Source organism: Devosia rhizoryzae (genome assembly GCF_016698665.1).
Classification (GTDB): domain Bacteria; phylum Pseudomonadota; class Alphaproteobacteria; order Rhizobiales; family Devosiaceae; genus Devosia; species Devosia rhizoryzae.
On the sequence record NZ_CP068046.1, the window covers coordinates 616581 to 671009 of the forward strand.

At 63.0% G+C, this 54429-nt stretch carries 60 protein-coding genes (2 of these 60 running past the window's edge); 30 read left to right on the plus strand and 30 right to left on the minus strand.

Annotation, left to right across the window (positions count from 1 at the left end; all coding sequences use genetic code 11):
* From JI748_RS03070 to JI748_RS03090, 5 genes are all read left to right on the plus strand, one after another.
* On the plus strand, window positions 1-488 hold the end of the coding sequence (locus tag JI748_RS03070) for an outer membrane protein assembly factor BamB family protein (protein ID WP_201634967.1). Its footprint begins 1462 nt before the window's first position; the window shows 488 of its 1950 coding nt (coding positions 1463-1950); the start codon falls outside the window, past its left edge; its stop codon occupies window positions 486-488.
* A 173-nt stretch (window positions 489-661) separates the two neighbouring features.
* Window positions 662-1528, plus strand: a complete 867-nt coding sequence (locus JI748_RS03075; RefSeq protein ID WP_201634969.1) for a transporter substrate-binding domain-containing protein — start codon at window positions 662-664, stop codon at window positions 1526-1528.
* On the plus strand, window positions 1525-2820 hold the full coding sequence (locus JI748_RS03080; protein WP_201634971.1) for an ABC transporter substrate-binding protein: 1296 nt from the start codon (window positions 1525-1527) through the stop codon (window positions 2818-2820). The genes JI748_RS03075 and JI748_RS03080 overlap by 4 nt, the downstream gene beginning before the upstream one ends.
* Before the next feature lie 96 nt (window positions 2821-2916).
* Window positions 2917-5115, plus strand: coding sequence for a 4Fe-4S binding protein (locus tag JI748_RS03085; protein WP_201634973.1), 2199 nt, complete (start codon window positions 2917-2919; stop codon window positions 5113-5115).
* 11 nt (window positions 5116-5126) lie between these two features.
* Complete coding sequence (locus tag JI748_RS03090) at window positions 5127-6131, plus strand: FAD:protein FMN transferase (RefSeq protein ID WP_201634975.1); 1005 nt, start codon at window positions 5127-5129, stop codon at window positions 6129-6131.
* Here the strand turns inward: JI748_RS03090 and JI748_RS03095 are convergent.
* The 5 genes from JI748_RS03095 to JI748_RS03110 all read right to left on the minus strand — a co-directional run bounded on the left by JI748_RS03095 (window position 6121) and on the right by JI748_RS03110 (window position 11953).
* Window positions 6121-7599, minus strand: coding sequence for an MFS transporter (locus JI748_RS03095; RefSeq protein ID WP_201634977.1), 1479 nt, complete (start codon window positions 7597-7599; stop codon window positions 6121-6123). The two genes, JI748_RS03090 and JI748_RS03095, sit on opposite strands and share 11 nt — an antisense overlap.
* A 91-nt stretch (window positions 7600-7690) precedes the next feature.
* A complete protein-coding gene (gene osmF, locus JI748_RS03100; RefSeq protein ID WP_201634979.1) occupies window positions 7691-8602 on the minus strand; it encodes a glycine betaine ABC transporter substrate-binding protein OsmF in 912 nt (303 codons plus the stop codon).
* 506 nt (window positions 8603-9108) lie between these two features.
* The gene (locus JI748_RS17365) at window positions 9109-9234 is read right to left on the minus strand and encodes a hypothetical protein (RefSeq protein WP_407644959.1); all 126 of its coding nucleotides are present in this window, start codon (window positions 9232-9234) and stop codon (window positions 9109-9111) included.
* Window positions 9235-9295: 61 nt separating this feature from the next.
* Window positions 9296-10972 (minus strand): carboxylesterase/lipase family protein, encoded by a 1677-nt coding sequence (locus tag JI748_RS03105; protein WP_201634981.1) that lies wholly within the window; start codon window positions 10970-10972, stop codon window positions 9296-9298.
* Between the two features lie 177 nt (window positions 10973-11149).
* Window positions 11150-11953 carry an IclR family transcriptional regulator gene (locus JI748_RS03110; RefSeq protein WP_201634983.1) on the minus strand — a complete coding sequence of 268 codons (804 nt, stop codon included), beginning with the start codon at window positions 11951-11953 and terminating at the stop codon, window positions 11150-11152.
* A gap of 151 nt (window positions 11954-12104) precedes the next feature.
* On the opposite strand from JI748_RS03110, the gene JI748_RS03115 reads away from it, so the two are divergent.
* The 4 genes from JI748_RS03115 to JI748_RS03130 are packed head-to-tail and all read left to right on the plus strand — an operon-like array spanning window position 12105 to window position 15602.
* Entirely contained in the window at window positions 12105-13112 is a 1008-nt protein-coding gene (locus tag JI748_RS03115) for a TRAP transporter substrate-binding protein (RefSeq protein WP_201634985.1), read from the plus strand.
* 14 nt (window positions 13113-13126) lie between these two features.
* The gene (locus JI748_RS03120; protein WP_201634987.1) at window positions 13127-13834 is read left to right on the plus strand and encodes a DUF4286 family protein; all 708 of its coding nucleotides are present in this window, start codon (window positions 13127-13129) and stop codon (window positions 13832-13834) included.
* The gene (locus JI748_RS03125; RefSeq protein ID WP_201634989.1) at window positions 13831-14328 is read left to right on the plus strand and encodes a TRAP transporter small permease; all 498 of its coding nucleotides are present in this window, start codon (window positions 13831-13833) and stop codon (window positions 14326-14328) included. Before JI748_RS03120 ends, JI748_RS03125 begins: the two co-directional genes overlap by 4 nt.
* On the plus strand, window positions 14325-15602 hold the full coding sequence (locus JI748_RS03130) for a TRAP transporter large permease subunit (protein ID WP_201634991.1): 1278 nt from the start codon (window positions 14325-14327) through the stop codon (window positions 15600-15602). Before JI748_RS03125 ends, JI748_RS03130 begins: the two co-directional genes overlap by 4 nt.
* A gap of 44 nt (window positions 15603-15646) precedes the next feature.
* Here JI748_RS03130 and JI748_RS03135 read toward each other — a convergent pair whose 3' ends face one another.
* Window positions 15647-17518 (minus strand): bifunctional sugar phosphate isomerase/epimerase/4-hydroxyphenylpyruvate dioxygenase family protein, encoded by a 1872-nt coding sequence (locus tag JI748_RS03135; protein ID WP_201634993.1) that lies wholly within the window; start codon window positions 17516-17518, stop codon window positions 15647-15649.
* A gap of 88 nt (window positions 17519-17606) precedes the next feature.
* Complete coding sequence (locus JI748_RS03140) at window positions 17607-18278, minus strand: TetR/AcrR family transcriptional regulator (protein ID WP_233280598.1); 672 nt, start codon at window positions 18276-18278, stop codon at window positions 17607-17609.
* A 198-nt stretch (window positions 18279-18476) separates the two neighbouring features.
* On the opposite strand from JI748_RS03140, the gene JI748_RS03145 reads away from it, so the two are divergent.
* Complete coding sequence (locus tag JI748_RS03145) at window positions 18477-19346, plus strand: shikimate dehydrogenase (protein ID WP_201636983.1); 870 nt, start codon at window positions 18477-18479, stop codon at window positions 19344-19346.
* On the opposite strand, the gene JI748_RS03150 is transcribed toward JI748_RS03145, so the two are convergent.
* Window positions 19343-20023: a GntR family transcriptional regulator gene (locus JI748_RS03150; RefSeq protein WP_201634997.1), complete on the minus strand. Its 681-nt coding sequence runs from the start codon at window positions 20021-20023 to the stop codon at window positions 19343-19345. The genes JI748_RS03145 and JI748_RS03150 overlap by 4 nt on opposite strands.
* A gap of 230 nt (window positions 20024-20253) precedes the next feature.
* Between JI748_RS03150 and dctP the strand changes: the two genes are divergently transcribed.
* The 4 genes from dctP to JI748_RS03170 all read left to right on the plus strand — a co-directional run bounded on the left by dctP (window position 20254) and on the right by JI748_RS03170 (window position 23571).
* Complete coding sequence (gene dctP / locus JI748_RS03155; protein ID WP_201634999.1) at window positions 20254-21240, plus strand: TRAP transporter substrate-binding protein DctP; 987 nt, start codon at window positions 20254-20256, stop codon at window positions 21238-21240.
* Between the two features lie 63 nt (window positions 21241-21303).
* Entirely contained in the window at window positions 21304-21822 is a 519-nt protein-coding gene (locus JI748_RS03160; protein ID WP_201635001.1) for a TRAP transporter small permease, read from the plus strand.
* Entirely contained in the window at window positions 21819-23120 is a 1302-nt protein-coding gene (locus tag JI748_RS03165) for a TRAP transporter large permease (protein WP_201635003.1), read from the plus strand. Before JI748_RS03160 ends, JI748_RS03165 begins: the two co-directional genes overlap by 4 nt.
* Window positions 23121-23130: 10 nt before the next feature.
* Window positions 23131-23571 carry a type II 3-dehydroquinate dehydratase gene (locus JI748_RS03170; protein ID WP_201635005.1) on the plus strand — a complete coding sequence of 147 codons (441 nt, stop codon included), beginning with the start codon at window positions 23131-23133 and terminating at the stop codon, window positions 23569-23571.
* A gap of 27 nt (window positions 23572-23598) precedes the next feature.
* Here JI748_RS03170 and pcaQ read toward each other — a convergent pair whose 3' ends face one another.
* On the minus strand, window positions 23599-24528 hold the full coding sequence (gene pcaQ, locus JI748_RS03175) for a pca operon transcription factor PcaQ (RefSeq protein WP_325166890.1): 930 nt from the start codon (window positions 24526-24528) through the stop codon (window positions 23599-23601).
* A gap of 94 nt (window positions 24529-24622) precedes the next feature.
* Here pcaQ and pcaD point away from each other — a divergent pair, with 94 nt between their 5' ends.
* The 10 genes from pcaD (at window position 24623) to JI748_RS03225 (ending at window position 31690) form a co-directional block, all read left to right on the plus strand.
* On the plus strand, window positions 24623-25414 hold the full coding sequence (gene pcaD, locus JI748_RS03180; RefSeq protein WP_201635007.1) for a 3-oxoadipate enol-lactonase: 792 nt from the start codon (window positions 24623-24625) through the stop codon (window positions 25412-25414).
* Window positions 25407-25793, plus strand: coding sequence for a 4-carboxymuconolactone decarboxylase (pcaC, locus tag JI748_RS03185; protein WP_201635009.1), 387 nt, complete (start codon window positions 25407-25409; stop codon window positions 25791-25793). The genes pcaD and pcaC overlap by 8 nt, the downstream gene beginning before the upstream one ends.
* A complete protein-coding gene (pcaH, locus tag JI748_RS03190; protein WP_201635011.1) occupies window positions 25790-26536 on the plus strand; it encodes a protocatechuate 3,4-dioxygenase subunit beta in 747 nt (248 codons plus the stop codon). Before pcaC ends, pcaH begins: the two co-directional genes overlap by 4 nt.
* Window positions 26536-27144 (plus strand): protocatechuate 3,4-dioxygenase subunit alpha, encoded by a 609-nt coding sequence (gene pcaG / locus JI748_RS03195; RefSeq protein ID WP_201635013.1) that lies wholly within the window; start codon window positions 26536-26538, stop codon window positions 27142-27144. Before pcaH ends, pcaG begins: the two co-directional genes overlap by 1 nt.
* A 180-nt stretch (window positions 27145-27324) precedes the next feature.
* Entirely contained in the window at window positions 27325-28377 is a 1053-nt protein-coding gene (locus JI748_RS03200; protein WP_201635015.1) for a 3-carboxy-cis,cis-muconate cycloisomerase, read from the plus strand.
* Complete coding sequence (locus JI748_RS03205) at window positions 28370-29092, plus strand: 3-oxoacid CoA-transferase subunit A (protein WP_201635017.1); 723 nt, start codon at window positions 28370-28372, stop codon at window positions 29090-29092. Before JI748_RS03200 ends, JI748_RS03205 begins: the two co-directional genes overlap by 8 nt.
* Complete coding sequence (locus JI748_RS03210; protein WP_201635019.1) at window positions 29089-29760, plus strand: 3-oxoacid CoA-transferase subunit B; 672 nt, start codon at window positions 29089-29091, stop codon at window positions 29758-29760. Before JI748_RS03205 ends, JI748_RS03210 begins: the two co-directional genes overlap by 4 nt.
* Window position 29761: 1 nt before the next feature.
* A complete protein-coding gene (pcaF, locus tag JI748_RS03215) occupies window positions 29762-30964 on the plus strand; it encodes a 3-oxoadipyl-CoA thiolase (protein ID WP_201635021.1) in 1203 nt (400 codons plus the stop codon).
* A gap of 109 nt (window positions 30965-31073) precedes the next feature.
* A complete protein-coding gene (locus JI748_RS03220) occupies window positions 31074-31229 on the plus strand; it encodes a hypothetical protein (protein ID WP_201635023.1) in 156 nt (51 codons plus the stop codon).
* Window positions 31226-31690, plus strand: a complete 465-nt coding sequence (locus tag JI748_RS03225) for an SAM-dependent methyltransferase (RefSeq protein WP_201635025.1) — start codon at window positions 31226-31228, stop codon at window positions 31688-31690. Before JI748_RS03220 ends, JI748_RS03225 begins: the two co-directional genes overlap by 4 nt.
* A 493-nt stretch (window positions 31691-32183) precedes the next feature.
* Here the strand turns inward: JI748_RS03225 and JI748_RS03230 are convergent, their stop codons facing one another.
* The 12 genes from JI748_RS03230 to JI748_RS03285 all read right to left on the minus strand — a co-directional run bounded on the left by JI748_RS03230 (window position 32184) and on the right by JI748_RS03285 (window position 44178).
* Window positions 32184-32549, minus strand: coding sequence for a helix-turn-helix domain-containing protein (locus tag JI748_RS03230; protein WP_201635027.1), 366 nt, complete (start codon window positions 32547-32549; stop codon window positions 32184-32186).
* The gene (locus JI748_RS03235) at window positions 32546-33013 is read right to left on the minus strand and encodes a type II toxin-antitoxin system RelE/ParE family toxin (RefSeq protein ID WP_201635029.1); all 468 of its coding nucleotides are present in this window, start codon (window positions 33011-33013) and stop codon (window positions 32546-32548) included. The genes JI748_RS03230 and JI748_RS03235 overlap by 4 nt, the downstream gene beginning before the upstream one ends.
* Window positions 33014-33024: 11 nt before the next feature.
* On the minus strand, window positions 33025-33546 hold the full coding sequence (locus JI748_RS03240) for a hypothetical protein (protein ID WP_201635032.1): 522 nt from the start codon (window positions 33544-33546) through the stop codon (window positions 33025-33027).
* Window positions 33543-35489: a hypothetical protein gene (locus tag JI748_RS03245; protein WP_201635034.1), complete on the minus strand. Its 1947-nt coding sequence runs from the start codon at window positions 35487-35489 to the stop codon at window positions 33543-33545. The genes JI748_RS03240 and JI748_RS03245 overlap by 4 nt, the downstream gene beginning before the upstream one ends.
* Window positions 35489-36517, minus strand: a complete 1029-nt coding sequence (locus JI748_RS03250; RefSeq protein WP_201635036.1) for an AAA family ATPase — start codon at window positions 36515-36517, stop codon at window positions 35489-35491. Before JI748_RS03250 ends, JI748_RS03245 begins: the two co-directional genes overlap by 1 nt.
* Window positions 36518-36522: 5 nt before the next feature.
* Window positions 36523-38832 (minus strand): integrase catalytic domain-containing protein, encoded by a 2310-nt coding sequence (locus tag JI748_RS03255; RefSeq protein ID WP_201635038.1) that lies wholly within the window; start codon window positions 38830-38832, stop codon window positions 36523-36525.
* Window positions 38829-39743, minus strand: a complete 915-nt coding sequence (locus JI748_RS03260) for a hypothetical protein (RefSeq protein WP_201635040.1) — start codon at window positions 39741-39743, stop codon at window positions 38829-38831. The genes JI748_RS03255 and JI748_RS03260 overlap by 4 nt, the downstream gene beginning before the upstream one ends.
* 643 nt (window positions 39744-40386) lie before the next feature.
* A complete protein-coding gene (locus tag JI748_RS03265) occupies window positions 40387-42309 on the minus strand; it encodes an AAA family ATPase (protein WP_201635043.1) in 1923 nt (640 codons plus the stop codon).
* 37 nt (window positions 42310-42346) lie between these two features.
* Window positions 42347-42688: a DUF6634 family protein gene (locus JI748_RS03270; protein WP_201635045.1), complete on the minus strand. Its 342-nt coding sequence runs from the start codon at window positions 42686-42688 to the stop codon at window positions 42347-42349.
* Window positions 42685-43293 (minus strand): hypothetical protein, encoded by a 609-nt coding sequence (locus JI748_RS03275; RefSeq protein WP_201635047.1) that lies wholly within the window; start codon window positions 43291-43293, stop codon window positions 42685-42687. The genes JI748_RS03270 and JI748_RS03275 overlap by 4 nt, the downstream gene beginning before the upstream one ends.
* Window positions 43294-43344: 51 nt before the next feature.
* Window positions 43345-43575 carry a hypothetical protein gene (locus JI748_RS03280; RefSeq protein WP_201635049.1) on the minus strand — a complete coding sequence of 77 codons (231 nt, stop codon included), beginning with the start codon at window positions 43573-43575 and terminating at the stop codon, window positions 43345-43347.
* A gap of 63 nt (window positions 43576-43638) precedes the next feature.
* Window positions 43639-44178, minus strand: a complete 540-nt coding sequence (locus tag JI748_RS03285; RefSeq protein ID WP_201635051.1) for a hypothetical protein — start codon at window positions 44176-44178, stop codon at window positions 43639-43641.
* A 235-nt stretch (window positions 44179-44413) separates the two neighbouring features.
* Here JI748_RS03285 and JI748_RS03290 point away from each other — a divergent pair, with 235 nt between their 5' ends.
* Window positions 44414-44680: a helix-turn-helix domain-containing protein gene (locus JI748_RS03290; RefSeq protein ID WP_201635053.1), complete on the plus strand. Its 267-nt coding sequence runs from the start codon at window positions 44414-44416 to the stop codon at window positions 44678-44680.
* A gap of 33 nt (window positions 44681-44713) precedes the next feature.
* On the opposite strand, the gene JI748_RS03295 is transcribed toward JI748_RS03290, so the two are convergent.
* The 4 genes from JI748_RS03295 to JI748_RS03310 form a co-directional block, all read right to left on the minus strand.
* Window positions 44714-45325, minus strand: coding sequence for an SCO family protein (locus JI748_RS03295; RefSeq protein WP_233280599.1), 612 nt, complete (start codon window positions 45323-45325; stop codon window positions 44714-44716).
* Window positions 45322-45798, minus strand: coding sequence for a copper chaperone PCu(A)C (locus JI748_RS03300; RefSeq protein WP_201635055.1), 477 nt, complete (start codon window positions 45796-45798; stop codon window positions 45322-45324). Before JI748_RS03300 ends, JI748_RS03295 begins: the two co-directional genes overlap by 4 nt.
* A gap of 95 nt (window positions 45799-45893) precedes the next feature.
* Window positions 45894-46064 (minus strand): hypothetical protein, encoded by a 171-nt coding sequence (locus JI748_RS03305; protein ID WP_201635057.1) that lies wholly within the window; start codon window positions 46062-46064, stop codon window positions 45894-45896.
* Window positions 46061-48259: a heavy metal translocating P-type ATPase gene (locus JI748_RS03310; protein ID WP_201635059.1), complete on the minus strand. Its 2199-nt coding sequence runs from the start codon at window positions 48257-48259 to the stop codon at window positions 46061-46063. The genes JI748_RS03305 and JI748_RS03310 overlap by 4 nt, the downstream gene beginning before the upstream one ends.
* A gap of 67 nt (window positions 48260-48326) precedes the next feature.
* Between JI748_RS03310 and JI748_RS03315 the strand changes: the two genes are divergently transcribed.
* From JI748_RS03315 to nadE, 3 genes are all read left to right on the plus strand, one after another.
* Window positions 48327-48758, plus strand: a complete 432-nt coding sequence (locus JI748_RS03315) for a MerR family transcriptional regulator (protein ID WP_201635061.1) — start codon at window positions 48327-48329, stop codon at window positions 48756-48758.
* 31 nt (window positions 48759-48789) lie between these two features.
* Window positions 48790-49746, plus strand: coding sequence for a toll/interleukin-1 receptor domain-containing protein (locus JI748_RS03320; RefSeq protein ID WP_201635063.1), 957 nt, complete (start codon window positions 48790-48792; stop codon window positions 49744-49746).
* A gap of 65 nt (window positions 49747-49811) precedes the next feature.
* Window positions 49812-50636: an ammonia-dependent NAD(+) synthetase gene (gene nadE, locus JI748_RS03325; protein WP_201635065.1), complete on the plus strand. Its 825-nt coding sequence runs from the start codon at window positions 49812-49814 to the stop codon at window positions 50634-50636.
* 9 nt (window positions 50637-50645) lie between these two features.
* Here the strand turns inward: nadE and JI748_RS03330 are convergent, their stop codons facing one another.
* The gene (locus JI748_RS03330; RefSeq protein WP_201635067.1) at window positions 50646-51077 is read right to left on the minus strand and encodes a c-type cytochrome; all 432 of its coding nucleotides are present in this window, start codon (window positions 51075-51077) and stop codon (window positions 50646-50648) included.
* Window positions 51038-51433, minus strand: coding sequence for a MerR family transcriptional regulator (locus JI748_RS03335; RefSeq protein ID WP_201635069.1), 396 nt, complete (start codon window positions 51431-51433; stop codon window positions 51038-51040). The genes JI748_RS03330 and JI748_RS03335 overlap by 40 nt, the downstream gene beginning before the upstream one ends.
* 71 nt (window positions 51434-51504) lie before the next feature.
* On the opposite strand from JI748_RS03335, the gene JI748_RS03340 reads away from it, so the two are divergent.
* Both JI748_RS03340 and lspA read left to right on the plus strand, forming a co-directional pair.
* The gene (locus JI748_RS03340; protein WP_233280600.1) at window positions 51505-52386 is read left to right on the plus strand and encodes a cation transporter; all 882 of its coding nucleotides are present in this window, start codon (window positions 51505-51507) and stop codon (window positions 52384-52386) included.
* Complete coding sequence (gene lspA, locus JI748_RS03345; protein WP_035083859.1) at window positions 52383-52874, plus strand: signal peptidase II; 492 nt, start codon at window positions 52383-52385, stop codon at window positions 52872-52874. The genes JI748_RS03340 and lspA overlap by 4 nt, the downstream gene beginning before the upstream one ends.
* A 4-nt stretch (window positions 52875-52878) precedes the next feature.
* Here the strand turns inward: lspA and JI748_RS03350 are convergent, their stop codons facing one another.
* The 3 genes in view from JI748_RS03350 to JI748_RS03360 are tightly spaced (at most 60 nt apart) and all read right to left on the minus strand, a layout consistent with a single transcriptional unit that may run on beyond the window.
* The gene (locus tag JI748_RS03350; RefSeq protein ID WP_233280601.1) at window positions 52879-53655 is read right to left on the minus strand and encodes a L,D-transpeptidase family protein; all 777 of its coding nucleotides are present in this window, start codon (window positions 53653-53655) and stop codon (window positions 52879-52881) included.
* Window positions 53656-53715: 60 nt separating this feature from the next.
* Complete coding sequence (locus tag JI748_RS03355) at window positions 53716-53883, minus strand: hypothetical protein (protein ID WP_201635071.1); 168 nt, start codon at window positions 53881-53883, stop codon at window positions 53716-53718.
* A gap of 2 nt (window positions 53884-53885) precedes the next feature.
* Window positions 53886-54429, minus strand: partial view of a cation diffusion facilitator family transporter gene (locus tag JI748_RS03360; RefSeq protein WP_201635073.1) — the 3' portion only. The gene runs 149 nt beyond the window's last position; the window shows 544 of its 693 coding nt (coding positions 150-693); its start codon lies off the right edge, out of view; it ends in the stop codon at window positions 53886-53888.

Here is a 54429-nt window from a genome sequence, read left to right on the forward strand (position 1 = left end):
GCCGCTCGATGCGCGTGACCGAGGGTACCTATTCCTACCCGGCTACCGAAACGTACATCCTGTTCGAATGGGCAGGCGAAAAGTTCTGGCTGGACAAGGAAGGCAACGAGACCGACGTCAAGAACCAGCTGCAGGCCAACGACCCGGTTACCGGCAAGACGGTGTGGAGCGTGGACTACGTGCAGCCGACCCAGGATCCGATCCTGGCGACCGCTGGCGGCCTGCTCTTTGTGGGTGGTGACGACAAGGGTGTGTTCCGCGCCATCAACGCCGAGAATGGCGAAACGGCTTGGGAATTCCGCACGGGCACTCAGGCTTCGGCCTCGCCGGTGACCTTCCTTGCTCCCGATGGCGGCCAGCGCATCGCCTTCGTTGCCTCTGCCCGTCCCGGCCTCGTGGCTGTGGCTGCAGACGCCGACGCCGATGCGGTCAATCGCTACCAGCGTGAAGGCAGCACTCTTTATGTCTTCAAGCTCGACCAGGACTAAATAGCTGGCGGCCGGACAGGCCGCTCGCTTCACAAGCAATCCGCCCGGCGCGCTTCACGCTTGCCGGGCGTTTTCGTCAGACCGTCCAGACGACAGCTTCGCCGACGCGCCACAAGGTTGCGCCCCCAGGCGGTTCGTCGGGCCCATTGAGTGGCCACAACTCAGGATTTCAGATGAAACAGTTTTTCCGGCGCGATGACTGGCCGAAAGCGGCCCGCAGCGCTGCAACCTTTGCCCTTGCCACCGCAGTCTCCTCCAGTTTCTGGATTGCCGCCCAACCCTCGATGGCTTGGGAGTTGCGCGCCTGCGCCGATCCCGCAGGCATGCCGCAGACCAATCGCGAGTCTGAGGGCTACGAGAACAAGATCATAGAGATCCTCGCCGAGGATATCGGCGCCGAGCTGACCTATCAGTGGTGGACGTTGACGACGACCGTCATTCCCCAGCAACTGCGGGAAGGCAATTGCGATATCGTCATCGGCGGTCCCGATGGCGGCAATGGCGTGATCTCGACGATCGCCTACTATCGCAGTCCTTATGCCTTCGTGTACCGGGCCGACGAAGACTACGAGATTGCCACCTATGACGACCCCATCCTCAAGGATCTGCGGCTTGCGACGACCGTTGAAGGCACAAGTTCGCATCTGGCGCTTTCGCGCCGCGGCTTGCTCGATCACATCACCACAAGCGCGCAGGCGGCCGGTACCAATTCCTCGGACCGCTTTGCCGATCTGATCGCCTCCGTCGCCCGTGGCGATACCGATGTCGCCGTGCCGTGGGGGCCGGTTGCCGGCTATTACGCCGCGCAGCAAGATCCGCCGCTTACAGTGGTGCCAGTACCCGAATTCGATATTCCCTTCACACCCATGTACCACTCAATCGTCATCGCGCTTCGCCCCGGTGACGAGGAATTGCGCGATCTCCTGGACGACGCGCTGGCGCGGCGGTGGGACGACATCTATGCCGTTCTCGAAGAATACAATGTTCCGACCTTGCCTCTGCCGCGGCCGTCGGTCTCCATTGAGGAACAGCAACCATGACCATTATCACTCGGCGGTTTTTCCTTGCGGGTGCTTCGGCAGTGATCGGCGCCAGTCTTGTCCGTCCGGGCAGTGCCGTGGCAGCGGCTCCTGCTGATATCCGCATCGGCACGGTTTTCCCAGTCAGGACCGGCGCTTCGTTTATCCACGCTTCGGTCAATGACTTCATCGGCACCGCGGGCCGTATCGGCGTGCAGCTTGCCGATACGCAATTGGGTACGCGGGCCGAAGAGGCAGGCTCATCGCTCCATGTGCTTCTTGCCAACGCTCCCACGGTCGAGGCTGCGGTTCGCGCCGGCGAGCGCCTGGTGGAAGTGGAGAAGGTGCATGCGCTGGTTGGCGGCGTAGGTGAAGGCCAGGCCGAAGCCCTGGCGGAGATCGCTGCCCGCGCCAAGATCCCCTTCTTCAATGTGGGGGAAACCTCCGACGCATTCCGGCGCGACGCTTCTAGCCCGTACCTTTTCCACATCGAAGCCAGCGACGCCATGTATCTTGATGCATTGGCGCAGTTGGCGGTGCAGCAGGGACACAAGCGCTGGCTTGTCGTTTCCGACAACAGCGACCGCGGCGTGGCCCTCAGCCAGCGTGCTGAATTGGCTGCGCAGAAGGCTGGTTGCACCATCGTCGAAACGGTGGAACTGCCGGCGGCAAGTCCGGTTTATTTCGCCGAGATCGAGGACATGGCCGCGGTCGATGCGGATGTTATCGTTGTCCTGATCAACTATCAGGACTTTTTCACGCTCACGGTGCAGATGGAAGAGGAGGGGATCACGACACCGATCCTGACCTTCCCGCACACCATCACTCAAACGCGTGACTTCGTTGCTGCCTCGCGCGGGCGCCTCAGCGTTCTCAGCCCCAAACGCCACGTGGCGCTCTGGGAAACGACGCGCACTGAATTCGGTGCCGATGATTTCAACCTTCAGGTGCAGGCGCGCTTCTCGGAACCGGCCGATCCGACCGCATGGGCATCGTTCCACGCGATCAAGATCATCCTTGAAGCGGCGATCGCGGCGGGGTCTACCGACGCCGACGCAATGGTCGCCTATCTCGAAGATCCTCAGACCACGTTCGATGTGCTCAAAGGGCCCGGCGTGTCGTTCCGCCCCTGGGATCACCAATTGCGGCAGCCCCTGGCGGTAGTCGATGTCAGAAACGACGTGGTCTGGCGTGAACGCGAGATTGCGACACGCGTCGCGGCGGCAGCCGACGGCGGTACCCTGCCGGAAGGCGCGCCGGGCGATGACGCGATGCAATGGCTCGACACCCTTGGGGACGGGCCGGAAGACTGACGGTCCAGACACTATTGCGACCAGCCAGCAGCGGGGAGGCTGCTTTGGCTGGTCGAGTCCTGGCTCCGCGAGGACACAAGTTGCTGAGGAGGCAACATGTATATTCTGAACTCTCGGCCCCTTGCTGGCGCGTGGGGCAGGGGCACAGCCCGTTCCCGTGCCAACAACTGCGCTGCCTTGTTGCTTGCCTTCCTAGTTTTCGTTGCAGGTGTTTCGGTCGCCTTTGCGCAGACGCCGCGGCTGCTTGAGGGGCGCGCCACGCCCAGGATCATCGAAGCCCTGTTTCCCGGGGCCGACCGGTTTGAACCTTCAGACGGCACGCCCCGCTTTGTTCGCGTGTTCCAGGGCGATGTGCAGCTTGGGTACCTCTTTTCCACGCTCGACGTGGTGCGTGCACGCAGCTACTCGCCCGTCCCCTTCGATGCCATTGTCGGCATGGACATGGAGGGCAAGCTGACGGGCGCGAAGGTCATCGATTTTCATGATCCTTACCTCATGGGCTTCCCGCAACGCGTGGAAAGGCTGGCCGAGTTCCTCGACGACCATATCGGCTACGGAGTGGGGGCCACGGAACCGGCGCCGCACACCCCTGATTTCGTGCAGGGCACGACGATCTCCGCCCGCAACATGCGTGCCGGTATCCTCGATGCTGGTCGTGTCATAATGCGTGCCAATGACCCTCTTCCGCCGGTGACCGAGCCGACGCTCAACCGCCTCGATTTCTCCTTCCATGGCTGGGACGAGTTGCTCGAAATGGGCGCAGTTTCGGAGGAGCTCGTCACCTTTGGCGACGTTCGAGCAGCCTTTGCCAAAGCGGGGGTCGAGCCGGCCGAAATGGACGTGCCGCTCGACAGGGCGCGTTCGGATGACGAGCGCTACACCCAGCTCGTTGTTGCGCTCGCCACTCCGGCGTTGATCGGCCGCAATGTCATCCGCGACACGGATTTCGGCAAACTCGTCGAAACCGCTCCTGATGATGTCGTGATGCTCGCGGTTATGTCGGGTGGCTACTACAACTTCCTGGGCACGCAGTATCGATCGGCCGAAGCCGGCAATCGGTTCGACCGGATGCGTCTGGTTCAGGGCGACCTCAACCTTGATCTCTTTGAAAAAGACTTCCAGTTTGCGGGCCAGTCTATCCAGCGTGCCGGCGGACCGCGCGTGCGCGATGCTGGACTTTTCACCATACCGCTGAGCTCGGGCTTTGATCCGTTTGCCCCTTTCGAGGTGCGTCTGATGGTGCATGCGGCCGACGCAGCTGGTGCGCTGCATACGGTTGAGTTCCCGGTCCAATACCAGGTCCCGGCTGAAGCCGTGCTGTTGCCGCCGGTCGAGCCGCCGCCACCGTGGGTGGAAGCCTGGCGCGCTTCCTGGCTGGAGCTGAGCATCCTTGGCACGGCGCTTACCGTCCTGACGCTGATCTTCGTGTTCCAGGATCAGCTGGCCCGGCACCGGCAGCTGCATCGCTGGCTGCGGCCAGCATTTCTTGCCTTTACGCTGATCTGGCTCGGCTGGATCGCCGGTGGGCAGCTGTCGATCGTCCATGTGGTCAACTACATCAAGGCTCCGTTCGACGGTGCCGATCTCGGCTATTATCTAGCCGAACCTCTGATCGTAGTGATCGCGATCTATGTCGTTTTGTCGCTAATCCTGATCGGACGGGGCGTGTTCTGCGGCTGGCTTTGCCCGTTTGGTGCGCTGCAGGAACTGACGTCCAAAATCGCGCGCTTCTTGCGGTTGCCGGTGTGGAACCCTTCCGAAAAGCAGCAGCGGCTGATGTGGCTGCCCAAATACGGTTTGGCCGCGATCATTGTGGGAACGGCCTTCATCGCACCCGAGGCTTTGGCTAGCGCAGAAGAGGTCGAGCCGTTCAAGACCGCGATCACGTCGGTCTTCACCCGGCCGGCCCCCTATGTTGCCTATGCGCTGCTGCTGTTGACCATCGGACTTTTCACCGAGCGCTTCTTTTGCCGCTTCCTTTGCCCGCTGGGCGGGGTGCTGGCGCTTGGCGACCGGCTGCACCTTTTCACTTTCCTCAAGCGCAGGCCGGAATGTGGGACGGGTGGCTGCCACCTCTGTGAACGTTCATGCCCGGTCAAGGCCATCGAGCGCGATGGCAAGATCATCATGGCGGAATGCTTCCAGTGCCTGGATTGCCAGGTGGAGTATTACGACGATCACCGCTGCCCGCCACTTGCCCAAGCCCGCAAGAAGCGCGAGCGCGCCGCCAGCAAGCACAAGCCGCTGGTGATGACGATCAATGGCGCGACGCCGCCTGCGACGGCTGCGAGCTGAGGAGCGTTGCGATGACCAAGGCTCCTCCATCCTTGTCCCGCCGCCGCGTCCTGCGCATCCTTGCCGCGTCGGCCGCTTTGCCGATCGGCGTCGCAGGCTACCGCATTTTCGGTCCGCAACCGGTGCTGCATCAATGGCAGGGGGAAGCCTTGGGCGCCGAGGCGTCCATGCAGCTCTGGCATGCTAATGCCGGCCATGCTCAGCGCACGTTTGCGCGCATGGCATCTGAAATCGGGAGGCTTGAACGCGTCTTCAGCCTCCATCGGCCCGACAGCGAGATCTCACAGCTGAACCGCGATGGCGTTCTGCCGAAGGCGAGCCGCGACATGCTTGCCGTTCTGGGGTCCGCCCAGGCATTCGCCGAGGTGAGCAAGGGCGCGTTCGACCCCAGCGTGCAGCCGCTCTGGACGCTAAACGAGCGCTACTTTGCGCAAGCGCCGGCCAATGCGGCCGGGCCACCTGCGCGGCTCACCGAAGCGGCGCGGCAGCTGGTGGACTATCGCAAGATCGATCTTTCGAACAATGGCGCGCGTTTCGCTTCGCCCGGGATGGCCGTGACGCTCAATGGCATCGCGCAGGGTTATATCACGGACGTTGTAGGTGATCTCCTTCGCAACGAGGGCTTCGACCATGTGGTGCTGGAATTGGGAGAAACCCGCGTCCTTGGCAGCCATCCAGATGGGCGGCCCTGGCGCGTCGGGCTCAAGGACGAGACTGGTGCCGTGATCCGGACGCTCGACCTCGTCAATGAGTCCTCGGCCACTTCGGGCGGCTACGGCACGGTCTTCGATGCAAGTGGCCAGCACCACCATATCTTTGATCCGCGCACAGGCATGAGCTCGCACCTGTTGCACGAGGTCGTGGTCACGGCACCACGGGCGACCGATGCCGATGCCTTGGCTACCGCGATTTTCGTGGCCGGCGAAGAGGAGGCAGGGGCGATACTCGCCACGGTGCCTGGAGCCCGCGCGTTGCTTTTGCGCAAGGATCGGACGAGCATCAGTCTTACGGCGTAGCGTCAGCCTCGGATTTTGCACCTGATCGTGGAACGGCGGGAGGCCGCCGTTCCAGCAGCAGCCAGCTGAGGATGCTCCCGAGCAGGGCAAGCGCGGAGGTTGCAAAACAGACTGCCGCGAAGGAACGATCGGTGGCTGCAACACGCATGGCTTCGAGAGCGCCGGAGGTTGCGTCTTCCGGCACGACACCGAAGCCGGTCGCATCCGATCCGCCGAGAGTGAAGACGAAAACGGCGAGCCCGCCCATGGACGCAATGGCGATGAGGCCAGCGACGCGGGCGACGGCGTTGTTGATGGCCGATGCCGTTCCAGTTTCGCCTTCCGACACTGCGCCCATGACGGCGGTAGAGATGGGTCCCGCCACCCCGCTCATGCCGATGCCGAAAAGGGTCAAGATTGGCACAACGGCGAACCACACCTGATGAAGCGGCGCGGTCAGGCCAAGAGCGACGATGGCCAAAGTGACCAGGAAGCCGCCCGCCGCAATAACCGGCCCGGGGCCAAGCCGGTCGGTGAGCTTGCCGGCGAGCGGGGAAAGAATGGTGAGGACGATGCCGAAGGGAAGCATGGATAATGCGACCTCCGCCGGCGAAACGAACCAGCCTGCGATCATCACCATGGGCAGGTAGAACAGCACGGCTGACAAAGCGAAATAGATAAGGAATGTCACGGCTTGTGCGCCGGAAAAGCGTGGGTCGGCGAACAAGGCGAGCGGCAGCATCGGTGCGCTTGCCCGCTGTTCCCACCAAAGGAAGAGCAAGAGGACGACGAGGCCAGCGCCAAGATAGGCCCAGAACCAGCCGGAGCTGTCGATAAAGGCCCAGGACAGCAGAAACAGCATGGGCGTTGCAAGGAGCGCACCAACAATGTCGAGCGGCTTGCGCTCCTTTTTGGTGGAGCTGGGCGTTCCGAAAAGCAGTGCCAGGGCGATGGCGCCCAAAGGCAAGTTGATGGCAAAGACCCAGCGCCAGCTGTTGTCGCCGAACCAGGTCAGCAGCGCGCCGCCAAGCACCGGCCCAAGCAAAGTGGTGAGTGAAGAGGCAGCCGCCCAGGTGCCTATGGCGCCGCCGCGTTCCTCCTTGGGGTAGGCCTCGGCAATGATGGCAAGGCTGCCCGGCACCATGAAGGCAGCGCCCAGGCCCTGGACGGCACGAGCAGCGATCAGCATCGCCGGACTGGCCGCGAAAGCGGAGGCCATCGAGGCGATAACGAACAGCACAATGCCCGCGGCAAAGACGTTGCGGAGACCGAAGCGGTCGCCTGCGGCCCCGCCAAGCAGGAGCAGCGATGACAGCGTTAGCAGATAGGCGTTGGATACCCACTGCACGTCGGCAAGGCTGGCGTCCAGGGTTGCGCGAATTGCGGCGGTTACGATGGAAATGACGGAACCATCGATGAAGCCCATCGACGACGCGGTTATGGCGGCAAAAAGGATGCGGCGGCGCTGGGCTGGCGAGTAGGTGCTCATCGATCCTGCCTATATTGGCCGTATACGTGTTCCAAGAACGGCCCGGTGGTGCCGGAAGGCGGGGCGGCTGGTGGGCGCCGCCCCGGCAGAGTTAGTCGAGGAAGCCGTTGGTCTGCAGCCAATCGATGGCAACAGCCTGTGCGGGTTCGCCATTGACCTGGATACGGCCGTTTAGCTCCTGTAGGGTGGCGAGGTCGAGCTTGGCAAAAACCGGCTCCAGCAGGTCCTTGATCTGCGGATATTGCTCGAGCACTTCGCCGCGCACGATCGGAGAGGGTTCGTAGACGGGCTGCACACCCTTGTCGTCTTCAAGCACGACGAGTTCCGAGGCAGCGATGGCGCCATCGGTGCCATAGACCATGGCCGCGTTGACGCCATCGGTCTGCTGCGCCGCCGCGGCGATCGTGGCCGCAGTGTCGCCGCCGGCCAGAGTGACCAGTTGGTCGGGGGAGAGGGTGAAGCCGTAGACTTCCTGGAACTTGGGGAGCGCTGCGGCCGAGCTCACGAACTCGGACGATGCGGCAAGCTTCACGGCGCCGCCATCGGCGACATACTTGCCGAAGTCGGAAAAGGTCACAAGGCCATTTGGCTCCGCCAGGTCCTGACGCAGAGCCACAGCCCAGGTGTTGTTGGCGGGCGCGGGCTTGAGCCAGACGATGTTGTTGGCTTCAAGATCGAGCTTGGCCACTTCTTCATAGGCCTTTGCCGCGTCGTTCCAAAGCGGGTCCTCGGCCTTGTTGAAGAGGAAGGCACCGTTTCCGGTATATTCGGGGTAAATATCGATCTGCCCGGAAACGATCGCTTCGCGCACGATCGGGCTGGCGCCGAGCTGGATTTTTTCTGTGACGGGAACATCGTTGGCCTGCAACACCTGCGAGATGATGTTGCCCAAAAGGCCGCCTTCGGTGTCGATCTTGGACGATACCACCACCTGAGCGCTGGCGAGGCTGGTGGTTAGCGCGAGGGCAAGTGTTGCCGTGGCAAGTTTGGTCAATAAGCGCACTTTGATCTCCTTTGATCAGGCCGAGACGGCCCAGTGTAACGGATTTCTTGCAAAGCGTCATAGGGCCGGTCGATCTCTTGGCCAACCGTTGTGAAACGTCGTCACAAGCTCTGGAGGGAGGGTCTTGAATGCGCTGCGTCCTTCTGGGCTCCAAAGAGTTGGTGTTTAAGGCGGATGTCCTTGATGGGGTCCGAGCTCTGGAGTGCTTGAACGGGGAGCTTCAGCCATACGGAGGCGCCTTCGATCTCCTCGTCACCTGGCGGAAGCACGACTGCAAGTTCACGGTCTTCGCAAGTGCAATGGGCAACGTGGGAGCCGCCGAGCTCTTCCACTAGGTCAACTGTTGCCAGCAGACCTTGGCCACGGTGGAAAGGCTGATGTTTTCAGGACGAATGCCGATGGTGAGCGCCGTGCCCTCCGGCAGCGCGGAATGGCTAATGCTGCGACCGCGGCATTGCCGTCCAGCGTCACCGCACCGCCCGCTTGGACCATGGCCGGGAGGAGGTTCATGGCAGGGGCCCCATCAAGCCGGCGACAAAGGTCGAGGCCGGATTGCGATAAAGTTCGGACCGCGACCCGATCTGCTCGAAGCGGCCGCCGTTCATGACGATCAACGGGTCGGCCAGGCTCATGAATCGCCCTCGCATTGAGCAACAGCACGATGGGGCCGGCGGGAACCGGCCCCGGTGTGCGTTAGTCGCGGGGGCCGACGCCTTCTATGCGGCTCGGGGCGGGGACGGCGGGGGCGGCTGGGATGGGGTTGGCGGCGAGCCAGTCGATGCCTTCAGGGTTGACCGACACCAGTTCGGCGCTGTCGGCAAATTCCATCATCATCTGGTTTTCGGCCGACCATGGCTCCCAGGCCACTGCTTCCGTTGCCGGGTTTCCGGTGCTGGCGAAGGCGATCAGGCTGTCCATCATGTCGTTGGACAAGGCGCGGTCGTCGTCGCTCCAGTTGCGGCCGTTGTGGAACTTGTTGAAGGCCTCCAGCGTGCCGAACCAGAACGGAATGTCGGCCGTGTGGTATGCGCCCACAGTGGCCTCGTCGATATCGGCATAGTCGAAGTCGCCAAAGGTGTGCTTGCGGCTGAACATGCTGATGAAAGCGGGAGACTCGTTGACCTCGCTCTGGATCGCCGCGCAGCCCACTGCATTCTTGGCGTGGCGATTGGCGAGGGCGATCGCCGTCGTCTGGTCGGCAACCTCGTCGTCGCTGGCGACGGGGAAGGTTGCCAGGAACGCCTCGGCGTTCTCGCCATAGAGTTCGCTCGCCAGCGCCTCGTATTCTGCGACCGTCTTGGCCGCCGAGAATGGCGTGCTGGCTTCGTCGCGGTTGAAATGGGCGATGATCGGCACATCGTTCATTTCGCCCGCCTGCTGGATTTCGGCCTGGCTCTTTGGCATGAAATAGCCATCGATGACCCCGCTGGTCCGGATGCCGGAGCGGCTGACGCCGAGCTGGGTTTCGTTCTGGATGGCAAGGATCTTGTCGGCCGGAACGTAGCGCATGGCTTCGAGGCTATCGACGCCGAGTGCCGCCTGCACTTCGAGGCCGGTCTTTTCTCCGTCTTCGAGCGAGGTGCCAGCGATGTCCCAGGTGCAGCCCGAAGACATGACGGCGCCGCTGAACAGGCCTGCCGATAGCGGGCTATAGATCTGCTCGGTCACGGCGCGCGCGCCTGCCGATTGCCCCATGATCACGACGCGCTCCGGATCGCCGCCGAACTGCTCGATGTTCTCGTTGATCCATTTGAGCGCAGCGTTCTGGTCAAGATAGGCGTAATTGCCGGAATGACCATCCTGCTCGGCGCTCAGTTCCGGATGCGCCATGAAGCCCAGAATGCCGACGCGATAGTTGAAATTGACGAAGATGGCGTCTTTCTTGGCGATTTCCTGGCCGGCATAGGTATCGATGCCGCTCGATCCGACTGTGCCGCCGCCGCCATAGATAAACACCACGACCGGCAGCTTGGAGGTTGCGGTGGCGTCTTCCGGCGCCCAGACATTCATGTAGAGGCAGTTTTCCGAGGTCGGCTCTTCGGCAAAATAGTGGTTGATGTTGTGCGGACGCAGGTCCTGGATGCATTCAGGCCCGAGCCTGTCCGCGTTCCAGGTGCCGTCCCAGGAAATGGGCTGCGGTGGTTGCCAGCGCAGGTCCTGTGTCGGTGGTTTGGCGAAGGGAATGCCCAGCCAGGCTTTGACGCCGGGCTCGAGGACCTGACCGGCCACGAGGCCTGAATTGGTTTTGATCGGCTCGATGGGGTTGACCACCTGCGCCTGGGCGCTGCTGACGGCCAGCGTTGTCGCCATGGCCAGGGCCAGCCGGCTAATGGCCGGCGTTCTCAAAATCTTAGCACCTTGAAAAGTCACAGAATATCTCCTCGTTCTGTGGTCCTTATTGTGTGGCCTCAGGCTGTTACGTCCGCAATGAGGCGCCTCCCTGCCACCCGATAATGCTGAACTAACTATTTCGTACATTCAAGGGCAAAATGCGGGTGTCCGCGGCTTGACACGCGCAGGAGGCTGATCGATGCCGCGCAAAGCCGGCTATCCCCGGTTCCCCCAGGTGCCGCCCTGATGGGCTTCCAGCAGCGGAGAAGCGCTGCCGATCAGGGCCAATTCGTTGCAGGTGCCGATCAGCGCGCCGCTGCACTGCTGCATTTTTTCGTCGGTAAATCGCAGCGAAGGGCCCGCGATCACAATTGCCGCGGTAGGCGCATCGCCGCGTCGCTGCACCGGCACGGCCATGGAACTCATGCCCGGCGCATAGACATCGCGGATCAGTGCATAGCCACGGCGGCGATGCTCGGCCAGAAATTCCAGAAGCCTGGCGATCGTCGTGGGGGCATTGGGTCCGAAATCGCGGGGGTTTCCCAAGCCCTGCCGGCTGGCGACCTGAACGGCCATCTCGTCCGAAAGCGTCATCAGCAGCGCGTGTCCGGCAGCGCTGCACGACAGCTTGAGATCGATGCCCATGTCTGGATCGTAAAGCAGGCCGGAATTGGCCCCCTGCGCCTTTGCCACAAGGGTCAGCCGCTCGCCATCGACGATCGCGAGACGCACCAGTTCGCCGGAAACGGCCGCCAGCCGCTGCAGCCCCGGTTGGGCGATGTCGATGATGCCCGATTTGCTGAACCATCCGACCCCCATGGCCGGCAGCTTTGTGGTCAGGCGATATTCGCCGCGCTGGGTCTGCCGCACAAAGCCATAGGCCACCAGTTCCATCAGCGTCCTGTGGCAGCCGCTGCGCGATTGGTTGAGGCGCGTCGCGATATCGACCAGCAACGACCCCTCCGGATGCTCGGCCAGAAATTCCAGAATACCCAAGGTTTTGTCGATCGCGCCGCTCATGACACCTCCTGCTGGGAAGCATAAAGCACACGCAAGTCCGACAAGTCATTCAAAAACTGAAAGGCGTCACAAATTGTTTGACCCGTGGTATTGCGTCGCTATGGTCCCCCCATCAGCAGGCGATAACGCCGCGATCACGGGAGGATATGAAATGAAATCCATTACGCGGCGCGTCGCATGCGCCTTGATGTTCGGCGCGGCCCTGGCAGCATCGGCGACCACGATGACCGCTGCCCAGGAGCGCGAGCTGAAATTCGCCATGAGCCTGGCGCAGGATCATCCGCTGGGTCTCGCCGGTCAGCATTTCGCCGATCTCGTTGCCGAGAAAAGCAATGGTGCGCTCAAGGTTTCGCTCTATCCCAACGCTGTCCTGGGCAGTGATCAGCAGAACCTGAGCGCCGTGCGCGGCGGCACCCTCGATTTCACCATCATGGCCACGGGCCTGCTTGCCGGCATCGACCCGCGCTTCCAGGTCTTCGACCTTCCCTTCATGTTCGCCAATTCCGAGGAAGCCTATCTGCTCAGCGATGGTGGAGTCGGCACCGACCTGATGGCAGGGCTGGCCGATGACGGCATCCATGGCCTCGGTATCTGGGACCTGGGCTTCCGCAACATGACCAACAATCGTCGCCCGATCGCCGCGCTCGAAGATTTCCAGGGCCTGAAACTGCGGGTCATCGCCTCGCCGATCTACATCGATCTGTTCACCCAGCTGGGTGCCAACCCCGTGCCGATGACCTTTGGTGAAGTTTATGGCGCTCTCGAAGCCGGCGCCATCGATGGGCAGGACAATCCGCTCGCGGTGATCCAGTCGGCCAAGTTCGAGGAAGTGCAGGACTACCTTTCGCTCACGCGACACATCTATACCGGCATGCCCTTCCTGATGAGCGGCGAAACCTGGGACGAGCTGTCACCCGAGGAGCAGGCGGTGATCACCGAGGCCGCGGAAGAAGCAAAATTGTTCGGCCGCGACCAGGTTCAGGCCCAGGAAGCCTCCGCCATCGAGCAGCTTGGCCAGGAAATGGAAGTCAACGAGTTGACGCCCGAGGAAGTCACGCGCCTCCGCGAAGCGGTAAGGCCCGTGGTCGACAAGTTCGCCGCCGATGTCGGCGCCGAGGTGATGGCGGCCGCGAGCGCCGAGCTTGAAGCCATCCGGTAGGCAGCGGAGCGAACATGACACTTCTGGGGGATGCTGCCGTCGCCATGTGGTGGAATGTCGATGAGCAGAACCGCGTCGAATTCCACGAATGGCATTCCAAAGAACATCTTCCCGAACGACTTGGCATCCCCGGCTTTCGCCGGGGGTCCCGCTGGAAATCGGCCGAAGAGGGCGCCTATTTCGTGCTCTATGAGCTCGAAAGCTACGACACGCTGACCTCGCCGCCCTATCTCTCCCGGCTCAATGATCCCACCCCATGGTCCACCAAGATGATGCCGCTGCATCGTGGCATGGTGCGCAGCCAATGCCGCATTCTCGAGACCAGCGGCTATGGTCTCGCGACCTTCATGCACACCGTTCGGCTTTCGCCGCTTCCGGGCCGGGAAGGGGAGTTGAGGGCGTTTCTTTCAGCCCTCGTCAAGCGCGCGCCTCACTTGCCGGGGCTGACCTCGGCACATCTGCTGCGCACCGAAACGCCGGCCACCAAGCCGACGCGTGAACAGGAAATCCGTGGCGGTGACGCCGCAGCCGATTGGATCCTGCTTGTTTCCGGCCACACGTCCGATCCCTGGTCTTCGCTGCTGGATGGTGCAGGCATGGAAAATGCCCTCGATCGCGCCGGGGCCGGGAACGTCGCGCTCGGCGAATTCAGCCTCATGCACGCAGTCACCGCCAATGATGTCGAAACCGTCGGCCGACGGGCAGCAGGAGGCGCGCGATGAAGGTGTTTCTCGATCATTACTGCCGCTTGCTCAAGGCCATGGCCGTCGTGCTGCTGGCCCTCATGGTGGTGCTTGTCTTCAGCAATGTGGTGCTTCGCTATGCCTTCAATTCCGGCATCACCGTTGCCGAGGAGCTGTCGCGCTGGATGTTCATGTGGATGACCTTCCTTGGCAGCATCTACGCCCTGCGGGAACATCAGCACCTGGGCACCGACACCCTGATCTCGCGGCTCAGCCCGCGCGGGCGGCAGCTCTGCCTGCTTGTGGCCAATCTCTTCATGCTCTGGGTCTGCTGGCTGATCTTTTCCGGCTCGCTCGCGCAGACGCGGCTCAACTGGAATGTTTCGGCGCCGTCCAGCGGTTTTTCCCTCGCCTGGTTCTATTCGGCAGGGATCGTCTTCAGCGTATCGGCCGTCGTCATCCTGATCGAGCAGATCATCTCGCTGCTGCGCGGCAACATCCCCGTTTCCGCAACTGCGGAGGAGCAGGCATGACCCTTCTGCTGTTTGTCGGATCGCTTCTGTCCACCATGGCGATCGGGGTTCCCGTCGCCTTCGCGCTGCTGGTTTCCGGCGCCGTGCTGATGTGGCAGCTGGACATGTTCAACGCCCAGATCATCGCCGAAAACGTCATCCACGGCGCGGACAGTTATCCGCTGCTGGCAGTGCCGTTCTTTCTCCTTGCCGGCGAGATCATGAACAAGGGCGGCCTGTCGCGCCGCCTGATCAATCTGGCGCTGGCCTTGATCGGGCATGTGCATGGTGGGCTGGGTTATGTGACGATCCTTGCAGCCGTCCTTTTGGCTGCGCTCTCGGGTTCCGCCGTCGCCGATGCGGCCATGCTGGCGGCCCTGCTGTTTCCGTTGATGACGGCGGCGGGACATGATCCGGCACGCTCTGCGGGCTTGATCGCGGCGTCCAGCCTTGTTGCGCCGATCATCCCGCCCAGCATCGGCTTCATCGTTTTTGGCGTCGCCGCCAACGTGTCGATTTCCAGGCTGTTCATGGCCGGCATTGCGCCGGGGATCATGCTGGCTCTAGCGGTAACCCTGACCTGGTGGTGGCTGTCCGGGCGCGACAATGTCGCTCCGCAGCCGCGGCGCTCCTTGGCCGAGGTTCTGGCCGCCCTGCGCGAGTCCGCCTTTGCCCTGATGATGCCGGTGATCATCATCGCCGGCCTCAAGATGGGCGTCTTTACCCCCACCGAAGCCGGTGTCGTCGCCGCCGTCTATGCACTGGTGGTTAGTCTCGTTGTTTATCGCGAACTGTCCTGGCAGGTGCTTTACGACTCCTTTGCCGGTGCGGCGCGCACCAGCGCGGTGGTCATGCTTCTTGTCGCCGCGGCTGCGGTGAGTGCCTGGCTCATCACCGTTGCCAACATACCCCAGCAGGTCGTCAGCCTGCTTGACCCCTTGATCGGCAATCCGATGCTGCTGATGGCGGCCATGATGCTGCTGGTGATCATTGTCGGCACGGCGCTCGATCTCACACCGACCATTCTGATCCTCGTGCCCGTGCTGATGCCGCTGGTCAAAGCCGCCGGCATCGATCCGGTCTACTTCGGCATCATGTTCATGATTAATTGCGCCATCGGTCTGATCACCCCGCCGGTGGGCGTCGTCCTCAACACCGTTGCTGGCGTCGGCCGGGTCAGCATGGACCGCGTCATGGCCGGCGTGTGGCCCTTCATGCTGGTCCAGTTCGCCTTCATGTTCCTGCTGGTCCTGTTCCCGGACCTGGTCACCGTCCCGGCGCAGTGGTTCCGGTAAACCGCATTATTCTGGTGAGGGTGCTCCGCGTGAAAACACGGAAACTATAGCCCTCGCACCAGTGCCTGCTTCTGTGCCGCGATGCGGAACGGTGCATTGGGCGCGCCATAGCCACTATAGCCACCCCGGCGTTCGACGATTTCGAAAAAGAACCCTTCGCCGAAACCCTGGCTGTAGAACTGGAAAAACTCGCCGCCCGTCTCGTCGCGATCATAAAAGATGCTGCCGGCCTTCAGCTGATCGAGGAAATCGGCGTCGAGGCCGAAGCGGGCTTCGATGTCGTCGTAATAGGTGTCGCTGACCTTGAGCACGTCGAGCTGCATGGCTTTTGATGCGGCAAAGATGTCGCCCGTGGCAAAAGCCAGGTGCTGGATGCTGGAGCCGAACGTTTTGTTGACGAAGTGACCCGCAAGGGTGCGGCCGTTTTCAGCCCCATTGAGGGTAAGCCGGAGATTGCCGCCCCGGTCTTCGATGACCTGGCTGCGAACAAGGCCGGAGGGATCGGGGACATCGACCAGGGCGCTTTTCTGCGTCGCAAAGATCGATCGGTAGAACAGGACCCAGGTCAGCATCTCATCGTAGTTCATGGTCTGCGCCACGTGGTCGACACTCGTCAGCCCGGCGCCTTGGACGGCGATTGCCGGATCGATGTTGAACTCCGCCTCCCAGACCCGACCCAGTTCCGGGCTGTCGTCGAGAAGATAGATCACCCCGCCGCCAACGCCGCGGATCGCCGGGATCTGCAGTTCTCCGTCCCCCACCGGCTGGGTGAAGGGCGACGCCCCAAGGGCCGTGGCCCGCTCTACGGTGGCAACGGCGTCCCCCACCTTGAGGCCGATGGCATAGGCCGAGGTGCCGTGCGCGACATAGCTCGAATAGGCGAGGCCGTCGTTTTCGATATTGATGACGATATTGATCTGCCCCTGCCGGTAAAGCGATACGGCCTTGGAGCGATGCTTACCGATAAGGGCGAAACCCATGGCGGTCAGCATGCCGGCAAGCCGGGCGGCCTCGGTCTCGTCGGCGGCGAACTCCACGAATTCGACCCGTTCGACCTCGATTCGCTCCGGCATTTCGGGAACCGTGATGGCAAGATCGGGTTCGAGGCGCCGCACCTGGTCCATGAGATAAACCAGCGACCGGCGCCCATCGACGGAAATGGCGCGCGGCGAACCGCCCCGGAACTGGTCATTGAAGATCTCGAGCGATAGCGGCCCGGCATAACCGGTTGCCGCGACGGCGCGCATGAAATCGACCACCGGCAGATCGCCTTCGCCGGGCATGTTGCGGAAATGGCGGCTCCAATAGAGCAGGTCCATGTCGATCAGCGGCGCATCGGCAAGCTGGACGATAAAGATCTTGTCTCCCGGAATGGCGCGGATCGAACCCGGATCGAGTTTGCGCGACAGGGTATGGAAACTGTCGAGGATAATGCCAACGCTGCGGTGATCGGCCCGGCGCACGATTTCCCAGGCGTCGCGATGGTCGTTGACATGACGCCCCCAGGCCAGCGCTTCAAAGCCTACGCGGACGCCCGACTGCGCGGCAAGTTCGCCCAGTTCCCGGAAGTCTGCCGCGGCCCGGTCGATGCCGCCCAGCGCCGCGGGCGAAACGTTGGAGCACACCAGCATCAGGTCGGTGCCCAGCTCGTTCATCAAGGCGAACTTGCGCTTGGCGCGCTCGAAGGCGCGGCTGCGCAGGGGCTCGGGCAAGCCCTCGAAATCGCGGAAGGGCTGGAACAGGGTGATGGCGAGCCCGAGATCGGCGGCCATCTGCCGGACGTCCCGGGCACTGGCGCCAAAGGTCAGGAAGTCGTTCTCGAAAATCTCAACCCCGTCAAAACCCGCCGCGGCGATCGCGGTGAGCTTTTCGCTGAGGTCGCCGCTGATCGAAACCGTGGCGATCGAGGTCTTCATCCAGAACATCCTTATGATAACGAACTAGTTCGTACATTATGCGAACGAGCGCATTGAATGGTCAAGCGAGACGTTGTCGAGAATGGAGTTAGCTCTGCGGCAGCTTCTCGCTGCGCACCACATGGCGAAGCACCATGTCGACAGCCTGGCGGCGTAACGAGTCTTGCGCCTCCGCGGTCCCCAGATCGCGACCAAAGAGCTTGGTGAAGCTTGCGCGATTGGACACGTTGAAAAAGCACAGCGCGCTGATCTGCCAGTGCAGCTCTAATGGGTCGAGCCCCGGTCGGAACGTCCCCTCGTCGACGCCGCGTTCATAAAGCGCTTCGATGGTCTTGATGGCGGTGCCGTTGAGCTGCCGGATCACCTTGGAGCGCTCGATGTAATCGGCATGGTGGATGTTTTCGATCATCACCATGCGGATGAAATCCTCATGCTTGTGATGGTGGTCGAAGGTGAATTCCACCAGCTGCTTCAACGCGTCGAGGGGTGGAAGCCCATCGACGTCGAGCTTGCTTTCGCCTTCGCGCACCAGTCGATAGGCATTTTCGAGCACGGCGAGGTAAAGCCCCTCCTTGTCGTTGAAATAGTAGTAGATCATGCGCTTCGAGGCGCGGGTGCGGGCGGCGATCTCGTCGATTCGCGCACCGGACAATCCATTGAGCGCGAATTCTTCGGTTGCGACCTCGATGATGTTCTGCCGCGTGCCCTCCGGGTCCTGCGTGCGCACATTACCCTCGGATTTACCTGCCTGAGACGCCACGCACCGCTCCTTCTCCTTCGCCCGGAGATTGACTAAACTAACCAGTTCGTACATTTATCCGCTGTTGCGGCCGTTTCATTAATGACGGGCAGGTGGCAATGACAAGATGTGAGCGTCATAAAGCGCTTCGCTACGGGGGATGAGATCATCGTGGACGCAAGCAGGCTTGAGCGCGCGCATCGGCATCTGACCGGCCGGATCGAAGCCCGTCGCTTCGGCGCTGCCGCCACCCGCCAGGTTATCGTCGGGCTGGTCGGTCGCGGCATCCAGGCCTCGCGCACCCCGCGCATGCACGAGCTCGAGGGACAGCGGATCGGCTTCCCCTATGCATATGAACTCATCGATTTCGATGCCCTCGGGCTCGACGACAGCGACTTGCCGGACATCTTGAAACTGGCGCAGGCGCTCGGCTTTGCCGGGCTCAACGTCACTTATCCATTCAAGCAGGCCATCATCCCGCTGCTCGACCATCTGTCGCCCGAGGCGGATGGGATCGGCGCCGTCAACACGGTGGTCCTGGGGCAGGGGCAGCGCGTCGGTCACAATACCGATGCCTGGGGCTTTGCCGAAAGTTTCCGCGAAGGACTGCCGGGCGTTGATCTCAGGCACGTGGCGCAATTCGGCGCCGGCGGGGCAGGGGCCGCGGTCAGCCATGCCCTGCTCATGCTGGGTGTCGAACGCCTCACCATCTGCGACACCGAGGCGGCTCGTGCGCAAACGCTGGCGCAAAGGTTGGCCCAGCGCTTCGGCGACATTGTGTCCTTTGAAACGGACTCTTCACGTGCGCTGGCCGGTGTCGCCGGCATCGTCAACACAACGCCCGTGGGGATGGATAAATTCCCCGGCCTCCCCTTTGACGCTCGATTGCTGCAACCCGACCTTTGGGTGGCAGAAGTCATCTACTTCCCGCCCGAAACCGCCTTGCTGCAGCAGGCGCGGGCCCTGGGATGCCCTGCGCTGGCCGGCACGGGCATGGCGGTCTATCAGGCCGTCAAGGCCTTCGAACTCTTTACCGGCATCGCGCCGGACCGCTCGGCGATGACGTCCCATTTCCACGCCGCGGCCTAAAGCACGCGTCGCGGCTCGATGCGGCCGGACGCCAGCACATGCTCGATGCCCTTGTTGATGTGGGTGGCAAGGAGGCGCTGCCCCTCGGACACGTCGCGCGCCAGAGCGGCCTGCAGCAGCGCCAGATGGTCGTCGGCGACGGGCCTGCCGCGGAAGCTGCCGGCCAGCATGTGATAGCGCACGAAGCGATCGAACAGCGAGGAATGCACGTTCATTAAGGCCGGCGAACCGCAGGCCGAGATCAGCGATTCGTGGAAATCGCGGTCGTAGCGGATCCATTCAAGCGTGCGGTTGCTGTCGCCCACCAGCAGCCGCTTTTCGATGGCGGCGAGCTTATGATGCGCCGAGACGATGCGGCCTTCCCATTCGAGGTCACCCGCCGCAAAGGACAGCGCCAGCGCGTGATTTTCGAGCAGCAGCCGCAGGGCGCCCAGATCGCGCAGGTCCTCGGCCGTCGCCGGCGCGACTTCGAATCCCCGTTGCGGCTCGGCAATGACGAATGCCTCGCTGGACAGCCGCGTCAGGATTTCGCGCAGGGTGCCGACGCCCACGGAATATTGCTGTTTCAGCCGCTCAAGAGTTAGCTTGTCGCCTGGACGGAGCACGCCTTGGACGATGTCGTCGCGCACGCGCCGGAACGCCGCTTCACCAACGGTCTCACCATAAACATCGGTCATCTACGTCCTCGTTGACTCAGACGATATCGAGATCATCGGATAAAAGCTATATTGACATGCAAGGATGGCGGCAGCACTCTTGCATCAGCTTCGGGCCCGCGTAATCATGCGTTGACATGTACGAACTGTTTCGTACAAAGTTGCGAAGCGCGTGGGCAACAAGACCCGCGGACTTTGGGAGTGCTCGCGACGCGGGCGAAGAGGGGCTGTGGCCCCATGAGGAGGATACCATGACTTTCCGTTTTGGCCGCCGGGCAGCTTTGCTTGGCACCGTTGCCCTGATGGTGGCCGGCATCGTGCCGGGCTTTGCCCAGGACAAGCCCGTGCTGCGTTTTTCGGCCGTGTTCTCCGAGCAGGACATCCGCGCCGAGATGATGGATCTGTTCGCCAGCCAGATCAGCGACGACTTCACGCTTGAGCCTTATTACGGCGGCAACCTGTTCAAGCAGGGCACCGAACTTGTGGCGCTGCAGCGCGGCAATCTGGAAATGGGCAATATCGCTCCGCAGGACATTTCCAACCAGATCCCAGAATGGTCTCTCTTGACCTCGGGCTACCTGTTCCGTGATGCCGCGCACCTGCGTGCGTTCTTCGACAGCGAACTGGGTGCTCAGTACAAGCAGATGGCCGAAGATCAGCTCGGCGTCCGTATCTTGGGGCCGACCTATTTCGGCATCCGTCAGGTCGGTCTGCGCGGCGACAAGGAAATCAACACGCCCGCCGATATGGCCGGCGTCAAGCTGCGCATGCCGGGTGGCGATGCCTGGCAGTTCCTGGGCACGGCGCTCGGCGCCAATCCGACACCCATGGCTTATGCCGAGGTTTATACCGGCCTTCAGACCGGCGCCATTGACGGCCAGGACAATCCGCTGCCCAACGTCGAGAACATGAAGTTCTACGAAGTCATGGACCAGATCGTCCTGACCTCGCATCTGGTCGGCTATGATCTACTAGTCGTCTCTAAGACGGCGTGGGACGCCATGACGCCCGAACAGCAGACCGAAGTCCAGGCCGCGGCCGACGCTGCCATCGACTTCAGCCAGCAGGCCCATGTCGATCGCGAAGAAGAGCTGCTTGCCCAGTTCGAAAGCGCTGGCCTTAAGGTCTATGAGCCAGATGTCGAGGCTTTCCGCGCCAATGCGCAGCAGATGTATCTAGAATCCGATCTTGCCGCCTCCTGGCCCGAAGGCATTCTCGAACAGATCGGCGCCCTCTAGGCTGATCCGACGCCGGCGCACCATGCGACGGTGCGCCGGGTTCTCGATGCCGGAGATATCCTCATGTTCGCTCGCCTGACCGACGTCGGTGCCTGGCTGCACCGTCGCGCTGAAAACATCCTTGCCGCCATGCTGGCGCTGATGTTTGCCGTCTTCATCCTGCAGATCGTTTTCCGTTACCTGCTCAATTTCCCCATCGGCTGGACGCATGAAATCAGCGTCGTCTTATGGGTGTGGCTGGTCCTGTTCGGAACGGCGTTTGTCGTGCGCGACTATGAGGAAATCCGATTTGACCTCCTTTATGGCACGGCCGGTCCCCGGCTCTATCGAGCCATGGCAGTGGTGACGGCGATCATCGTCATCGCGCTCTTTGCCATCTCGCTGCCGGCGGTGATCGACTACGTCCTCTTCATGAAGGTCGAGAAAACCGCCTATCTCAAGATCCGCTTCGACTACCTTTATATCATCTATCCTGTGTTCGCCGTGGCAGTGATCATCCGCCAGTTCTGGATCGGCTGTCGCGCCATTTGGGGCAAGACCGACAGGAATGCGGACCCCACTACAGTAACGTCGGGCGTATGATGCTTTCACTCCCATTCTCGCTGGCCCTGGGCATCATCATTGTCCTCGCTGTCTTCGGTCTGCCCATGGGGCTGGCCATGATTTCCGGCTCCATCATCTACCTGCTGATGCGCGGGCAGGACATGGGCATCGTCGCCGAGCAGCTGCTCAACGGCATGTATTCCAACTACATCATGCTGGCCGTGCCGCTCTTTATCCTTGCGGCCGAAATCATGAATTCGGGTTCGCTGTCCGAGCGCCTGCTCAAGTGGTGCGATGCGCTGGTCGGCCGGTTCCGCGGCGGTCTCGCGCAGGTCAATGTACTGCAATCGATCGTCTTTGCCGGCATGTCCGGCTCCGCCGTGGCCGATGCCGCCGGCTCGGGCAAGATGATGCAATACATGATGACCAAGGACGGCAAATATACGCCGAGCTATGCCGCCGCCCTCACAGCGGTGACCGCGGTCATCGGTCCGATCATCCCGCCGTCCATCCCCATGGTGCTCTATGCCCTGATCTCGGACGCTTCCATTGGCTATCTGTTTCTCGCCGGCATCGTGCCTGGCCTGCTGATGGCCGGCGTCATGATGGTGCAGATCGCCGTCACCGCCCGCATGAAGAATTTCCCGGTGGAGCCACCCACGCCGCTGCGCAAAATCCCGCGCATGACTTGGGAAGCGCTGCCCGTGCTGCTGATGCCGGCCGTCCTGATGTTCGGCATCTATGGCGGCATCACCACGCCCACCGAGGCCGCCGCAATCGCCGCGCTTTATGCCCTTGTCGTCTCCGTCGTCATCTATCGCAGTGTCAGTGCGCGTGAATTCTACGCGTCCCTCCTGACCAGCGCCAAGACCACCGCCTCGATCGGCATGCTGATCGCCGGCGCGCTGGTGCTCAACTATGTGGTGACGATCGAAAACATTCCGCGCAGCCTCAGCGTTCTTCTGGTTGCCTGGGATCTCGACCCGCTGACCTTCCTGATCGCGGCCAATATCCTGTTGCTGATCCTGGGCTGTCTTCTTGAAGGCACGACGATCCTGCTCGTCATCGTGCCGATCCTGATCCCCACGGCGCAGGCGCTCGGCATCGACATGGTCCATTTCGGCGTCGTTGTCGTTGTCAACATCATGCTGGGATTGATCACGCCGCCTTTCGGTCTCCTGCTCTTCATCATGACGCGGATATCGGGTTCCAACATGCGCGAACTGGTACGCGACGTGTTTCCCTTCCTCCTGGCGTTGCTCGCGGCATTGATGCTCTTCACCTTTGTGCCCGAAACCGTGCTCTGGCTGCCGCGCACCTTTGGCTATGGGGGCTGAGGACAGCGAAATGAAACCCATCTACGTGCTCAACGGTCCCAACCTCAACCGGTTGGGAAAGCGCGAACCCCAAATCTACGGCACGACGACATTGGCCGAGGTCGAGGCACTTTGCCGGTCTGCCGCAGGCGATCATGCCGTGGTGTTTCACCAGACCAACAGCGAAGAGCAGCTGATCAACTGGGTGCATGAGGCTATCGACGACGGCGCCGGGATCATCATCAATCCCGCAGCCTTCACCTTCACCTCGCTCGCACTGCTTGATTCCCTCAAGATGTTCGAAGGCCCGGTGATCGAGTTCCACATCTCCAATATCCATAAGCGCGAGCCGATCTATCATCGCTCCTATGTGTCGATGCGCGCCGATGTGGTCATGGCCGGTCTTGGCGCCAAAGGCTACGCGACGGCCGTGCGGGCGCTGCTGGACCTTGTGGAGCAGCGGCAGGCCTGATCCCCTGCTTTCCGTGGCCATGAACTGTTATTGACGAGCCTGGCTTTGCACTGCCACCTGCCGCACCGCCTGCATGAAGGTGGTGGTGGCAAGGCTTGGCGTGGTGTCAGTGCGGGTGGTGAGCCCCACCGGGCCCAGGGTTTGGCTGGTATCGACCGGCAGCAGCACGAGGCGTCCCGCGGCGACCTCGTTGCTGACCACGCCTTCGGAAATGATCCAGATCGCGTCGGTCTGGCGGATATAGGCGTGGCCAAAGGCATTGGACACGGTTTCGATCTCGTCGCGCAGGTCTGAAACGCCACTGGCAAAGAAGATGCGCTGCACCACCGGATAAATGACGGAATCGGGTGTCGGCACCAGCAGCTGGTAGGCCTCGATCATGGGCAGGTTGAACCCGGTCCGGGCAAGGATCGGGTGGCCCGGGCGCACCGCCAGGACGATGCGCTCCGAATAAAGGTGTTCAAACGAAAGTCCCAGCATGGCCTCCGGTTCGGCCATGCGTCCAAGGACGATGTCGACATCGCCGGTTCGCAGCAGCGACAGCAGATAGCCGTTGGGCCCAGTGATAATGCGGGTGGTAGCGCCGGTTGCCTCGGCGGTGAAGTCGCGCACCGCTTCGGGCAGGATGCGGGCCGACACGGTGGGCAGGGCGCCGACGCGCACGATGGCGGTTTCCTTGGCTCCGCGCGCCGCATCGATCCCCTGGCGCAGGGCGGCAAGACTGGTCGAGGCATAGCGGAAAAACGTCTCGCCGAACGGGGTCAGCGCCAGCCGGCGCCGGGAGCGGTCGAACAGCTGGTTGCCAAGCAGCAGCTCAAGCTCCTGCACCGTCTTGGTCGCGGCGGGCTGGCTGATGCTCAGCGCCGCCGCCGCACCCGCCATGGAGCGCAGGCGGGCGACTTCCAGGAAACAGGCGATGTGACGGAGACGGATGCGGGGATCGATGATGCGGGTCATGGAAACGTGGTGCCTTGGCCTATAACTTCACGGTTATGATCGTCCTTGGACATATCATTTTACAGTTACCCTGCCAGCACCCTAAAATCCGGGCATGAATTTTGCGCGGATCAATGGCAATGTGCTGCATTATCGCCTGAGCGGCCCTAACGGCGCGCCGGCTTTGGTGTTTGTCAACTCGCTTGGCACCGATGCGCGGATCTGGAATGGGGTGGTCGACCATTTCAATAACCGTTATCGATGCCTTAGCTATGACAAGCGCGGTCATGGCCTTAGCGATGCGCCAGGGGGCGAATATGCCCTCGACGATCATCTCGACGATCTTGCCGGCCTGCTCGACCATGCGGGCATCGAGCGCATGGTGCTGGTCGGGGTCTCCGTCGGGGGCCTGATCGCCCAGGGTTTTGCCCTGCGCGCGCCCGAACGGGTGGCGGGGCTCGTGCTGTGCTGCACCGCGCCACGGATGGGCGATGCGGCGCTCTGGAGCGCCCGGATCGAAACGGCGCGGCGCGAGGGGCTCGAGCCTATGGCTGATGGCATCATGGAGCGCTGGTTCAGCCCCGCCTTCCGGCAGGAGCAGCCCGACGCGCTGACGGGCTGGCGCAATCTGTTCCTGCGCACCGATCCCGAGGGCTATGCCGCCACCTGCGCCACCTTGCGCGATGCCGATCTCTCCAGGGCGATCGCCGGCATCGAGGCGCCGACCCTGGTGGTTGCCGGAAGCGAGGACAGGGCGGCGCCGCTCGATCTGGTGCGTAATTGCCTGGCAATTGCCGGCGCGCGTCTCGAGGTGCTCGAGGGTGTGGGTCATATTCCATCCATCGAGCAGCCGGAGGGATTGGCCCGGTTGATCGATGGCTTTATCGAAAGGGTCGCCTATGGCTGAGACTTTGTTTGAAACCGGGATGGCGACGCGCCGCTCGGTGCTGGGTGACGCCCATGTCGATGCCGCCACCGCGCGCAAAACCGCGTTCGATGAGGATTTCCAGACCTTTATCACCCAGGGCGCCTGGGGCTCGGTCTGGTCGCGGCCGGGCTTGAGCAAGCGCGAGCGCTCCATGCTGACCCTGGCGCTGCTCGCCGCCCTGGGTCACGAGGAAGAGTTTGCCATGCATGTGCGCGCCACCGCCAATACCGGGGCCAGCGCCGAGGACATCAAGGAATTGCTGCTGCATGTGGCGGTTTATGCCGGGGTGCCGGCGGCCAATGGCGCGTTTCGGATCGCCAAGCAAGAACTGGCCAGGCGCGAGGAGGCTGGGCAATGAGCGGCATCATTCTTCCCGGCGCCGATGGGCAGCTTTTCCAGCGCGATCGCGCCTGGCATCCGGCCGCCGATACGCCGGGCTATAAATCGACCACCTTTCGCGCCCCCAGGCACAGCCTTCTGGCGCTGGGGCCGACGAGGTCCGAAATGAGCGGGCCCACCTTCGGGCACGAAACCTTTGGCCCGCTCGATAACGACCTGATCCGCAACTACAGCCAGGACGGCACCGACGCCATCGGGCAGCGCATGGTGGTTTATGGGCAGGTGCTGGACGAAAACGCACGGCCGGTGCCCGATACGCTGGTGGAATACTGGCAGGCCAATGCCGGTGGCCGCTATCGTCATAAAAAGGAAGGCTATCTGGCCGCGCTTGATCCGAACTTTGGTGGTTTCGGGCGTTCGCTGACCGACGAAAACGGGTTCTATTCGTTCCGCACCGTCAAGCCCGGCGCCTATCCCTGGCCCAATGGCGGCAATGACTGGCGGCCGGCCCATATCCATTTTTCCGTGTTCGGCCATGCCTTTGCGCAGCGGCTGATCACCCAGATGTATTTCGAGGGCGACCCGATGATCTGGCAATGCCCGATCGTCGCGACCATCCCCGACAAGGCCGCCATCGACCAGCTGACGGCGCGGCTCGATCGCCACAATACGGCGCCGATGGATGCGCTGACCTATCGCTTCGATATCGTGCTGCGTGGACGGCGCTCGACCATGTTCGAAAACAAGCTGGAGGGGAACTGATGCTGCACCCGACCCCGACTCTCAAGGAGACACCGTCGCAGACGGCGGGCCCATACGTCCATATCGGCATGACGCCGAATTTTTGCGAAATCACCGGCGTCTGCGATGTCGATCTGGGGCTGAACATGCTGGCCAACGATACGGCGGGCGAGCGGATCACGCTGACCGGTCGCGTGATCGACGGCGCCGGATCGCCGGTGGGCGATGCCGTTATCGAAATCTGGCAGGCCCAGGCGGATGGGACCTTCGCCGGGCCTAGAACGGGCGAGCAGGGACATGGCTTTACCGGCTGGGGTCGCCAGCCGACGCAGCCGGACGGCACCTACCGTTTCGAAACTGTCAAGCCGGGGCCGGTCGAGGGGCCCGATGGCCGCAAACAGGCGCCCCATGTGTCGCTCTGGATTGTGGCGCGCGGCATCAATATCGGCCTCCAGACCCGGCTCTACTTCGCCGACGAGGCGGAAGCCAACGCCACCGATTTCGTCCTCAACAAGATCATGGATCCGCGCCGACGCGAGACCCTGATCGCCCGCAAGGAAGAAGGCGGACGCTATGTGATGGACATCGTCCTGCAGGGCGAAGGCGAAACGGTGTTTTTCGATATCTAGCGCCGGTGTTCTGAACTGCAATGTTGCCTCCGGCACCGATGTCATCCCCGCGCAGGCGGGGATCCATCCTGAGATCTCAAGATGGGCCCCGGCCTTCGCCGGGGTGACGATCGAGTGCGAGGATCGAGCAGTGCAAGAATTTAATGTTGGAGCCGATGGCTCGGCAAAAATGGACGACCAATGACCCTTCTCTCCGCCCTCACCGGCGATCCCGAAATCGAGTCCGCGCTTTCCGACGCAGCCCAGCTGCGCGGGATGCTCCAGTTCGAGCGGGCGCTGGCCGAGGTCAGTGCCGAGGCGGGCTGGATTTCCCTAGAAGCCGCCACCGCGATCGGCGTGGCGCTGGACGGCTTCGAGCCGGACTGGGCCGCGCTCGAGGCGGGCATGGCGCAGGATGGCGTCGTGGTGCCGGCGCTGGTCAGGCAATTGCGGGCAGCAGTTGCCGAGCCGCATCGAGCGGCGCTGCATCGCGGCGCCACCAGCCAGGACGTCATCGATACCGCGCTGATGCTGCAACTCGCGCAGACCTTTGATCTTTACGATCGCCGGCTCGGCGCGCTGCTCGACCGGCTCGAAACCCTGCGCCGCAACTGGGCCGGCGTGCCGCTCATGGCGCATACCCGGATGCAGGTGGCGCTGCCCACGACATGGGACGCCAAGCTGATGAGCTGGGCGGAGCCGCTGAAGCGTCATCTGCGCAGCCTCCTGGCGATGCGACAGGGCCTGCTGGTGGTGCAGCTGGGCGGACCGGTGGGCGACCGCGCCAGTTTCGAGGGGCATGGCGATGCGATCGCTGCGGGCATGGCGCGACGGCTCGATCTCGGCGTGGCGGAGCCCTGGCAGGCGACGCGCGATCCGATCGTGGCCCTGGGCGGCCTGCTGGCACTGATCGGCGGCTCGCTGGGCAAGATCGGCGCGGACATAACGCTTTTGACGCAGAACGAAGTGGGCGCGCTGCTCCTCACGGGCGGCGGCGGATCCTCGGCCATGGCGCACAAGTCCAACCCGGTCAATGCCGAGGTGCTGGTGGCGCTGGCGCGGCTCAATGCCGGGCTGTCGGGCACGCTGGCTCAGGCGCTGGTGCATGAAAACGAGCGATCGGGCGCGGCCTGGACGCTGGAATGGCTGGTGCTGCCACAGATGCTGGTGGCGACCGGCGCAAGTTTAATTGTCGCCGACCGGCTGCTCGCGCAGCTGCGGCTGGGCGAAACAAAGGACAAGTCCAATGGATAAGACAGTGTCCGGTCTGGCGGCCGCGGTGGCCGGGATCGAGGACGGCATGGTGCTGATGGTGGGCGGATTTGGCGGCTCCGGCGCGCCGATCGAGCTCATCCACGCCTTGATCGATCGCTTTAAAGCGACGGGCAGCCCGAAAAACCTGAACGTGGTCAACAACAATGCCGGCAATGGCCGCATCGGCATTGCCGCGATGATCGACGCCGGCATGGTCGCCAAGATGGTGTGCTCGTTTCCGCGCTCGGCCGATCCGCGAGCCTTCACCGAAAAATATCTGGCCGGCGAGATCGCGCTCGAACTGGTGCCGCAGGGCACGCTGGCCGAGCGCATCCGGGCCGGCGGAGCAGGGATCCCGGCATTCTATACGCCGGCGAGTTATGGCACGGACGTTGCCGCAGGCAAGCCGGTGGCCGAGTTCGAGGGTCGCCATTACGTGCAGGAGCGCTGGCTCAAGGCCGATGCGGCGCTGCTCAAGGCAGAGCTGGCGGACACCATGGGCAATTGTACCTATCGCAAGGCGGCGCGAAATTTCTCGCCCCTGATGGCAGCGGCCGCAAGGCTCACCATCGTGCAGGCCACGCGCATCGTCCAGCCGGGCGGGATCGACCCGGAAGCGGTGGTGACGCCCGGTATTTTCGTCAATCGCGTCGTCGAGGTTGCCGATGCGAAACAGGAAGAGGCTCTGATGCGCGACGGGGTGGCCTACGCATGAGCGAGAAACTTTCCAACGCGCAGATCGCCTGGCGCGCGGCGCAGGATATCGAGGACGGCGCCTATGTGAACCTGGGCATCGGCTTTCCCGAAATGGTGGCAAAGTTCCAGCCGCCGGGCCGGCAGGCGATCTTTCACACCGAGAACGGCGTGCTCAATTTCGGCGAGGCGCCGGCGGTGGGCGAGGAGGACTGGGACCTCATCAATGCCGGCAAAAAGGCCATCACCCTCAAGCCGGGCGCCGCTTTTTTCCACCATGCCGATAGCTTTGCCATGGTGCGCGGCGGGCATCTCGATGTGGCGATCCTTGGCACCTATGAAGTGGCCGAGACCGGCGATCTCGCCAATTGGTCGACCGGCCCGAAGGGCGTGCCGGCGGTGGGCGGCGCAATGGATCTGGTGCATGGCGCCAGGCGCGTCGCCGTGATCACCGATCATGTGACCAAGGACGGCAAGCCCAAACTGGTCAAGCGCTGTTCGCTGCCGTTGACCGGGGTAGCTTGCGTGACGCGGGTCTATACCAGCCTTGCCGTGCTCGACATCAAAGGCGGTCGCTTCGTGCTGCGCGAAAAGCTGCCATCGATGAGCGTCGAGCGATTGCAGGCGGTGACCGGGGCGGAACTGGTATTGCCTGATCAGATCGGCGACCTGGTCGCCCCGGAGGTTTGAGATGACCGAGGTTTTCATCTGCGATTATATCCGCACCCCTGTCGGCCGCTTCGGCGGGGCATTGAGTTCGGTGCGCCCGGATGATCTTGGCGCCATCGCGCTCAAGGCACTGATGGCGCGCAATGGCGGGGTCGATTGGGAAGCGGTCGACGATGTGATCTTTGGCTGCGCCAACCAGGCGGGCGAGGACAACCGCAATGTGGCGCGCATGAGCGCTCTTCTGGCGGGTCTGCCGGTCGGGGTAACGGGCACGACGATCAACCGGCTTTGCGGCTCGGGCATGGATGCTGTGATCACCGCCGCGCGGGCGATCCGGGGGGGCGAGGCGGAACTGATGCTCGCGGGGGGCACGGAATCCATGTCGCGTGCGCCCTTCGTCATGCCCAAGGCGGAAACGGCCTTTTCGCGCCATGCCGAAATCCACGACACCACCATCGGTTGGCGCCTCATCAATCCGCTGATGGAGCAGCTCCATGGCACCGATTCCATGCCGCAGACCGGTGAAAACGTGGCGCAGGACTATGGCATCAGCCGCCAAGCGCAGGACGCCTTTGCCGTGCGCAGCCAGGAGAAGGCCGTGGCAGCACAAGCGAATGGCCGGCTGGCGCGCGAAATCACTCCAGTCAGCATCGCGCAGCGCAAGGGCGATGCGATAATCGTCGACAGGGACGAGCATCCGCGCGCCGGCACGACGGTGGAAACGCTGGCAAAACTCAAGCCGCTGTTTCCCAACGGCACTGTGACGGCGGGCAATGCTTCGGGCGTCAACGACGGCGCTGCGGCGCTGATCATCGCCTCCGAAGCCGCCGCCAGGCGCCATGGGCTGACCCCCATTGCCCGCATTCTTGGCGGCGCCACGGCCGGTGTGCCGCCGCGCATCATGGGCATGGGCCCGGCGCCGGCAACGCAAAAGCTCCTGGCGCGGCTGGGTTTGACCGAAGCCGATTTCGACGTCATCGAACTAAACGAAGCGTTCGCTAGCCAGGGTCTCGCCACACTCCGCCGTCTCGGCATTGCCGACGACGATGCGCGCGTTAACCGCAACGGCGGGGCAATCGCCTTGGGGCATCCTCTAGGCATGTCAGGCGCCCGCATAACGGGTACGGCCGCACTGGAGCTGTCTTTCACCGGCGGCAAGCGCTCTCTCTCGACCATGTGCATCGGCGTGGGGCAGGGTATCGCGATAGTCTTGGAGAGAGTCTGAACACAGGGCGCTGAGGCTCCATAGCTGCCGGTCCGCTTCCCATCCCATTTTGGTCCGATGGTATATCGGACTGCGCAGCAGGGCGAACCAACCTATCTGAGGCACTGAAATGAGCAAGCCGACTTCGGAAGAGTTCTGGGACAACCACTATCGCAAGCTTACCAGCGAACTGAGCGGACGACCCAGCGCGATCCTGGTTCAGTACGCCGGTGATCTGACACCGGGCCGTTCTCTCGACCTGGGCAGTTCAGGGGCGACGACGTGATCTGGCTTGCTAGACAAGGTTGGCTGGCCACAGGCGTGGATGTGTCACCGACGGCGGTTGCCACTGCTACGGGGCGGGCCGAAGAGGCAGGCCTTGGAGATCACGCCCGGTTCGAGCAATACGACTTGGCCGCGACCTTTCCTGATGGCGAGTTCGACCTCGTCACCGCATTGTTCTTCCAGTCAACTGTTGACTTCCCTCGATCGGCAGTACTCCAGCGGGCAGCCGACGCAGTTGCTTCAGGTGGCCTTTTGCCGATCGTCGAGCACGCCTCGGCGGCTCCATGGTCGTGGTCGCAAGATGCCATCTTTCCTACGGCCGAAGAGACACTTTCGTCGCTAAATTTGGATGCACATCATTGGACAAGAGTGTTCGTTGGCACACCAGAGCGGCTGGCCAACGGGCCCAACTCGCAAACAGCCATAGTAAAGGACAATGTGTTGGCCCTAACGCGAAGGTAAAGGGACGTAGCGGGTGAGGGTCGGCTCGCCGTCGATGATCGTGGGACGTTGAAATAACGGGCGCCGCCGGAAGGCCGGAGACGTCTAATGCGACCAAAAGAGTTTGAGTCGATCCACCCCTGCAATCCGGGGATCGGCAAAAAGCCTAGAGTCGGCCTGACCACGTTTCAAGAGTCGAATGTTGACCTCCGACCGCCAATCGTGAGTCGATTTCCACCATTTGGCCGGGTTTCTCGAGTCGATCCGCTGCCGTGGCGGAGGCGAGCTCGCGATGAGCCACAAAAGAAAAGGCTCGTCCTGTTGTAGGGACGAGCCGGGGGATGCAGGCGCAAGCCTGGTTACCGAAGATGTGGATGTGCGCGTCCTGCAAGAGACGACGACGCTATGCCAATCGCCTCAGCCGACGGAGTTTCAGGCGGATGCATCGGCGATCAGCATTCATGTGGACCGGTCGAAGAGCAAGACCGGCAAGCTGCGACAGCCCGATCACTCGCTAAAAGGCCATGGCTGGCGCAAACTCGTCGGAGTTCTCCTCACCATCTGCGACCAGGGTACGACCGGGACTCCAACCGGGCTCCTCTTCGAACTTCAGGATGACGCTGACGCCGAGTCGATTGAGGACGCGATAAAGTCGGTCCGAGCTGAACTCCTCGAAATGCCCGCGGACCATGCTGGAAATCTTGGGTTGAGCTATCCCGGTGATCGATGCTGCCTGCGCTTGAGTCAAGTTGCGCTCTCGAATGACACTGGCGATCTTGGCTACGATACGTGCCTTCGCCAGCTCCTCTTCAGGATTTTCCAGGCCGAGGTCCGCGAACACGTTCCCGGTTCTGTAGGCGACAAGCTTCTCGTCCATCATTTTCTCCTGTACTTCGATCCGAGCATTTCGGTCGTCTCTTGCAATCCTACCGCTTCAGCGTATTCGGCTTTCATCTCCTGGATGACTTTCTGGCCTTCGGGTGAAGCACGGAATTCCTTCAATCTCTTCAGCCGCCTGACGATCCTCTCGATATCCTTCTGCGGCGTGCTGATCCCAGAGCTGGATTTCTTGACGAAAACGTCGATAACCCAGATGCCCTCTTCGAATTCAACGGTCGCTGCCAACCTGTAGGTGTTACCATCGGCTCCGTTGACGACTACCTTCGTGAGATGCGCGATCCTGTCGTCCTCGCCAAACCTCTTTATGTCTGGGCTCTCCTGCTCATCACCGTGCTGCAGCAGACTTAGCTTGTACCCGAACTCCCTTCGGACAGCCCTGGGAAGGTCAACGAGCTCGCTGATCGATGGCGTCAACCAGCTCAGGGGCTTCTGTACTCCCGGCATATTTATACCTTTTACGGGATAAGATCAAGTTCCTTGAAGGTTAGGGCTTTATCTGGCGAGACACCACGCTTGCCGCGTACCAGATCGGAACGTGCCAGCGGTATCAGCCCACCCCTTCCTGCGCACTGGCGATGCTTTTGTCGCTTCCGGAGAGCCGGACCGCCAGAACACCAGGCCCAAGTCGAACGGGTGGTCATTGCACCACACGTACGAGCCCGCATCAGGACGATCGCGTCCCGCCGGCATGCCTTCGGGGCTACGTGTGTATCGTCGGTGACATCCGTGGCGATCGCGTACTCGAAGTCGAGCTGCTGGTGTTCACCATTATCAACGCTCACATGCTTCCTCGTCCGAGGTCGGCGGTTCTTCTTGCGAAGGAGCAACGACTCAATCTCCTCAGCTGACCCGGCAGCGTCGATGTCGGCCTCAAGGAACATGTCGGCCTGGTGAGCCTCATGGGCCATGACCTTGGCCTCGGCTCGCCGGCGTTCGAGTTCATCCATTGCAGCTTCGCGTCCAGCCATGCTGGTCATGCCGCGTCCTTCCGCAAGGTGGCGAGCCAGCCCGTGACCTGTTCTCGGTCATAGAGGATGCCGCGGTGCTCGCTGAGTTCGGCCACGGGCTCGATACCGCCCTCGGCCAGCTTGCCTCGGACCCAGCGATAACCCACGCCGATAAGGCGAGAGGCCTCGGCGGTGGAGATATAGGTCCGGGCGACTTGCACGACGTCGGCGCGGCGCAGGTTGCAGACACCGGACCCGTGCTCGGGCAACAGGTCGGCATCGATCATGCCGATCACCGTAGCCACCGTGATCCCCAGGATGTCGGCTGCCTCGGCACGTGTGACCATCGGCTCGACGTCGTCGCTGGTGCCAGCCTCATCGGCGACGGCTGCCACCACCTCCTCGAAGGAAGATGCCGCGAGCTTGACCAGGGTGGCGCTCAGGCGACCCGCCACCTCGAACACCGCCAAACGGCCTGCCAGCACGGCCTGGACGAGCGCAATCCACGGCTTTTCGCCAGCCGGCATCCGGTACATGGCCTTGCTGAGCCGGATATGGAAGCTGCCGGTGGGCCCGCTGCCGATCTTGGCTTCGATGTCGCGGATCAGGGCATCCACGGTGGAGCGGCGATATTGGTTCTTGCCGACCACCGTCAGCAGCACCGGCCCCGTCACCTTCTCGATCAGGCCCGCCTGCGCCAGCTGCGCAACGGCCCCGTTCGGGATGCCGAGGCGAAGGCCAACCGACGAGGAGCTTTCCAGATCCGCCCGCAATGCCGCAAGTGCCGCGATCTCCTCCGCGACGAACAGCACCGGCCCCTTCTTCGTCCCAGGGGCGCGATGGTGCGTCAGCTCCGGTGTCTTGGCCAACCGTTGGAAGAGCTTCAGGCGAATGCCGAAGCGTTCGGCGGCCTGCTGGGACGTGATCAGGTCGGTGCGACCGCGGTGCTCGGTCCGCCGCACGGTTACGCCGGCGGAGCTCGTCGCCATGTTGCGAAGGACCGCCTCCCGAACCACCTTGCGCACATTTTCGGTCAACGTCCGGTCCACAGTGAGCGCATAGACCTGTCCGAGTTCGGCCTTGATGCCGTAGAAGCCCGGGCGATCATGAGATGTGGCACGAGCCCGTTCGCACAAGCTATCGAAACCGATACGCCAGTCCAGGATGATCCGCCCGGCTTCCGCCAAGCGTTCGGGGGTGAACAGACGTTCGTAGTCGCTACGCGTGGTGGGCTTCGCCGGAGAGGTGACGGCCCTTTTCGGATCCTGATCGAGGACCCCGACGATGGCCATGCACAGGTCGAAGATCTCGCCGCGGTCGAGGCCGGTCAGATCATCGTCCAACGCCGGAGCGAACCGTTCCCGAACCGCCGGGTCGGGGTCGACCAGCCCGGTGACGAAGTCCAGTGCCGCGATGTCCTCGATCTCGACGAGCGGCTGCGGGAAATCCCGGAGGTCGACCGCGGGCTGCACGAAACCCAGGTCGTCATTTCCCGCACAGCGGTCGCAGAAGCACACGCCATAGGTGCGGGAGAACCCCAAGGTGGCGCCGCATACCGGGCATTCCGAGATCAGCAGCTCCTTGGTGCAGGGATCGAAGCCGATCGGCCTGAGTTGCCACATGGCGCGGATATAGGGCGCTTCGGCAAGCCCACGGGGCGAGACGCGGCGGACCGGTCCCTCGCGGTGCTTGGTGCGAATGGACGTGCCGAAGAAAAGGCAACGGCCATCGTCTGCAATGGGGTGGGTGGCGCGCCGCAGCGACGCCACCTCCGTTCCCAGCAGTTCGGCGAGGCCGGCGGCACCCACCTCATCGAGACTGGCTGCAATGCTCGCCGGGTGCAACGTCTCGATATCGACGAGGGCCAGAACCTCCGAAGGAAAGCGGCGACCGTTGGCCGACGTCGCCCGGCAAAGTGCGCCGGCCAGGTGCTCGTCCTCAGCGATGCGTACTGGGATAGGGAGCCTTGGCATCAGACCAGCTCCAGGCTCTTGGTGGCCGCATGGAACGGGTTCTCGGCCAGCTCGCCGCGTCCCACGATGATGATGTCCACGGCTTCCTCGAGATCCTTGCGGGTGAGCACCTTGTTGCCGCGGGTGAGTGCGAGGATGGTCGCCTTCTCGACGATGCGGCAGAGCAGACCGAGGCGACCCCGCGATGCTACATAGAGCCGGCTGGGGATGTCGTCGTGGACGAGCGGGGGTGGCTCCTCGAACAGGCCGGTCTCCTTCAGCTTGAGCGCCAGGCGCCCGCAGAAGGACATGAAGTCGAGACGTTCCTTCTCCACCGCCCAGCGGGGAGTCTCGAAGTCGATCTCGTCGAGGACTCGACCCTTGAACTGTGTGCTCGCCATCACGAGATCGCGGGCCTGCAGGATGCCCATGAAGACCAGGGGGACCGACCCGCGGATCATCATGACCTTCAGGGTATCGGCCACGTTTTGGTCACGCGAATGGTCGAAGACGATGGGGTCGCCGGTTTCGGTGATCTTGATGCGCTTGTTCGCAAGGTGCTGCACTTCATCGATAATCAGCAGCTCGACCTCCAGCTTGGCGATCAACTTGTAGACCCTTCCCCAAAGCGTGGGCTTGGTGCCCTTGTCCGGATCCGGGTCCCCGAGAGCGATCAGGATATCCGTGGCCAAGCTCTTGGGGGTTGCCTGGGCGGACAGGGTCACGTGCACGACCTTCTTCTGCTTGCGAGCCAGTTCGTCCGTATCCATGGCAGCCAGCGACGGGTCCTCCACCACGAGGTGCGGCAGCACGGTATTGTGGATGTAGCTGCTCACCGTGTGGCTCTTGCCCGAATGGGACGGTGCGAAGATGCAGAGGCAACGGCGAGGCTTGCCATTGTTCTTGGTCTTGGCGTGCGCCAGGCGGACGGCATCGAACTGCTCGTGGGCCTTGGCTAGAGCATCGTGGGTGATGTGCAGGGACTCGAAGGTGGTCCAGACAGCGCTGGTGATCATGGCGATGTTGGAGGGGGAGACGATCTTGTTCATGGTGTTTACTCCTGATCTGCAGCTGCGAGTTGGCGCAGGAAGTCCATCGGGTCGGAAAGGGCGAAGTCTTCGGTATGGGACGGGGCTTGGGACGCGAGGGCGACCACCGGAAGCCCCGGCGGTCGGGCCTTGCCGGGGCTGTCGCGGGGCTTTTTCTCCCGTTTGGGCTTCCCGCGATCGCGCCCGATGGAGGGGATGCGGTCGTCGGTCCTGTGGATCGCCGCCGTGTCGTGGCGAACGTCCGCACTTCCGTCAGGCGTCGCCTGCACTGCCTCCTGGATGACACGGTCGCCCGGGACCAGACTGGGGGCCTTGTCGATCTCGGCTGCACGCTTACGGGCCTTGCCGAAACCTTCGATCGGCAGTTGCGAGCGGATCATCCGGTTGTAAGCGGCCCTCGCCGCGATCATCGCGTCCTCATCGTGGAAGGCGATGCTCTGGGCGGTGGCGAAGGCTTCGACCGCCTCGACCACCTTCCAGCTGGTGCCCTGCGTATAGCGGGATTTCACATTGGGCATCCTGACCGACTTGCGGCGGTCGAAGTCCCAGATCATCACGTAGCTGGCGTCGACGCGGTCGCACGTGACGTAGACGTCGACGTTGCCCGTCTTGTGGAAGGACCCCTTGACGTGCTTCTTGCGCCCGTACTTGAGCAGGCGGTTGAGCAGCTCGGAGGTGATCTCGGGATCGTGGAAGCGCTGGCCATCGACGGCCACACCCTGCGGGGTGAGGACGCACCGCTTACCCTGGCCGAGAAGACCGTCGAACAAGGCAGGATCGTCGACGGTGGCCCGTGACTTGTTCTGGATCCCCTGGGCCCACTTCTGCGCCGGGGCACAGCCGATTTCCGCGTTGGGCTCGAGGTGGCGAACGTGTACCAGGTGGTGCCACATCAGGTATTCCAACTGGCGGATCGTGTGGGCCGAGTTGACGCGGTTATCGATGCCCAGCTTGGCCCGTAGTTGCGGGGTCAGCGGGATGCCCCCCGGGAGGCGGTGCCAGACATGCTCGTTGAGGTCGTCGAACGCCTGCTCGACGACGGCTTTGAACTGGGGCGTGCGGACGGGTGCCCAGATCACCGAGATGCCGGCAGCTTCGCAGGTCGCCTGGAAGGACATGCCGACGAATTCCCAGCCATTGTCGACGATGATGCACTTGGGCTTGCCCCAACCATCGCAGGCGCCCTTCACATCGCCGAACTCGTCGACCAGAAAGTCCTTGAAGCGGATCACCTGCTTGAGGCAGAGGTTGACCGTATAGATGGAGGGCGGCTCGTAGGTGAGCACCGCGCCCAGGCGCATGCGGGTGAAAACGTCCACCGCAAGCGTGAGGGTGGGCTTCTCGACCAGGAGGATGTTGCCGTCCGCGTCCTCGACCAGGGCCCAGCAGTCCACGATGGTGTGGTCGAAAGCCACGTATTCGAGCGGACGGGTCGCCTCGATGTGCTTGCCGCGACCGCGGAAGCGGGCGTCGGCGGCAAGCTGACCGTAGCGCTCCTTCCAGCGGTACCAATCTTCGGCGAGGTTGATCCAGAGACGAACACATTCCTTGGACGGCTTGCGCAAGGAAGGAGGCACCGGCAGCAGCTTGGCCTTCAGGTCGTTGATTTCGGTGTTGATGGCGTCCCAGAAGTCATTGCGGACCTCGTGCAGCGGCTTCTTGTCCGGGTGCCAGTAGGCCTGCACCATCTTGTCGGCCTCGCGGATGACCGCGGGGTGCCACCGGCGGAGCTTGTCGTGCTTGCCGTAGTCGTAGAAGAACGCGGAGAGCGGGCGGGACTGGAAGACCCCGCACTGGTCGATTGCTCGCAGCAGGGTCGGTGCCGAGGGGATGAAGGTGACGCCGTTGCGGCGCGCCTCCGCCTCCTTGGACTGGATGAAGTCCCGGATGCCGGCATGGCCGCGGGTGAGCAGCGGCTTCTCGTCGGCCTCCACCACGAACCAGCGGACATCCTTCGCATGGTTGAAGATCTCGACCTTCTTCAGACGGCGCGACTGCTCCGTCACGGTGATGCCGGTTTCCTCGGGATCGAGCAGGTTGGTCGGGTCGACATCACCGAGCTCGAGCGGGCTCTTCCGGGTCCGCAGCTTCACCGGAACCCGCACGGCCCTGCCGTCCGAACGCATGCGCTTGAAGAGCGGGACAGCGACGGTGAAATCGGGTCCGTCGGCACGGTCGAAGACGAGAAGACCGCGCATGTCCATGCGGACGAACCGGGCAGCCCAAGTCTTGTCGGGGCCTTCCTTGATCCAGTAGACGTCGTCCTTCTCGAGGTCGAAGTCGATCCTGGGCAGGTTCATGCCGTTGAAGCTCATCGACGCATAACCCCATAGAGGTCCTTGCCGTCGCCGACCAGGCGGACACGGGTGTCGGGACGCAGGTCGTTGTCGAGACCGATGTGAACGACGCGGCGCACGTGCAGGGCCGCGGCCTTGGCCATGCCGATGGGGCGACCGCCCAGCGCACGAACCAGGCCGGCAAGATCGGCGTAAGGTGCGGCCACGTGTTCGGCGGCCACCCGCACATCCTCGGCATCGACCGAGGTGTCATGGTCTAGGCCGATTTCACGGACGGAATAGGCTATGTCTTGCATGGCGATGTCGGACTGGCGAATGGTGACGAAGCCCCAGCCGAGCCGGTGGTAGACTTCCCGCGCCAGAGTCAGCTTGGCCTTGTAGTCACTCTCGTCGGCACGACGGTCCTTGTCGGTCTTCACCTCAACCAACATCACCATGTTCACGCCGTCCGCCATGTGCGGGCGCCATTCCGCAACGGCCCGGTCGAACGGAACATCGTTGAGCAGCATCTCGCCGAACGCGCGATCGACTTCGATCCGGGCATCGGGGAAGTATACCCAGTGCTTGGCGCTGCCCACGACCTGCATCTCGAGCCGGTGGGGCTGAGCCAGGAAGCGGTGCACCGCCGTCGCCACCTCGCAGAGCTGCATGAAGGGATACTCGCCCTCCATGCTTTCCCATGGCGAACTGCGGAAACCGGCCTTGATCATGTAATGGCGACCGGTGGGCTTGCGGTGCCGCCCGTTGATGATGGTGCGAACGGGACCGCCATCGTCGGCAACGAAGATGTGGGCCACGACCAGTTCGCGGTCCATGCGGAGTTGACGACTCAGATCAAGCCGTTCTTTTTTGCGTGGCCGACGCGACAGGGCATCGGGCACGGGAGTGTCGAAGGCGATGTTTTCGGTATCGCCGGGGAGTTCGGGCATGAGTTCTCCTGCTCACGCCCGGAGAAAGCTTGACGCGGCGATGCGTCCAGCAGATACTCCTGGGCGTGGTTCGGGCCGTAAGGCCGGTTCCATGGCCACGGGCCGGAAGGTCCATGGTGTTGCGTTTGTCGGCCGTGAGGCCGGTAGATGCGTCGGCTGCGAAGCCGGTTCGATGGCGACGGGCCTTGCGGTCCACCGCCGTGCTTGAGACGTGCCCCGGTGCTTGCAGGCTTGGAGGGGTCGTCGTTTGTTTTAACGCCCTGGAGAAATCCGGGGCGTTTTCATTTTCTGGTATTCTCTTCGGACTACGCTGCCGTTCGAATCCGCCATCATCATCTGCGGAAAAGCTAGAGCTTGGAAAGGCCCTCCGCGATTTTTCTGGTCGACGAATATCGGCAATGGTCGAGTCCTGACTCCACCTTATTCCAGTTTCTTAATGTTCTACTTTAACTGCTTCGAGCGTCGTCCGACGTCGATCCAACGGCAAGAGCCAACCGTGCCAGTCGGGCCCGTTGAGGGTTCAAAGGCGATTTCGCCAGCTAGTGTCGTGATTCGCCGATCCAATGTTGACACCCCAAAAAATGTTAATTCCAGCTGTCCACAGGTTTAGTGCAAAATCGTCCTTAGTTGCCAAAAAGCCACACTATGGTCCGTCCCAAGACGGTGATTGGGAGTGAATCGGGGCGCCTGACGACCCTGCTTCGACCTCGATAATGGCCAGAATGTCATCTCGGCTGACAGTTCTTCGCGCCAGCAGTTCGTCGGCCAGTCTTCCGAGCGCCTCCCGATTCGCGCTGAGAGTTTTCAATGACCTATCGGCCAAGATGCCCAGCCGTGTCTCGACTGCACGGCAGGCGATCGGGTCGCGCATGAGGTGCAGCATCACGTCTTCGGGTTCGCAGCGCCAACGGGGTGTGCCGTCGACCAAACCAAGCGTCAGATAGGCGATCGCCAAGGTCTGGACGGCCAGGGCAAGGTCGCTTGTGGCGGACCCACCCGCACCCGAACTGGGCGAGCCGTAGATGAGGATCTCGGCTGCGCGTCCTGCCAAGAGCATCTCCACCCGGTTCTCGAGTTCGACAATGGTCTCGATCGGGGTTCCCGACACGGCGATCTGGGTGTGACCGCCGCTATTGTCGCCGGCTCCGCCCGGTTCGATGGTCACCAGGTTCAGGCGTTCCGGCATGTGAAGTGCCGCAAGGATGGCATGGCCGGACTCGTGGATGGCAATGCGCCTAGCCACATCGGGGGGCGTTTCCCTGCCGGGCATAAGCACGGACTTGAGGTCGTCGAGCGTGATGTCCCTGTCGGCGCGACGGGCCTTGCGCCGGGCCCTGCGGACGACGTCCATGATGTCCGCACCCGTCATCGCCCGGCTGGCGCAGATCGTAGCGACACCACCGAGGTCGGCTCCCGGCAACGCCGAGCCGAGATGGTGCCGGAGGATGCGCATCGCGCCATCCGGTCCGGGCGGCCCCAGAAAAACCGCTCGCTCGAGGCGCCCATTTCGCAGAATGGCGGGCGAAATCGCATGGAGTCGATTCGTCGCTCCGACTACGATGACACCAGCCCTTTCGGCGACGGCACCGTCCAATGCAATCAGGAAATCCGCGACGACCGGAGCCCAATAGTCCCTGTTCTTGCTGTCGGTGGCATCAAGATTGGGCACCTGGTCCAACTCGTCCAGGAAGAGCAGGCATGGGGCGGCGCTGCGAGCACGCTCGAACAAATCCCTCTGGGCACGGATGACGGTATCGAGGTATCCGGTCGTACTGGCGAACAGGTCGGCAATGCTGCCGATGACAACGGGAATGCCGAGATATTGGCCCAATGACCGAGCGTATGTGGTCTTGCCCGTGCCCGGCGGGCCATGGAGGACAATACCGCGATCGACGTCGGCCCACCCGATCCGTCGTGCGGCGACGTCTGCCAGGTCGATCTTGAGGTCCTGCGCCCAACGACGAGCATCACCGAATTCGACAGCCTCCTCCATGGAGGGGAGGACCTCGTTTCCGCGGGTCATGCCGGTCTTGTTGGCGATCGCTTGGCTAAGCTTCTCGACGACCACGGCGGCTTCCGCCTGGAAGGAGACGAGCGAGCAAATCTCGTCGAAGTCGAGTGCGCCGACGTTGAGTGCATCGAGGCCGCGGGGAACCGGACCGGTGCAAACGCTCCGAAGGAAACTCCGCAACAAGGCAGGGTCCGGAGCTGGCACGGTCGCCGTCACGGATGCCACGGTGCGCAGCAACGGTGGAAGGGTAGACGGCGTGACCGCCACCCCGACCACCACGTGCCCGGCTTCCAGATGGAACTTGACCGCCTTGCGGTCGTCCTTAGCCGCCTTCGGGCCGCCGGGGTAAACCGAGTGGACCGAGTCGTGCAGCTCCGCGATGGCCTCGCCGATCGGCTCCTGCCATTCCGTCGAAGGTACGATGACCACCAGGTGCCCGCTCGTGCCCTTGGCCAACGCGTTGCGCACCGACTTGGGGAGAGTGCGCTCGACCACGAGATCGGCCAGCCGCTCCTGGATCGTGCGCTCGTCCTTGGTGTTCTTGATCGTCCTCATCTCATACAACTCCTTTGGGAAAACCAAATCGTCGAGCTCACCCATGCTGTTTCCTCCCGGTGCCGCGCGGCTCGAGCAGGTAGTACCGGCTCATCGTCCTCGCCCAGCGTTCGTCCCCGTCGACGGCGAAAAGCTCGGAAGTGATCGCAGGGCGATGGTCCGCGATCCTCGGATGTCGTTTGACCGTGCCGACCAAGGCGATGCCGGAGCGCGACAGCACGCCCCAGTCCCCGAGCGTGGGCGCCTGCGCCAATTGCGCGGCAGACGGAGCGTGACCGGATGCAAGCAGGCGAAGGTCGGCGGCCAAGGATTCGAGTCGATCCGCGGTGGCGAGGGGATCGGCGCCGAAGAAGTTCACGGCCTGGTGGCGCCGGCTCATAGCGGCTGCACCAGGTGCACTTCGGTGGCGGGAAGGATCGGCTTGTCGAGGTCGATATAGAGGCCGCCTTCGACGACCAGGGCCATTATGGCCGAGACCGGCTCCTCCCCGCGTACCATCACCGCCAGGTCCAGCAAAGGTGCGCTGCCGCCGTTGTCGATCAAGTGGGCCAACAGCTTCATGCGGTCGGTCAAGCCGATCTCTGCACCTTCGGCACCGGCGATCATCATGGCGTTGGTTAGGCGGGGCTCGCGGCGGATGAACGATTCCGGCACCAGCACGACCGTGTGGCCCATGGTTGCGGCCAGTGCCTTCAGTTCGAAGAAGGCATGCCTGCCATGGCCGCGCCAGGCCGCGTTGCAGACGCAGACCAGATAAACCTCGCGGCCCGAGATGGAGACCTTCAGGGCTGTGAAGTCACCGGGTCCGATCATGAGATCGTCGGCGATGCCTTCGATGACGGCGTCGCCTTGCAGGCTTCTGATGGCCGGGTGGACAAGAACCAGGGCCTCGGCGGACCGGCGCAGGGAACGGCGGCGTCGTTCGGGAACAAGGTCGGCTTTAGGCGACCATGGCGAGGGGCGTGCAGCATCGGCTTCGAGCATGCGAGTACTCCAAGTTGCAGGGTGGGGGCGTAAGCGAAGTTGGCGCGGCGGTTAGGTTTTCGACCGGGCCATTATCTTGTAGGGCAGGCCATAGGCCTCGAGCATGTGCCCGAGGTCCCGGACCTTGAAACAGTCTGGGTCGAAACCCGGTGGCAACAGCAGGATCTTGACGTTCGGGTCCTCCAGGGAGAGTTCCAGCTCATTGCGGTCGAAGCCGGCACGATAGACCAGTTGGGTCAGCAGCGGGCTTGGAGCGGCGGTGATCGGATCATCTCGACGCATAGGTGTCCTCCGGCTCCGCAGGAGCGGGTCCATCAACAAAGGGGGTGAGGTTCGGGTGGCGGTCTATGCGCGGCAGTCGGCGCCAGTCAGCAAGCGCATAGCGCGGCAGCCTATAGGATCGCCGAAGACTGGCCCGCAACAAGGGTGGTCGACGCCCATCCCCTGCGGATCGCGTATAAGCTCGAGCAGGACTTCTACCCTTTTTCCCGACGAGCTTTCGTCACCCTCGCGATCGAGCATGACGATGACGGGCTGGGGAATGAGGACGCAGAGGCGACCGCAAGCCTCCATCGAAGCCCTCAACCTTTGGAGCCGGTCCATCGCGTTGCGCCGGTACCACAAGCGGCTCGGGACCCCGACGATGGTCACGGGGCCGATGACGTCGAGCATCGCCTGACATGTCGCGAGGCAAGCGCCGTCCAGCCCCACCGAGGTCGCGAAGTAGCTGACGAGCGGATCCGTTCCGACCAGAGCTACGCCTGGTGTTCGGGACATGGAGTCGAACAGGATGGACGAGAGTTTCCGCCGAACGTCACGATGGCGAAGCTGGCGGGACTTCTGATCGTCGTGACGGGAATCTTGGGAACGCACGTACAAGGACACGGAAATCTCCCCCTGCATGCATGAGCAGACTGAGCGCGATGGTCAATCGAGGACGTCGTGCAGCAAGTCGGCACGCGGGGGAAGGTTTCTTGGGGTGCGATCGGCACCGTCGCTTCCAATGCTATAGTGACTAGAGGAAATCTCCGAAGATGTCAAGCGCAGATGTACATTTTGTGCAACGACGCCGTTTCTGGTTAACTAAGTGCTACATCTTTCGATTCGGAACCGCGGCCTCATGGAAGAGCGAAGACATCCCAGTCCGGCCCAGATAAGGGCGGCACGAGCGCTCCTGGACTGGAGCCAGCAGCAACTGGCGGCGCGTAGCGGCATTGGCCGCCGCACGGTTGCTGCCTATGAGATCGGCGGCGACCGAGTGACGGAAGCAAGCATCACCGGCATGAGCGATGCGCTTATGGACGCGGGCATATCCTTCAGCGGCCCCGATCAACCCGAAGGGGTGTATCGGCAGGGGAGCGGTGCGAAAGACCGGGACGGTGACTGAAGCGGCGCCGCCTTTACGGCGGGCCGTGTCTGCCTAGCCTTGGTCGATCAGTCGTCGCACTTTTGCGAGCCTGACATCAATGCCTTCCTCTGTGGCCAACGTGCCGAAAAACCGCCCGTCCGACGTTACCAGCTGGATCGAGGCCTGATGCTCCATCGTGTAGTCGCCCCCTTCGACCGGCACCTTTTCGAAGAAGATGTAGCGGTCCTTAGCCATGGCGGAGACCTGGTCCAGGTTTCCGGTCAGACCGGTGATGCGGGCATCGAAGTAGTCGACGTAGTCCTTCATGACCTCGGGGGTATCTCGCTCGGGATCAACGGAAACGAAGACCACCTGCAGCTTCTCGGCGTCCGGGCCCAGCGCCTCGAGGATGCCGGACATCTCGGCCAAAGCGGTGGGGCAGACGTCGGGGCAATGGGTGAAGCCGTAGAACCATGCCGAGGGCTTGCCAAGAAAACTGGCTTCCGAAACGGCAGCTCCATCCTGGTTCACCAGGGAGAACGGTTTGGCGTAGAACGCCTCGCCGGCCTCCGCCTGCTGCCGGCCAGTGCCGTAGGTCAGGTAAAGGGTGCCTGCTGCCGCGACCGCCACAAGGGTCCAGAGCACGGCGCGCAGGGTTCGCAGTCCCGATGCCGGCTTTTTCACCGGGCGTGGTCCCCGTGGCTGCTGGCGGCGGATTCCGCCGAGCGCTTCTCGACCTCGAAGACTACGTCCACGCGTCCGGCATTTTCGAACACCAGCGTGGCCCCGATCTCATCGCCTGCTACATAGCGACGGTCCGGATCGAGGAACATGGCATGGTTCCCGTCCCCGAGCTCGACCGTGGTTCCGGCGGGTACGGCGAGACCATCGGTGATCTGCTGCATGCGTGCGATCCCATCGGTAACGGACGAGCGGTGCAGTTCCACCTTCCTTGCCGCTGCGCTCTCGATGGCGACCAGCCGGTCGTCGCTACCGCCCCTGTTCGCGATGGAAAGGTAGCCGCCGAGCACCGGAGCGTTCGGAGGTGCCTCCTCGATCATGGGATGATCGACATAGAGGTCACCAACGGTGAACTCGTGCGCAGCGGCGGGGATCGCGGGCCCTAGCAGGAGCAAGGTGGTCAGGAGCGTCTTCATGTTCGTCTTGCCTTGATGCTGGTTTCGAAATCGCCCGGAGGCTAGTGGTGCAGGCCGCGTTCGGACATGTGACCGGATGATGCACTCGCGCGGCATCATTCGGTCGCTGCGGCGGGGGCCGCGGAAGGCGGGATGACCTCGTTCCGGGGAGCTTTGTCATGCAGCATCGGCGTCAGCACGAACCAGCCGACGATCAACACCACCGAGCCCCACAACCCTAATTGGAACAGCATCAAGGCGATAGGCGGCCTGTACCGTTGGCTCATGCGCGGCCACCTATGCCTTTCCACCCGAGCAACCGCATTGCATTCGCGGTGACGAGCACCGTAGCGCCGGTATCCGCCAGGATCGCCGGCCACAGCCCGGTGATGCCGATGACGGTGGTGACCAGGAACACTGCCTTGAGACCCAGGGCCAAGGTGATGTTCTGGCCGATGTTGGCCATGGCCGCCTTCGAAAGGCCGATCATGTCGGCGATATCGGTGACGCGTCCGTGAAGTACGGCGGCATCGGCGGTTTCCAGCGCAACGTCGGTACCCCCTCCCATCGCGATGCCGATGTCGGCCGCGGCCAAGGCAGGGGCGTCGTTGATGCCGTCGCCGACCTTGGCGACGACGCGGCCTTCAGCCTGCAGCTGGCGAACGATGGCCTGCTTGTTCTCGGGAAGCAGACCCGCACGCACTTCGATGCCGAGGTCGGAGCCGATGGCCCTTGCCGTGCGCTCGTTGTCGCCGGTGAGCATGATGGTGCGGATGTCGGATGACTTCAACACCGCCAGGCCGGCCTTCGCGTCTTGACGCGGTTCGTCGCGAATTCCGAATATGCCAGCGATCTTTCCGTCGGCCAGAAGGATCGACACCGTCTTGCCTTCGTCGTTGAGGTGGCCGATACGCGTGCGAACGTCCTCCGGTATGGACGTCTCGTTCCCGGCAGCGTCGGGGGATGCCAGCAGCACCTGGGTTCCGCCCACGTTGCCTGCAACGCCCTTGCCCGGGATCGCCCGGTTGTCGAAGGCAGGCGGGATGGGTGCGTTCGTCTCCTTCGCCTTCCTGACGATCGCCAGCGCGAGCGGGTGACTGGATCCGGTCTCAATCGCCGCAGCCATTGAGAGCAGGTTCGTTTCGGTGGAGGCGAGAGGGATGATGTCGGTGACCACCGGCTTGCCCTCGGTGAGGGTGCCGGTCTTGTCGAGGGCCACGGTGTCGATGCGACGCAGTTCCTCGAGCACGGCACCCCCCTTGAGGAGGAGGCCGCGACGGGCACCGGCGGAAAGCGCAGCGGCGATCGCTGCAGGGGTCGAGATGACCAATGCGCAGGGGCAGCCGATAAGGAGGATGGCAAGGCCCTTGTAGACCCACTCGCCCCACGAGCCGCCAAGAAGCAGCGGCGGAACGACCGCCACCAGCGCTCCGACCACCAGGACTGCAGGCGTGTAGTATTTCGAGAACCGGTCGATGAAGCGCTCCGTAGGTGCCTTGGATTCCTGCGCCTCCTCCACGAGGGCGATGACCCGAGAGATGGTGTTGTCCGCAGCCACCGCCGTCACCCGCACCTTTATTGCCGTGTCGGTGTTGATGGTGCCGGCAAAGACTGTGTCGCCGACACCCTTGCTCTTGGGCACGCTCTCGCCCGTTACCGGTGCCTCGTCGATGGCACCACGGCCTTCTACGATCTCGCCGTCCGCGGGGACGCGATCGCCAGGGCGAACCAGGACGACCTGCTTGATGGCCAGGCTGGACGCCTCGATCTCGCGCACCTGTTCTCCATCGACCAGCAAGGCTGTCTTGGGGACGAGATCCGCCAAACCCTTGATGCTTGCCCGTGCACGGCTGGCCGCGAAACCTTCCAGCATCTCGCCCACGAGGAAGAGCAGGACAACCGTAGCCGCTTCCTCAGTGGCACCGATGATCACCGCACCCACCGCGGCGATGGACATGAGCGTCTCGATGGAGAAGGGACTTCCTGCCAAGGCACCGGCAATCGCGCGGCGTCCGATGGGGACCAGACCAACCAGTAGGGCGACGAGGAACGCCCAGTGCCCTGCCTCTGGGAGAACCTGGCCGACAAGATAGGCCAGCACGAGGGCGATGCCGCAGGATATGGTCAGCATAGCCTTCCGGGTACGCCACCAAGGAACCCCTTCCTCTTCTTCCCCGTGCATATGGAGGTGTCCGCCACCGGCAGAACCATGAGCATGGTCGTCGCCATGCTCGGTTGCGGGTCGCGCCGTGGATGCATTCTGCACCTGGCGGGTGGGGTAGCCCAAGTTGGAGACACGTCGGGCAAGATCGGCGAGATCGGCGCCGTCCGAGTGCTTCACCGACATGGTGCCCGACACGACGGAAACGGATACGTCCTCGACTCCTTGGATGAGGCGTGCCGCGGTGTCCACCTTTGAAGCACAGCTGGCGCAATCCATGCCTTCAACACGGAAGCGTGTGGTTCTAATCCTTGCGTCCATCGGCAGCGACTCCTTGAATTCTCCATCATTGCCGTACATCCTCCAGTCACTATAGGAGCAAGCGGAAATGAGTCACGGCATCGCGATCGGGAAAGTTTCGGAGGCAACTGGGGTCAAGATCCCCACCATCCGGTACTACGAGCAGATCGGGTTGCTGCCGGCTCCGCCGCGCACCGAAGGGAACCGCCGGACCTATGACCGCAAGGATGCCGAGCGCCTGACCTTCATCCGGCATTCTCGCGAGCTTGGCTTCGAGATCGACCAGATCAGAACACTTCTCGACCTGCAGGATCGCCCGTATCAGTCCTGTGCCGACGCCGACACCATCGCCAAGGCTCGTCTTCTCGAAGTGAAGGACAAGATTGCCAGCCTCAAGGCACTCGGGGCCGAGCTGGAGCGGATGGTGGAAGGCTGCTCGCACGGTCGGGTCGAGAGCTGCCAGGTCATCGAGATCCTCGCCGACCATGGCAAGTGCAGGCACCACCAGCACGACGCCTGATCCGTTCCCTCACGCGTGTCCAGAAGCAACCATGACCACAGTGTTCTTTTCCTACTCCCATCGTGACGAACTGCTCCGCGATCAACTGGAGACCCAGTTGGCCATGCTTAAACGCCAGGGCGTGATCGAGACTTGGCACGACCGGCGCATCGTTGCTGGGGAGAAACTCGACGGTTCGATCAGTGCGGAACTCCGGAGTGCCGAGATAGTGCTCCTGCTGGTGAGTCCCGACTTCCTGGCATCGGACTACTGCTACGACAAGGAAATGACCGTCGCCCTGGATCGGCAGGCCAGAGGTGAAGCCATCGTCATCCCGGTCATCCTTCGACCCTGCGAATGGCACCATGCTCCCTTCGGCAAGCTGCGGGCCACACCTTCGGACGGCAAGCCGGTGACGCAATGGCCAGACCGGGATGTGGCCATGCTCGACGTGGTCAAGGACATCAGGAAAGCGGCGGGGCGATTCGTCAACCCGGCTCCGTCCCACCCGGAGCCTGGAAGATCGGTTTCGTCCACGACCGCGGTTGCGTCGCACCCAAGGTCCAGCAACCTTCGCTTGGCGAAGAGCTTCACCGATCGGGACAAGGACCGTTTCAGGGTGGAAGCCTTCGAGTTCCTGGCGAAATATTTCGAGAACTCCCTGCTGGAGCTGGCCCAGCGCAACGACGGCATCGACGGCGATTTCCGGCGGATCGACACCAACCGTTTCACCGCGGCGGTCTACCGAGGCGGGAAGGCCATCACCCGTTGCACGATCTTCATGGGCGGCGGGTTCTCAACGAACGGCATCAGCTATGTCGATGGGGAAACCATGGAGTCGAACGGCTATAACGAGAACCTCAGAGTGGATGCCGACGAGCAGTCGATGTTCCTGCGCAGCATGGGCATGCGCTCGTTCGGCGGCCAAAGCGAGGAGCACCTCACGCTCGAGGGAGCTGCCGAAATCTACTGGTCCATGTTCATTGCGCGAATGCAGGGTGACAAGTAGATGAACCGCTCCTTGGAACGGGGCGTCCAGACCATGAACAGGGCGGATGAAAGGAAGCCGGGACAATGAGCACGCAAGCCCAGATCATCACCGAATTGGGCGTCGCTCCGGCGTTCGATGCGCCTGCCGAAGCGAAGCGACGGGTGGCGTTCCTCAAGGATTACCTCGTGCGCTCCCGACTTGCCACCTATGTCCTGGGCATCAGCGGCGGCATCGACTCCACCACGGCGGCCTTGCTCGCGCAGCGTGCCGCCCGTGAACTTAGGGCGGAAGGGCATGAAGCTCGGTTTGTCGCGGTGCGGCTGCCATACGGGGTGCAGGCCGACGAGAAGGATGCCCGGGCGGCGTTGGCGGCGATCGATCCTGACCAGACCTTCACCGTGAACATCAAGCCTGCTGCTGACGCCATGTGGCAACAGATCCGTGCAGCCGGTTTCGAGCCCGAGAATGAGGGACGGGAGGACTTCCTGCTCGGCAACGTCAAGGCGAGGCAGCGGATGATCGCCCAGTTCGCCCTGGCGGGAGGTCTAAAGGGCCTCGTCATCGGCACCGACCATGCCGCCGAGGCGGTCATGGGCTTCTTCACCAAATTCGGCGACGGGGCCGCCGATATCCTGCCTTTGGCCGGCCTGAACAAGCGGAGGGTCCGCGCCATAGCTGCCCACCTCGGCGTGCCGTCGGAGCTGGTGTTCAAGGTGCCTACAGCGGATCTCGAGGACAATGCTCCTTTGCGGCCCGACGAAGACGCCTATGGGGTTACGTACGACGAGATCGACGATTTCCTCGAAGGCAGGGCGGTTCCCGATTTCGCCCGCGATCGGATCGTGAACGCCTATCGCGCGACCGCCCACAAGCGAGCCCTTCCGGTCGCCGCCAACGCCCCGGCCTGACGGTGATGTCTACGGTCGGAGCGGGTCCGAAGCGGACTTGGCGGCCTGCACGTCGCGCTGGCGTTCGGGCCAAGTGCTCTTGATGTAGTCGAGCACGGCGGCGATCTCGCCGTCGTCGAGCACCGCACCGAAGCCTGGCATGTCGGTCTCGTAGCCGGGCATCATGGCCGCCGGCCCTTCCTTGACGATCCGGAACAGTTGCCGGTCGGAGTGGTGCCAGGTGTGGCCGGTCGCGTCGTGGGGCGGTGCCGGCAGGCGCCCGGTCGGCAGCCGCCGCTTCCAGTGCGGCTGACCTTCGAGGTTCGCGCCATGGCAGCTTGCGCAATGGTCGACATAGACCTGCCTGCCGGAAACGTCTTCGGCAAGGGCCGCCCCCTCCGCTCCCGCCAAGGCGACCGCGATCAGAACGGCGAGGTGTTGAGCGCTTCGATGACGCGACATTCAGCGACGACCCCTTTCCGGCATTCGGCGACCATCCGCGACAATTCTGCTCGCAGGCTCTGCAACTGCGCCAGGCGGCGTTCGACCTCGTCCAGTTGAGCCTGGGCGATTCGGCTGGCATCGGTGCAGGAGGCCTCGGGCTGTTCCTGCAAGGCCAGCAAGGTGCGAATGGACTGCAGGTCGAAGCCCAGGTCCCGGGCGTGGCGAATGAAACCGAGGCGGCGGACGTCGGCTTCGCCATAGACGCGGCGCCCGTTGCCCTGGCGGGCCGGGAGGGGCAGCACGCCCGCCCGTTCGTAGTAGCGGATGGTCTCGACATTGACCCCCGCGTTGCGGGATAGATCCCCTATCTGCATTTCCTGCTTGCTCCTGTAGTGACTACAGGTTGTAGCCTCTGCACCAAATCGTCTCAAGAAGGAGCAAGGGCATGAGCGCTGCTGCCGAAACCGTACGCTACCAAGTCACCGGGATGGACTGCTCATCCTGCGCCGCCAAGATCGAAGGGGCCGCCCGCAAGGTTGAAGGCGTTCAGGACGTAAAGGTCTCCATCGCATCGCAGGTCATGACGCTGGAAGTCGACGACCCGAGCCGCCGTCTGCCGGTGCTCGAGACCGCCGTGACCGATCTGGGTTACCAGCTTGACCGCATCGGCGTCCGCAAGGATTCTGGCTCCGAGCATGACCACGACGAGGACGGTGACGACGACGACCACATTCCGGACCTTTCCCATGTCACGCCGGCCTACAAGCGGGCCCTCTGGATCGTCGTTCTGCTCAACGTCGGATACGGCATCGTCGAGATCGCCGGCAGCTTCATCGCCGGCTCCCAAGCCCTGCAGGCCGATTCCCTCGACTTCCTCGGCGATGGGCTGATCTCGTTCCTGGGCCTGATCGCCGTGGGCTGGGGCCTTGCCGCCCGTGCCAAGGCGGCCCTGCTGCAAGGCATCTTCCTTGGCCTTCTGGGACTGGGCGTGGTCGCCTCCACCGTCTATCGCGTCTTCATCGAGCACCAGCCGGAGAGCCTCTTGATGGGTGGGTTCGCGTTGGTGGCCTTCGTCGTCAACGTGCTGGCCGCAGTGGTGCTGATCCCGCACCGCAAGGGCGATGCCAACATGCGCGCGGTGTGGCTGTTCTCCCGCAACGACGCCATCGGCAACCTCGCCGTGGTCGCCGCCGCGGGTGCGGTCTGGTGGACCGGGTCGCAATGGCCGGATCTGATCGTCGCCTTCGCCGTCGCGGGCCTTTTCCTGCAATCGGCCTGGTCGATCATCCGCGATGCGAGGTCTGACCTACGGCAGGCTGGCCGATGAGCAATCGCGACTCCTCGCTCTTCCTCGTTCTGGGCGTCATCGGCGTGGACGCCTCCACCAAGGAGGCCGCCCTGATGTACCTCGACGGGGCTGGCGTGCCGGTGCTGCCGGTGTTGAACCTTACCCTGGGATTCAATACCGGCGTGAGCTTTGGCATGTTCGCCGCGGACGGGCCCGGGGGCTGGTGGGCCATCGTCCTCGTGACCCTCGTGGTGTCCGCAGTGGTCGCCTGGCTGTGGCACAGGAGCCGTGGACGACTCGAGCGCTTTGGCTACGCCGCCATCCTGGGCGGGGCACTGGGCAATCTCGTCGACCGCATTCCCGATGGCGCGGTCACCGACTTCATCGACCTGCACGCGGGCGGCTGGCACTTTCCCACCTTCAACCTGGCCGACGTCGGCATCACCGCCGGCGTCGTCATGCTGCTGATGGCGACCATCACCGGCGCCTTCGCGGGCCGTACCGCCCCCGGTGCCGGGCGCCCTTAACCCATCAAAGGGCCGCCATGGTCGAGAGCGGCGCGACGGGGCAGGTTCCGTTGGGATCGAGCGGAGCGGCGCCCGTGCGGTTGAACACGTAGCGCTTCTCGCACACGTCCACCGCCGGCAACTGCAGCGTGCGGTCGAAAATGTCCGTGCCCTCCTTGAGGTTGCGCCAGAAGGGGACATGGGGGCTGGCGGCGTGCCGCGCGAGATTTGCCTCCGTCATGCGGAATGGCAGCAACTGCAGCTGCACGGACCGATTGCCGCCCCTGAAGCTCTCGCGAACCATGGCGTAGAGTTCCTTGATGCCGTCGTCGGTCATGGCGTAGCAACCCACCGACTTGCAGTCGCCGTGGATCATCAGGTAGCTGCCGGTGCGGCCCCAGGCCTGGTCGAATTTGTTCGGGAAGCCGACGTTAAACGACAGGAAGTATGTCGACTTCGGGTTCATCAAGGCAGGAGTGACGTCGTAGAAGCCTTCCGGCGACTGGTAGTCGCCTTCTTGGATCTTCGGTCCGAGCGCGCCCGACCACTTGCAGATCGGATAGGTCTTGAGCAGTGCGTACTGGCCGCTGCTGGTCCGCTTCCAGACCTCGAGTTCGGAACTCTCCTTGAAGACCCGGATCATCATCGGTTCAATTGGTGAGGAGCCGATAGCCGCCATCTGTTCGACCAGCGCCTTAGGCAGAGGGACGTTGTGGCGATTGTCGCCAACGAACTGGCTGCAGCCGGCCAGCACGACAGCGGCGATGACGAGTGCGGTGGCTTGGATGAATCGAGCGAGCATGGGGAGGTCCGGTTCAGTTCCTGGCAACCATAGGCAAGGAGGGTTACCCCTTCGTGAGCCTCACCCTCCGGACTTGGGAACAATGTCGCGATCGTGTTCGACCTTGCCGGCCAACTCCATCTCGATGGTGGCGTGCTCCACGTCGAACTGGTCGTGCAAGCTCTCCTTGAGCGCCTCCTTCAGGTCCGTGGCGGCGGCGAGATCGTTGCGATCGGTCGCAAGATGCACTTCTATCGCCGTCCGGCCTTCGCTGATCTGCAGACATGGAGATGATGGACATCGACGACGCCGTCCGCGGCCCGCAGATGCCGCACCAGGCCGGCATGATCAAAGCCCTTGGGAGCACTGTCCATCAGCACCGCTATCGATTCGCGGATCTCCGTCGAACCGTGGACCAGGACGTAGACGGCGATCAGGGCAGTTACGGCGGGATCGACCCAGGATGCCGATGGTCCCCAGATCATGATGGCCATGCCGCTGGCGATCACCGCAACGGTACCCAGCGCATCGGCGATCATGTGGAGGAAGGTGCTGCGGACGTTGAGGCTGCCGAGATCTTTGCGGAGCACCCACGCTGCGAGCAGGTCCTCGATCAAGGCGATGACGCCAACGATCAGGACCGTGGTAGGGACGACTTCCACCGGTTCCAGGAAGCGGCTGCCGGCTTCCCACAGCAGATAGAGACCGATCATGATCAACGTCGTGAGATTGATGAGCGCGCCAACGGTTTCTGCCCGGGCATAGCCGAAGGTTAGCCTCTCGTTTGCGACCCGC

Bases quoted from the DNA above. Each gene is read 5' to 3' on its own strand.
- JI748_RS03275 (WP_201635047.1), bottom strand. From the start codon at position 43,293: ATGCTCGAAGCCGATGCTGCACGCCCCTCGCCATGGTCGCCTAAAGCC.
- JI748_RS03350 (WP_233280601.1), bottom strand. From the start codon at position 53,655: ATGCTCGCTCGATTCATCCAAGCCACCGCACTCGTCATCGCCGCTGTC.
- pcaD (WP_201635007.1), top strand. From the start codon at position 24,623: ATGAATTTTGCGCGGATCAATGGCAATGTGCTGCATTATCGCCTGAGC.
- JI748_RS03135 (WP_201634993.1), bottom strand. From the start codon at position 17,518: ATGAAGACCTCGATCGCCACGGTTTCGATCAGCGGCGACCTCAGCGAA.
- JI748_RS03165 (WP_201635003.1), top strand. From the start codon at position 21,819: ATGATGCTTTCACTCCCATTCTCGCTGGCCCTGGGCATCATCATTGTC.
- JI748_RS03205 (WP_201635017.1), top strand. From the start codon at position 28,370: ATGGATAAGACAGTGTCCGGTCTGGCGGCCGCGGTGGCCGGGATCGAG.
- JI748_RS03310 (WP_201635059.1), bottom strand. From the start codon at position 48,259: ATGGACGCAAGGATTAGAACCACACGCTTCCGTGTTGAAGGCATGGAT.
- JI748_RS03340 (WP_233280600.1), top strand. From the start codon at position 51,505: ATGAGCGCTGCTGCCGAAACCGTACGCTACCAAGTCACCGGGATGGAC.
- JI748_RS03255 (WP_201635038.1), bottom strand. From the start codon at position 38,832: ATGAGCTTCAACGGCATGAACCTGCCCAGGATCGACTTCGACCTCGAG.
- JI748_RS17365 (WP_407644959.1), bottom strand. From the start codon at position 9,234: ATGAGCCTGGCCGACCCGTTGATCGTCATGAACGGCGGCCGCTTCGAG.
- JI748_RS03260 (WP_201635040.1), bottom strand. From the start codon at position 39,743: ATGCCCGAACTCCCCGGCGATACCGAAAACATCGCCTTCGACACTCCC.
- pcaG (WP_201635013.1), top strand. From the start codon at position 26,536: ATGCTGCACCCGACCCCGACTCTCAAGGAGACACCGTCGCAGACGGCG.
- JI748_RS03125 (WP_201634989.1), top strand. From the start codon at position 13,831: ATGAAGGTGTTTCTCGATCATTACTGCCGCTTGCTCAAGGCCATGGCC.
- JI748_RS03245 (WP_201635034.1), bottom strand. From the start codon at position 35,489: ATGCCAAGGCTCCCTATCCCAGTACGCATCGCTGAGGACGAGCACCTG.
- JI748_RS03240 (WP_201635032.1), bottom strand. From the start codon at position 33,546: ATGACCAGCATGGCTGGACGCGAAGCTGCAATGGATGAACTCGAACGC.
- JI748_RS03265 (WP_201635043.1), bottom strand. From the start codon at position 42,309: ATGAGGACGATCAAGAACACCAAGGACGAGCGCACGATCCAGGAGCGG.
- lspA (WP_035083859.1), top strand. From the start codon at position 52,383: ATGAGCAATCGCGACTCCTCGCTCTTCCTCGTTCTGGGCGTCATCGGC.
- pcaQ (WP_325166890.1), bottom strand. From the start codon at position 24,528: ATGACCCGCATCATCGATCCCCGCATCCGTCTCCGTCACATCGCCTGT.
- JI748_RS03130 (WP_201634991.1), top strand. From the start codon at position 14,325: ATGACCCTTCTGCTGTTTGTCGGATCGCTTCTGTCCACCATGGCGATC.
- JI748_RS03230 (WP_201635027.1), bottom strand. From the start codon at position 32,549: ATGATGGACGAGAAGCTTGTCGCCTACAGAACCGGGAACGTGTTCGCG.
- pcaH (WP_201635011.1), top strand. From the start codon at position 25,790: ATGAGCGGCATCATTCTTCCCGGCGCCGATGGGCAGCTTTTCCAGCGC.
- JI748_RS03235 (WP_201635029.1), bottom strand. From the start codon at position 33,013: ATGCCGGGAGTACAGAAGCCCCTGAGCTGGTTGACGCCATCGATCAGC.
- dctP (WP_201634999.1), top strand. From the start codon at position 20,254: ATGACTTTCCGTTTTGGCCGCCGGGCAGCTTTGCTTGGCACCGTTGCC.
- JI748_RS03250 (WP_201635036.1), bottom strand. From the start codon at position 36,517: ATGAACAAGATCGTCTCCCCCTCCAACATCGCCATGATCACCAGCGCT.
- JI748_RS03210 (WP_201635019.1), top strand. From the start codon at position 29,089: ATGAGCGAGAAACTTTCCAACGCGCAGATCGCCTGGCGCGCGGCGCAG.
- JI748_RS03315 (WP_201635061.1), top strand. From the start codon at position 48,327: ATGAGTCACGGCATCGCGATCGGGAAAGTTTCGGAGGCAACTGGGGTC.
- JI748_RS03075 (WP_201634969.1), top strand. From the start codon at position 662: ATGAAACAGTTTTTCCGGCGCGATGACTGGCCGAAAGCGGCCCGCAGC.
- JI748_RS03110 (WP_201634983.1), bottom strand. From the start codon at position 11,953: ATGAGCGGCGCGATCGACAAAACCTTGGGTATTCTGGAATTTCTGGCC.
- pcaF (WP_201635021.1), top strand. From the start codon at position 29,762: ATGACCGAGGTTTTCATCTGCGATTATATCCGCACCCCTGTCGGCCGC.
- JI748_RS03170 (WP_201635005.1), top strand. From the start codon at position 23,131: ATGAAACCCATCTACGTGCTCAACGGTCCCAACCTCAACCGGTTGGGA.
- pcaC (WP_201635009.1), top strand. From the start codon at position 25,407: ATGGCTGAGACTTTGTTTGAAACCGGGATGGCGACGCGCCGCTCGGTG.
- JI748_RS03120 (WP_201634987.1), top strand. From the start codon at position 13,127: ATGACACTTCTGGGGGATGCTGCCGTCGCCATGTGGTGGAATGTCGAT.
- JI748_RS03280 (WP_201635049.1), bottom strand. From the start codon at position 43,575: ATGCGTCGAGATGATCCGATCACCGCCGCTCCAAGCCCGCTGCTGACC.
- JI748_RS03095 (WP_201634977.1), bottom strand. From the start codon at position 7,599: ATGAGCACCTACTCGCCAGCCCAGCGCCGCCGCATCCTTTTTGCCGCC.
- JI748_RS03085 (WP_201634973.1), top strand. From the start codon at position 2,917: ATGTATATTCTGAACTCTCGGCCCCTTGCTGGCGCGTGGGGCAGGGGC.
- JI748_RS03080 (WP_201634971.1), top strand. From the start codon at position 1,525: ATGACCATTATCACTCGGCGGTTTTTCCTTGCGGGTGCTTCGGCAGTG.
- JI748_RS03270 (WP_201635045.1), bottom strand. From the start codon at position 42,688: ATGAGCCGGCGCCACCAGGCCGTGAACTTCTTCGGCGCCGATCCCCTC.
- nadE (WP_201635065.1), top strand. From the start codon at position 49,812: ATGAGCACGCAAGCCCAGATCATCACCGAATTGGGCGTCGCTCCGGCG.
- JI748_RS03290 (WP_201635053.1), top strand. From the start codon at position 44,414: ATGGAAGAGCGAAGACATCCCAGTCCGGCCCAGATAAGGGCGGCACGA.
- JI748_RS03150 (WP_201634997.1), bottom strand. From the start codon at position 20,023: ATGACCGATGTTTATGGTGAGACCGTTGGTGAAGCGGCGTTCCGGCGC.
- JI748_RS03220 (WP_201635023.1), top strand. From the start codon at position 31,074: ATGAGCAAGCCGACTTCGGAAGAGTTCTGGGACAACCACTATCGCAAG.
- JI748_RS03300 (WP_201635055.1), bottom strand. From the start codon at position 45,798: ATGAAGACGCTCCTGACCACCTTGCTCCTGCTAGGGCCCGCGATCCCC.
- JI748_RS03330 (WP_201635067.1), bottom strand. From the start codon at position 51,077: ATGTCGCGTCATCGAAGCGCTCAACACCTCGCCGTTCTGATCGCGGTC.
- JI748_RS03090 (WP_201634975.1), top strand. From the start codon at position 5,127: ATGACCAAGGCTCCTCCATCCTTGTCCCGCCGCCGCGTCCTGCGCATC.
- JI748_RS03320 (WP_201635063.1), top strand. From the start codon at position 48,790: ATGACCACAGTGTTCTTTTCCTACTCCCATCGTGACGAACTGCTCCGC.
- JI748_RS03115 (WP_201634985.1), top strand. From the start codon at position 12,105: ATGAAATCCATTACGCGGCGCGTCGCATGCGCCTTGATGTTCGGCGCG.
- JI748_RS03335 (WP_201635069.1), bottom strand. From the start codon at position 51,433: ATGCAGATAGGGGATCTATCCCGCAACGCGGGGGTCAATGTCGAGACC.
- JI748_RS03160 (WP_201635001.1), top strand. From the start codon at position 21,304: ATGTTCGCTCGCCTGACCGACGTCGGTGCCTGGCTGCACCGTCGCGCT.
- JI748_RS03200 (WP_201635015.1), top strand. From the start codon at position 27,325: ATGACCCTTCTCTCCGCCCTCACCGGCGATCCCGAAATCGAGTCCGCG.
- JI748_RS03305 (WP_201635057.1), bottom strand. From the start codon at position 46,064: ATGAGCCAACGGTACAGGCCGCCTATCGCCTTGATGCTGTTCCAATTA.